The organism is Chryseobacterium sp. 22458 (assembly GCF_052044975.1).
Taxonomy (GTDB): Bacteria; Bacteroidota; Bacteroidia; order Flavobacteriales; family Weeksellaceae; genus Chryseobacterium.
The window spans coordinates 1195674-1253344 of the sequence record NZ_JBQEOA010000001.1 but is presented as its reverse complement, the minus strand read 5'-3'; the positions used below and the strand labels follow the sequence as shown (position 1 = coordinate 1253344).

General features: G+C 37.9%; 59 protein-coding genes (1 of these 59 only partly in view). 38 read left to right on the top strand and 21 right to left on the bottom strand.

Annotation, left to right across the window (positions count from 1 at the left end; genetic code table 11):
- Positions 1-161 precede the first annotated feature (161 nt).
- Both ACTJJF_RS05555 and ACTJJF_RS05550 read right to left on the bottom strand, forming a co-directional pair.
- A complete protein-coding gene (locus ACTJJF_RS05555; protein WP_440698971.1) occupies positions 162-659 on the bottom strand; it encodes a DinB family protein in 498 nt (165 codons plus the stop codon).
- A 17-nt stretch (positions 660-676) separates the two neighbouring features.
- Entirely contained in the window at positions 677-1816 is a 1140-nt protein-coding gene (locus tag ACTJJF_RS05550) for an acyl-CoA dehydrogenase family protein (RefSeq protein WP_312303610.1), read from the bottom strand.
- 190 nt (positions 1817-2006) lie between these two features.
- Here ACTJJF_RS05550 and ACTJJF_RS05545 point away from each other — a divergent pair, with 190 nt between their 5' ends.
- From ACTJJF_RS05545 to ACTJJF_RS05515, 7 genes are all read left to right on the top strand, one after another.
- On the top strand, positions 2007-3926 hold the full coding sequence (locus ACTJJF_RS05545) for an endonuclease (RefSeq protein ID WP_440698970.1): 1920 nt from the start codon (positions 2007-2009) through the stop codon (positions 3924-3926).
- Between the two features lie 329 nt (positions 3927-4255).
- Positions 4256-4861: a SatD family protein gene (locus ACTJJF_RS05540; protein ID WP_312303606.1), complete on the top strand. Its 606-nt coding sequence runs from the start codon at positions 4256-4258 to the stop codon at positions 4859-4861.
- A 2-nt stretch (positions 4862-4863) separates the two neighbouring features.
- Entirely contained in the window at positions 4864-5559 is a 696-nt protein-coding gene (locus ACTJJF_RS05535) for a DUF3307 domain-containing protein (protein WP_440698969.1), read from the top strand.
- 36 nt (positions 5560-5595) lie between these two features.
- The gene (gene purC / locus ACTJJF_RS05530) at positions 5596-6318 is read left to right on the top strand and encodes a phosphoribosylaminoimidazolesuccinocarboxamide synthase (RefSeq protein ID WP_065397805.1); all 723 of its coding nucleotides are present in this window, start codon (positions 5596-5598) and stop codon (positions 6316-6318) included.
- A 35-nt stretch (positions 6319-6353) separates the two neighbouring features.
- Positions 6354-6713 (top strand): four helix bundle protein, encoded by a 360-nt coding sequence (locus tag ACTJJF_RS05525; protein WP_312303601.1) that lies wholly within the window; start codon positions 6354-6356, stop codon positions 6711-6713.
- A gap of 66 nt (positions 6714-6779) precedes the next feature.
- Positions 6780-8279 carry an amidophosphoribosyltransferase gene (gene purF, locus ACTJJF_RS05520; protein WP_312303599.1) on the top strand — a complete coding sequence of 500 codons (1500 nt, stop codon included), beginning with the start codon at positions 6780-6782 and terminating at the stop codon, positions 8277-8279.
- A 207-nt stretch (positions 8280-8486) separates the two neighbouring features.
- Complete coding sequence (locus ACTJJF_RS05515) at positions 8487-9434, top strand: glycerophosphodiester phosphodiesterase family protein (protein ID WP_440698968.1); 948 nt, start codon at positions 8487-8489, stop codon at positions 9432-9434.
- Positions 9435-9548: 114 nt separating this feature from the next.
- Here the strand turns inward: ACTJJF_RS05515 and ACTJJF_RS05510 are convergent, their stop codons facing one another.
- The 5 genes from ACTJJF_RS05510 to aroB all read right to left on the bottom strand — a co-directional run bounded on the left by ACTJJF_RS05510 (position 9549) and on the right by aroB (position 14875).
- Positions 9549-10259: a porin family protein gene (locus tag ACTJJF_RS05510; protein WP_312303595.1), complete on the bottom strand. Its 711-nt coding sequence runs from the start codon at positions 10257-10259 to the stop codon at positions 9549-9551.
- A 988-nt stretch (positions 10260-11247) separates the two neighbouring features.
- The gene (locus ACTJJF_RS05505; protein ID WP_440698967.1) at positions 11248-11829 is read right to left on the bottom strand and encodes a porin family protein; all 582 of its coding nucleotides are present in this window, start codon (positions 11827-11829) and stop codon (positions 11248-11250) included.
- Positions 11830-12101: 272 nt separating this feature from the next.
- Entirely contained in the window at positions 12102-12713 is a 612-nt protein-coding gene (locus ACTJJF_RS05500) for a porin family protein (RefSeq protein WP_440698966.1), read from the bottom strand.
- Between the two features lie 207 nt (positions 12714-12920).
- Complete coding sequence (locus ACTJJF_RS05495) at positions 12921-13550, bottom strand: porin family protein (protein WP_312303587.1); 630 nt, start codon at positions 13548-13550, stop codon at positions 12921-12923.
- A 278-nt stretch (positions 13551-13828) separates the two neighbouring features.
- Positions 13829-14875 carry a 3-dehydroquinate synthase gene (gene aroB, locus ACTJJF_RS05490; protein ID WP_312303585.1) on the bottom strand — a complete coding sequence of 349 codons (1047 nt, stop codon included), beginning with the start codon at positions 14873-14875 and terminating at the stop codon, positions 13829-13831.
- A gap of 102 nt (positions 14876-14977) precedes the next feature.
- Here aroB and ACTJJF_RS05485 point away from each other — a divergent pair, with 102 nt between their 5' ends.
- Positions 14978-16156: a pseudouridine synthase gene (locus ACTJJF_RS05485; protein ID WP_440698965.1), complete on the top strand. Its 1179-nt coding sequence runs from the start codon at positions 14978-14980 to the stop codon at positions 16154-16156.
- A 124-nt stretch (positions 16157-16280) separates the two neighbouring features.
- On the opposite strand, the gene pncA is transcribed toward ACTJJF_RS05485, so the two are convergent.
- Entirely contained in the window at positions 16281-16886 is a 606-nt protein-coding gene (pncA, locus tag ACTJJF_RS05480) for a bifunctional nicotinamidase/pyrazinamidase (RefSeq protein ID WP_065399626.1), read from the bottom strand.
- A 206-nt stretch (positions 16887-17092) separates the two neighbouring features.
- On the opposite strand from pncA, the gene ACTJJF_RS05475 reads away from it, so the two are divergent.
- The 5 genes from ACTJJF_RS05475 (at position 17093) to ACTJJF_RS05455 (ending at position 20409) form a co-directional block, all read left to right on the top strand.
- A complete protein-coding gene (locus ACTJJF_RS05475; protein ID WP_440698964.1) occupies positions 17093-18235 on the top strand; it encodes a DEAD/DEAH box helicase in 1143 nt (380 codons plus the stop codon).
- Positions 18236-18447: 212 nt separating this feature from the next.
- The gene (locus ACTJJF_RS05470) at positions 18448-18984 is read left to right on the top strand and encodes a YfiT family bacillithiol transferase (RefSeq protein WP_312303575.1); all 537 of its coding nucleotides are present in this window, start codon (positions 18448-18450) and stop codon (positions 18982-18984) included.
- A complete protein-coding gene (locus tag ACTJJF_RS05465; protein WP_312303573.1) occupies positions 18978-19439 on the top strand; it encodes a DUF1569 domain-containing protein in 462 nt (153 codons plus the stop codon). The genes ACTJJF_RS05470 and ACTJJF_RS05465 overlap by 7 nt, the downstream gene beginning before the upstream one ends.
- Positions 19436-19816 (top strand): bacillithiol system redox-active protein YtxJ, encoded by a 381-nt coding sequence (ytxJ, locus tag ACTJJF_RS05460; protein WP_440698963.1) that lies wholly within the window; start codon positions 19436-19438, stop codon positions 19814-19816. Before ACTJJF_RS05465 ends, ytxJ begins: the two co-directional genes overlap by 4 nt.
- A complete protein-coding gene (locus ACTJJF_RS05455) occupies positions 19813-20409 on the top strand; it encodes a Crp/Fnr family transcriptional regulator (protein WP_047099259.1) in 597 nt (198 codons plus the stop codon). The genes ytxJ and ACTJJF_RS05455 overlap by 4 nt, the downstream gene beginning before the upstream one ends.
- Before the next feature lie 214 nt (positions 20410-20623).
- On the opposite strand, the gene ACTJJF_RS05450 is transcribed toward ACTJJF_RS05455, so the two are convergent.
- On the bottom strand, positions 20624-22048 hold the full coding sequence (locus ACTJJF_RS05450; protein WP_440698962.1) for a PLP-dependent aminotransferase family protein: 1425 nt from the start codon (positions 22046-22048) through the stop codon (positions 20624-20626).
- Positions 22049-22143: 95 nt separating this feature from the next.
- Here ACTJJF_RS05450 and ACTJJF_RS05445 point away from each other — a divergent pair, with 95 nt between their 5' ends.
- The 15 genes from ACTJJF_RS05445 (at position 22144) to ACTJJF_RS05375 (ending at position 34930) form a co-directional block, all read left to right on the top strand.
- Positions 22144-23028, top strand: a complete 885-nt coding sequence (locus ACTJJF_RS05445; RefSeq protein ID WP_440698961.1) for a DMT family transporter — start codon at positions 22144-22146, stop codon at positions 23026-23028.
- Positions 23029-23115: 87 nt separating this feature from the next.
- Positions 23116-23352, top strand: coding sequence for a hypothetical protein (locus tag ACTJJF_RS05440; RefSeq protein ID WP_440698960.1), 237 nt, complete (start codon positions 23116-23118; stop codon positions 23350-23352).
- Between the two features lie 304 nt (positions 23353-23656).
- On the top strand, positions 23657-24253 hold the full coding sequence (locus ACTJJF_RS05435; protein ID WP_312303561.1) for a Crp/Fnr family transcriptional regulator: 597 nt from the start codon (positions 23657-23659) through the stop codon (positions 24251-24253).
- Positions 24254-24775: 522 nt separating this feature from the next.
- Complete coding sequence (locus ACTJJF_RS05430; RefSeq protein ID WP_440698959.1) at positions 24776-25561, top strand: KGG domain-containing protein; 786 nt, start codon at positions 24776-24778, stop codon at positions 25559-25561.
- A gap of 71 nt (positions 25562-25632) precedes the next feature.
- Positions 25633-26217, top strand: coding sequence for a YciE/YciF ferroxidase family protein (locus ACTJJF_RS05425; RefSeq protein ID WP_312303557.1), 585 nt, complete (start codon positions 25633-25635; stop codon positions 26215-26217).
- A 63-nt stretch (positions 26218-26280) separates the two neighbouring features.
- Positions 26281-26583 (top strand): hypothetical protein, encoded by a 303-nt coding sequence (locus ACTJJF_RS05420; protein WP_312303555.1) that lies wholly within the window; start codon positions 26281-26283, stop codon positions 26581-26583.
- Positions 26584-26597: 14 nt separating this feature from the next.
- Entirely contained in the window at positions 26598-26975 is a 378-nt protein-coding gene (locus ACTJJF_RS05415; RefSeq protein WP_440698958.1) for a hypothetical protein, read from the top strand.
- Positions 26976-27027: 52 nt separating this feature from the next.
- Positions 27028-29169, top strand: coding sequence for a catalase (locus ACTJJF_RS05410; protein WP_440698957.1), 2142 nt, complete (start codon positions 27028-27030; stop codon positions 29167-29169).
- Positions 29170-29223: 54 nt separating this feature from the next.
- Entirely contained in the window at positions 29224-30390 is a 1167-nt protein-coding gene (locus tag ACTJJF_RS05405; RefSeq protein ID WP_440698956.1) for a zinc-dependent alcohol dehydrogenase, read from the top strand.
- A 48-nt stretch (positions 30391-30438) separates the two neighbouring features.
- Positions 30439-30939, top strand: coding sequence for a CinA family protein (locus ACTJJF_RS05400; protein ID WP_312303546.1), 501 nt, complete (start codon positions 30439-30441; stop codon positions 30937-30939).
- 6 nt (positions 30940-30945) lie between these two features.
- On the top strand, positions 30946-31743 hold the full coding sequence (locus tag ACTJJF_RS05395) for an SDR family NAD(P)-dependent oxidoreductase (protein ID WP_440698955.1): 798 nt from the start codon (positions 30946-30948) through the stop codon (positions 31741-31743).
- Positions 31744-31755: 12 nt separating this feature from the next.
- The gene (locus ACTJJF_RS05390; RefSeq protein WP_312303542.1) at positions 31756-32502 is read left to right on the top strand and encodes an SDR family oxidoreductase; all 747 of its coding nucleotides are present in this window, start codon (positions 31756-31758) and stop codon (positions 32500-32502) included.
- 27 nt (positions 32503-32529) lie between these two features.
- Positions 32530-32694: a hypothetical protein gene (locus ACTJJF_RS05385; RefSeq protein ID WP_312303539.1), complete on the top strand. Its 165-nt coding sequence runs from the start codon at positions 32530-32532 to the stop codon at positions 32692-32694.
- 24 nt (positions 32695-32718) lie between these two features.
- Positions 32719-34242, top strand: coding sequence for an FAD-dependent oxidoreductase (locus tag ACTJJF_RS05380; protein ID WP_440698954.1), 1524 nt, complete (start codon positions 32719-32721; stop codon positions 34240-34242).
- Between the two features lie 31 nt (positions 34243-34273).
- Positions 34274-34930, top strand: coding sequence for a DUF6766 family protein (locus tag ACTJJF_RS05375; RefSeq protein ID WP_440698953.1), 657 nt, complete (start codon positions 34274-34276; stop codon positions 34928-34930).
- A 248-nt stretch (positions 34931-35178) separates the two neighbouring features.
- Here the strand turns inward: ACTJJF_RS05375 and pdxR are convergent, their stop codons facing one another.
- Complete coding sequence (pdxR, locus tag ACTJJF_RS05370) at positions 35179-36618, bottom strand: MocR-like pyridoxine biosynthesis transcription factor PdxR (RefSeq protein ID WP_440698952.1); 1440 nt, start codon at positions 36616-36618, stop codon at positions 35179-35181.
- 101 nt (positions 36619-36719) lie between these two features.
- Between pdxR and ACTJJF_RS05365 the strand changes: the two genes are divergently transcribed.
- The 3 genes from ACTJJF_RS05365 to ACTJJF_RS05355 are packed head-to-tail and all read left to right on the top strand — an operon-like array spanning position 36720 to position 38324.
- The gene (locus tag ACTJJF_RS05365) at positions 36720-37175 is read left to right on the top strand and encodes a cupin domain-containing protein (protein WP_440698951.1); all 456 of its coding nucleotides are present in this window, start codon (positions 36720-36722) and stop codon (positions 37173-37175) included.
- A gap of 27 nt (positions 37176-37202) precedes the next feature.
- Positions 37203-38087: a dihydrodipicolinate synthase family protein gene (locus tag ACTJJF_RS05360; RefSeq protein WP_440698950.1), complete on the top strand. Its 885-nt coding sequence runs from the start codon at positions 37203-37205 to the stop codon at positions 38085-38087.
- Between the two features lie 3 nt (positions 38088-38090).
- Positions 38091-38324, top strand: coding sequence for a thioredoxin family protein (locus tag ACTJJF_RS05355; RefSeq protein ID WP_440698949.1), 234 nt, complete (start codon positions 38091-38093; stop codon positions 38322-38324).
- Between the two features lie 1070 nt (positions 38325-39394).
- On the opposite strand, the gene ACTJJF_RS05350 is transcribed toward ACTJJF_RS05355, so the two are convergent.
- From ACTJJF_RS05350 to ACTJJF_RS05325, 6 genes are all read right to left on the bottom strand, one after another.
- Positions 39395-39901, bottom strand: a complete 507-nt coding sequence (locus ACTJJF_RS05350) for a pyridoxamine 5'-phosphate oxidase family protein (protein WP_440698948.1) — start codon at positions 39899-39901, stop codon at positions 39395-39397.
- Positions 39902-40129: 228 nt separating this feature from the next.
- A complete protein-coding gene (gene pdeM / locus ACTJJF_RS05345; protein ID WP_440698947.1) occupies positions 40130-40774 on the bottom strand; it encodes a ligase-associated DNA damage response endonuclease PdeM in 645 nt (214 codons plus the stop codon).
- A gap of 75 nt (positions 40775-40849) precedes the next feature.
- A complete protein-coding gene (locus tag ACTJJF_RS05340) occupies positions 40850-41455 on the bottom strand; it encodes a 2,3-bisphosphoglycerate-dependent phosphoglycerate mutase (RefSeq protein WP_440698946.1) in 606 nt (201 codons plus the stop codon).
- Between the two features lie 140 nt (positions 41456-41595).
- Positions 41596-44052, bottom strand: a complete 2457-nt coding sequence (locus tag ACTJJF_RS05335; RefSeq protein WP_440698945.1) for a ligase-associated DNA damage response DEXH box helicase — start codon at positions 44050-44052, stop codon at positions 41596-41598.
- A 156-nt stretch (positions 44053-44208) separates the two neighbouring features.
- Positions 44209-45789 carry an ATP-dependent DNA ligase gene (locus ACTJJF_RS05330; RefSeq protein ID WP_440698944.1) on the bottom strand — a complete coding sequence of 527 codons (1581 nt, stop codon included), beginning with the start codon at positions 45787-45789 and terminating at the stop codon, positions 44209-44211.
- Positions 45786-46808: a ligase-associated DNA damage response exonuclease gene (locus ACTJJF_RS05325; protein WP_440698943.1), complete on the bottom strand. Its 1023-nt coding sequence runs from the start codon at positions 46806-46808 to the stop codon at positions 45786-45788. Before ACTJJF_RS05325 ends, ACTJJF_RS05330 begins: the two co-directional genes overlap by 4 nt.
- A 347-nt stretch (positions 46809-47155) precedes the next feature.
- Here ACTJJF_RS05325 and ACTJJF_RS05320 point away from each other — a divergent pair, with 347 nt between their 5' ends.
- Genes ACTJJF_RS05320 through ACTJJF_RS05310 form a run of 3 tightly spaced genes read left to right on the top strand, consistent with a single transcriptional unit; the run spans position 47156 to position 49172 of the window.
- Positions 47156-47944, top strand: coding sequence for an SDR family oxidoreductase (locus tag ACTJJF_RS05320; RefSeq protein ID WP_440698942.1), 789 nt, complete (start codon positions 47156-47158; stop codon positions 47942-47944).
- A gap of 10 nt (positions 47945-47954) precedes the next feature.
- Positions 47955-48350, top strand: coding sequence for a GlcG/HbpS family heme-binding protein (locus ACTJJF_RS05315; RefSeq protein WP_440698941.1), 396 nt, complete (start codon positions 47955-47957; stop codon positions 48348-48350).
- An 18-nt stretch (positions 48351-48368) separates the two neighbouring features.
- Positions 48369-49172: a helix-turn-helix domain-containing protein gene (locus tag ACTJJF_RS05310; RefSeq protein ID WP_440698940.1), complete on the top strand. Its 804-nt coding sequence runs from the start codon at positions 48369-48371 to the stop codon at positions 49170-49172.
- A 77-nt stretch (positions 49173-49249) separates the two neighbouring features.
- Here ACTJJF_RS05310 and ACTJJF_RS05305 read toward each other — a convergent pair whose 3' ends face one another.
- The gene (locus ACTJJF_RS05305) at positions 49250-49564 is read right to left on the bottom strand and encodes a PPC domain-containing DNA-binding protein (RefSeq protein ID WP_440698939.1); all 315 of its coding nucleotides are present in this window, start codon (positions 49562-49564) and stop codon (positions 49250-49252) included.
- A complete protein-coding gene (locus ACTJJF_RS05300) occupies positions 49561-49704 on the bottom strand; it encodes a hypothetical protein (RefSeq protein WP_440698938.1) in 144 nt (47 codons plus the stop codon). Before ACTJJF_RS05300 ends, ACTJJF_RS05305 begins: the two co-directional genes overlap by 4 nt.
- 195 nt (positions 49705-49899) lie before the next feature.
- Here ACTJJF_RS05300 and ACTJJF_RS05295 point away from each other — a divergent pair, with 195 nt between their 5' ends.
- On the top strand, positions 49900-50556 hold the full coding sequence (locus ACTJJF_RS05295; RefSeq protein ID WP_440698937.1) for a CatA-like O-acetyltransferase: 657 nt from the start codon (positions 49900-49902) through the stop codon (positions 50554-50556).
- Positions 50557-50594: 38 nt separating this feature from the next.
- On the opposite strand, the gene ACTJJF_RS05290 is transcribed toward ACTJJF_RS05295, so the two are convergent.
- The gene (locus tag ACTJJF_RS05290) at positions 50595-51188 is read right to left on the bottom strand and encodes a Crp/Fnr family transcriptional regulator (RefSeq protein WP_440698936.1); all 594 of its coding nucleotides are present in this window, start codon (positions 51186-51188) and stop codon (positions 50595-50597) included.
- A gap of 594 nt (positions 51189-51782) precedes the next feature.
- On the opposite strand from ACTJJF_RS05290, the gene ACTJJF_RS05285 reads away from it, so the two are divergent.
- A complete protein-coding gene (locus ACTJJF_RS05285; protein ID WP_440698935.1) occupies positions 51783-52124 on the top strand; it encodes a helix-turn-helix transcriptional regulator in 342 nt (113 codons plus the stop codon).
- Between the two features lie 18 nt (positions 52125-52142).
- Here ACTJJF_RS05285 and ACTJJF_RS05280 read toward each other — a convergent pair whose 3' ends face one another.
- Together ACTJJF_RS05280 and ACTJJF_RS05275 are read right to left on the bottom strand one after the other, a co-directional pair.
- Positions 52143-52874 (bottom strand): MBL fold metallo-hydrolase, encoded by a 732-nt coding sequence (locus tag ACTJJF_RS05280; RefSeq protein WP_440698934.1) that lies wholly within the window; start codon positions 52872-52874, stop codon positions 52143-52145.
- Positions 52875-52959: 85 nt separating this feature from the next.
- Positions 52960-53718, bottom strand: a complete 759-nt coding sequence (locus ACTJJF_RS05275) for an NUDIX hydrolase (protein WP_312305298.1) — start codon at positions 53716-53718, stop codon at positions 52960-52962.
- Between the two features lie 290 nt (positions 53719-54008).
- On the opposite strand from ACTJJF_RS05275, the gene ACTJJF_RS05270 reads away from it, so the two are divergent.
- Both ACTJJF_RS05270 and ACTJJF_RS05265 read left to right on the top strand, forming a co-directional pair.
- Positions 54009-55193: an MFS transporter gene (locus ACTJJF_RS05270; protein WP_440698933.1), complete on the top strand. Its 1185-nt coding sequence runs from the start codon at positions 54009-54011 to the stop codon at positions 55191-55193.
- A 798-nt stretch (positions 55194-55991) separates the two neighbouring features.
- Positions 55992-57671 carry the 5' portion of a type VI secretion system Vgr family protein gene (locus tag ACTJJF_RS05265; RefSeq protein WP_440698932.1) on the top strand. Its footprint extends 402 nt past the window's final position, so 1680 of the gene's 2082 nt are visible here — the first part of the coding sequence; it begins with the start codon at positions 55992-55994; the stop codon falls past the right edge of the window.

Below are 57671 nucleotides of genomic sequence, written 5' to 3'. Positions count from 1 at the left end.
TTGACCGAAAATTCATTATTAATTCACAAAATTAACAGGTTATTTTTAATGCTAAAATGTATGTTTTTTGCAGAAATTTATACATCTTGTTGGCTGGCAATAAAAAAGCTGTTTCAAAAAGTGAAACAGCCATATTTTTACTATGAATAATAATTATTCAGTTACATTTTGTCATCAGCTGTAGGCCCGTAAAGACCAGGAACTGTATTTCCGGTTGATCTTAAATAAACAACCAGCTCACCTCTGTGATGATACAAATGATTATACAGAAAACCTCTTACTACCTGTACTCTTGGGGAAGGAGGGAAAAGAACATTACCATTCATTTCCATTTTCCATTCATTGAAATACGTGGATTCGTCAGAGTCTTCCAGCACTTTCTGTGCTTTGGCAACATTTTCTTCAAATTTGGCAAGAATATTTTCAGCCTTGGAAATATCTCCTTTATTATACTTGTATTTTCCCATATCAAAAGTGTCCTGTTTGAAGGTGGGTTCATACCAGTTGTATACTTCTGCAATATGAGAAGCCAGCTGGGCGGTCGTCCAGTTTTTTTCAGACGGTTTCCATTCAAGAGCGCTGTCAGGGATTGCTTTTAAAATTTTTCTGGTGTTTTCTGCTTCATACAGAAATTCACCTAAAAGTGCCTGTTTAATCATTGATATTCAATTTTGGGTTATTTAGTAATATCTCTTCCGATCACCAGTCTCTGGATCTCAGAAGTTCCCTCACCAATCGTACAAAGCTTGGAATCTCTGTAGAATTTCTCAGCAGGGAAGTCTTTTGTATATCCGTAACCTCCGAAGATCTGTACTGCATTGTTGGAAATTCTCACGCAAGCTTCAGAAGCATATAGTTTTGCCATTGCCCCTTCTTTGGTCATTTTCTGCTTAGCATTTTTCAGTGTAGAAGCTCTTTGGATCAAAAGTTCTGCAGCATCAATTTCCGTTGCCATATCAGCAAGCATGAAGTTGATCGCCTGGAATTCAGAGATTGATTTTCCGAACTGGTGTCTTTCTTTAGCATATTTTAAAGCAGCTTTATAGGCTCCTCTTGCTGTTCCTAAACTTAAAGCAGCAATAGAAATTCTTCCGCCATCCAAAATTTTCATAGCCTGCTTGAAACCTTCACCTACTTCTCCCAAACGGTGAGAATCCGGTACACGTACGTTGTCAAAGATAAGTTCTGCTGTTTCGGAAGCACGCATTCCCAGTTTGTTTTCTTTTTTTCCGGAAGTGAAACCAGGCATCCCTTTTTCTAAAACGAAAGCTGTAGAATTGTTTTTGGCTCCTTTTTCACCGGTTCTGGTCATCACTACGGCGATGTCTCCAGAAATAGCGTGTGTAATAAAGTTCTTAGCTCCGTTGATGATCCATTCATCCCCGTCTTTTACGGCAGTTGTAGACATCCCTCCTGAATCCGAACCCGTATTGTGTTCTGTCAATCCCCAGGCTCCGATCACTTTTCCGGTGGCCAGCTGAGGAAGCCATTTGTTTCTTTGTTCTTCGTTTCCAAATTCATAGATATGGTTGGTGCAAAGTGAATTGTGAGCCGCTACAGAAAGACCGATTGATGGATCCACCTGAGAAATTTCGTCAAGAATAGCAACATACTCATGATATCCCAAACCGGAGCCACCGTATTGTTCAGGAACTACAATCCCCATAAATCCCATTTCTCCCAGCTGGTGAAAAAGATCTTTTGGAAATGTCTGGCTTTCATCCCACTCCATAATATTCGGTCGGATATTCTTTTCTGCAAATTCTTTAGCTGTCTCCGCTATCATTTTGATGTTGTCAATAGTCTCTGTATTCATATTAGATAATAGTTAGTTCCCAAAGATAACCAAATTGACGGAATGCTAAAAAAATTATTTTGTTCATGCTATTATAGCCTCAATATTTTAATTCCCAGTTTTTTATATTTTGAGAATTAATATTTCCTTAATAAAATTTTCAGTCTTTTACATGTTTTATTTCACTAATTTAGTCGCCCAATTTTAAGGCATGAAAAAAATTCTACTTCCTATTATTTTAATTTCCTCTTATATTGCTGCGCAGGCACCTGCCGGATATTATGACGGAACAGCTGGATTGACAGGCTATGCCCTGAAAACGAAACTTCACGATATTATTTCTGAAAAAATGATCAACTGGCATTATGACGATCTTAAAAATTTATATACCCAGACTGATCTTGATAAATATTATGATCACGATGCATCCAATACGCAATATTTACTCGATATTTATTCGGAAATTCCTTCAGGACCTGATGTTTATGAATATACAACAGATCAGCTTATAGCAAGTGCCGGTGCTGAAGGCCTGGGGTACAACAGAGAGCATATGATGCCGCAAAGTACGTTCAGTACAAGTTCTACCATCAGTGATTATCCAATGTATTCGGATATTAATTTTATTATTCCCGTTGATGCATATATCAACCAACGGAGGAATAACTACCCTTACGGAATAGGAGGAAATACGGTCTACTATAACTTTACTAATGGTTCAAAAATGGCCAATGCTGCTATTCCCAATTATCCATATACAGGAAGGGTGTATGAGCCCAATAATGAATTTAAAGGAGATATTGCAAGGACTTTGCTTTATTTTGCCGTGAGGTATGAAGGGAAGCTGGGATCATTTAATACCGCTTATACTACTTCTGCTAATATTACACCGGCGACAGATCAGTGCCCGCTGGATGGAACCGAAGAAAGAGCTATTGATCTTCCCTATGTGGCTATGCTGAAGCAGTGGAGTGCCGCAGATCCGGTTTCACAAAGAGAAATTGACAGGAATAATGCGATATATGCTATTCAGAAAAACAGAAATCCATTTATTGATCATCCCGAATGGATCGATATGATCTGGTCTGAAAATCCTGATAGTATTGCCCCTGCCGCTCCGGGATCACTGACTTCAACACAGCAGAATGCATATTTTGTTAACCTGAACTGGACTGCTTCTCCTGATACTGATGTTCTGGGATACAGAATATATATGAATGGTTCAACTACACCTGTGGCTGTTACAAAGGAAACTTCTATAAGCATAGATCATCTGAGCCCGTCAACAACTTATACTTTTACGGTAAAAGCTTTTGATAAAGGATATCTGGAATCTCCATTCAGCAATACGGTTACAGCCACAACAATTGCTTCGGACTCGTATGCTCCGGATCTTATCATTACAAAGTATATTTCAGGAACCAACAATATTGCCAATACCATTAAGAATAATGCCTTGGAAATCGTTAATAAAACAGGACATGAAGTTAATTTAAATAATTACAGGATTAATATTCAGTTTAAGAATAATAGCACAGGGACTATCTATAACGGAGATACCTATGAACTGGAAGGTAAAGTAGCAAACAATGAAACTTTTGTTATCCTGAATCCGAAATCTACTTTATCATGTTACACCCCTGCTCAGGCAAAGTTTGTCACCGCATCTGATCCTCTTACGTTTAAAGGAGAGAATTATGTGGAACTGGCATATAATAAAACAGTTACTGTAGATGCGATTGGAGTAAAGTATACTACCAATAACAACGGAAATGTATCTTTATATAGAAAAAGTGCAATCAATAGCCCGACCAGTACCTTTAATATTAGTGAATGGGATTCTTATCCGTCTGATTACTGTCAGAATCTGGGAACATTATCTACTTCAGAGCTGATTGCATCTGCTGACAAAGAATTTAAAATTTACCCGAATCCTGTTTACGAAAATATTTACGTAAGCGGTAATGTTGAAAAGGTGAAGGCGGCCCAGATCCTGGATTTTTCAGGAAAAGTGATCTACACAGAGAAAGACCCGTTCAGAAACAAAAAGAATATTTCCGTACAGGGAATTCCTGCGGGAGTTTATATGCTGAGACTGGATGATAGAGTAGAACAGTTTATTAAAAAATAAGATAACATTATTTCTCTGACTTATTGGGTAAACCTAACAGGTTTTTAAAACCTGTTAGGTTTATTAATGTACAACATAAATAAAGTACAGCAGCTTCTCAGGAATTACATCGCAGATAGTAGAAAGCAATAAAAAAGTTGAGTTAATATTAAGTCGTTGTAAAAAAATCCAGTTATTCTGCATTTTACAATTTTTACAATTTAGTCTAAGGCCTTAAAAACCTTTTAATTACGATATAATCGATATAAGCAGATTCACTAATAATCAATATCTATAAGTGTTTCTGCTTATATTTTTTATTTATAAGTAATTATGCTTATATTTGCAGTATGATAGCGGTCATTACCGGTGATATTATAAATTCACAGCATGCAGACACTGAAGTTTGGATTACCAGACTTAAAAATCTTCTCGAAACCTGGGGAAGCGCTCCTTACACATGGGAGATCTACCGGGGAGATGAGTTTCAGTTCAAATGCAGTATTGACTCTGTTTTTTGGCATTTTCTCGCCATAAAATCTCTCATTAAAAGTCAGGAAAACCTGGATGTAAGAATGGCCATAGGTATAGGGGAAGAAAGTTTTTCTTCTGAAAAGATTACCGAATCCAATGGTACAGCCTATGTTAACTCCGGAAGATTACTGAATGATTTGAAGAGTGACGGCCACACTGTTGCTATCAAAACCTCCAGCGATTCTGTAGACAGGGATCTTAACATCCTGTTGAAATGGTCTTCCAAAGATTTTGACAACTGGACGATGGCTACGGCAGAAATTATTCATGAGATGATCATGAATCAGGATATCACCCAGGAAGATCTTGCCAAAAGATTTGCTATTTCACAGTCTTCTGTAAGCCAGAGGCTGAAACGAGCCAACTATGAGCTTATCGTGGAAACCAATCAGTATTTCAAAAAGAAAATCTCAGAACTATAGGCATGATCTTCATCAAACTCATATTGGCACATCTACTCGGAGATTTTATACTTCAGCCAAATTCATGGGTTGCTGATAAGGAGAACTATAAACTGAAAAGTAAGTTTTTGTACTTTCATGTTCTGATTCATACCATATTAAGCTTCATTTTCCTTTGGGATTTGCAGCTTTGGTGGGTTGCTGTGTTAGTAGGTATTACTCATTTCATTATTGATGCCGCTAAACTTAGTTTCCAGACTATTAAAACAAAGAAGAGATGGTTTTTCATCGATCAGCTTTTGCATGTTTTGGTGATTGCAGGAGCATCTTTTTATTTTGGAAAATTTAATTTCAGCTTTTTACAGGATCAGGAATTTTTAAAGATACTGATGGCAGCTTTGTTTCTCACAACACCGGCTTCTGTTTTTATCAAAATCCTTTTGTCATCGTGGACACCTGCTCCGGATGGTCCCAATACTATTCAAACCGAATCTTTAACGAGTGCCGGAAAATATATCGGAATTTTAGAACGTCTTCTGGTTTTCACTTTTATTATGGTGAATCACTGGGAAGGCGTAGGTTTCATGGTCGCCGCCAAATCTGTTTTCAGATTCAGCGACCTTGCACAGGCAAAACAGAGGAAACTTACAGAATATGTATTAATTGGTACACTGCTGAGTTTCGGACTGGCTGTCTTAACAGGTATAATAATAAAATAAATCAATAAATCTAACTACAATTTAGAAAGTAAAATTATGAGTCAAAAGAAAGAAATGTTGTACGAGGGGAAAGCAAAACAGGTATTTGCTACCGATAATCCTGATGAAGTAGTAGTACGTTTCAAAGACGATGCTACAGCATTTAACGCTCAAAAGAAAGGTCAGGTAGACCTGAAGGGAGAGATGAACAACGCCATCACCACTCTTATTTTTGAATACTTGAATGAAAAAGGAATCAAAACTCATTTCATTAAACAATTAGACGAAAGAGAGCAGCTGGTGAGAAAAGTATCGATCATTCCTCTTGAAATGGTGGTAAGAAACTACTCTGCAGGAAGTATGGCACAAAGATTAGGAGTGGAAGAAGGAATCAAATCTCCGGTAACCATCTTCGATATCTGCTATAAGAAAGACGAGTTGGGAGATCCGCTTATTAACGACCACCATGCTGTTTTCTTAGGTGCTGCTACCTATGAAGAGCTTGACGAAATGTATGAGCTTACTTCGGATATCAATGAAATCCTTATCGACCTTTTTGATAAAATCAACATCATCCTTGTAGATTTCAAAATCGAATTAGGAAAAACTTCAGACGGTGAGATCATTCTTGCTGATGAGATTTCTCCGGATACTTGTAGACTTTGGGATAAAGATACCATGAAGAAGCTTGACAAAGACAGATTCAGAAGAGACTTAGGAGAAGTTACTGAGGCTTATGTAGAAATCTACAACCGATTGAAGAACTTACTTGCAAAATAGTTTCAGAAATTAGAAGTTAGATATTAGAAATTAGGATGAAATCACACCGAATAGAAGATTTGAAGGTTTGGACAAAATCTATGGTTTTGGTTAAAGAGGTCTATTTGATTTCTGCAGAATTACCAATAGAAGAAAGGTTCGGACTACAATCTCAAATCAGAAGATGTGCAGTTTCGATACCATCTAATATTGCTGAGGGAGCCGGAAGAAATAATAAAAATGAATTTTATCAGTTCCTTGGGATTGCGTTTGGTTCTACTTATGAGCTACAAACCCAGCTCCAATTATTGATTGATTTGAATTTCATTTCTGACTTGAAAATAACTCCTTTGAAAGAACTTTTAGCTGAAATTCAGAAAATGATTTATTCATTAAAAACAAGTTTAAAATTATAATTGAAGTTAACTTAGACTAATTTCTAACATCTAATATCTAACTTCTAATCATTAGAAAAAATAGAAATGAAAAGTTTAGACATTCATAAAAGTGAATATTTAAAACAGTTTGAAAACCAGATTTACGGAAGGAATCTTTTCAGAACTCAGGAAGAGGAAAGATTAGATGCACCTAACGAAGAATGTGGAATTTTCGGATTGTATTCGGATAATGATCTGGATACATTTTCTCTTTCACAATTCGGGCTTTTTGCATTACAGCACAGAGGTCAGGAAGCTTGTGGTATTTCCGTTTTAAAAGATGGAAAAATTACCAATATGAAAGATGAAGGACTGGTTTTAGACGTTTATAAAGACATTCAGGAACCTGAAACTTTTATGGGAAATTCTGCGATCGGACATACCCGTTATACCACTGCAGGAGATAAAAAGAAATATAATTTCCAGCCATTTTTCGCCAAAAACGAATATGACCAGATTATACTTTCTATAGCACACAACGGTAACCTTACCAATGCAAAAGAACTGAAAGCGGAATTAGAAGCTGAAGGCGTGGTTTTCAGAGCAACTTCCGATTCTGAAGTGATTTTGAGACTCATCCAGAAGAACCTTGATTTAGGTCTTCGTGGTGCCATCAGAGCTACCATGGAAAAAATTGAAGGGGCTTATTCGGTTGTGGGAATGACAAGAAACAAATTCTTTGCTTTCAGGGATTTCAACGGAATCCGTCCATTGGTTTTAGGAGCAATCAATGAGAACTCTTATGTTGTAGCTTCAGAATCTGTTGCATTAGACGCTGTAGGAGCTCAGTATGTACGTGATATCCTTCCGGGTGAGATCATCTATACCAATGAAAATGAACCTGGGAAACTTCATTCTTATATGATGGATGAAGCCAAAGGGAAACAAAGAATCTGTTCTTTTGAATACATTTACTTTGCAAGACCTGACTCTACTTTAGAAAATATCAATGTGTATGAGATCAGAGAAAAATCCGGGGAGAAGATCTGGGAACAGGCTCCTGTAGAGGCTGATCTGGTAATAGGAGTTCCGGATTCCGGAGTTCCGGCTGCTATTGGTTTCTCCAAGGCTTCAGGAATACCTTTCCGTCCTGTTCTGATCAAAAACAGATATATCGGAAGAAGCTTCATCGTTCCTACCCAGGAAATGAGAGAAAGGGTTGTAAACCTTAAACTGAACCCGATTATTTCAGAAATGAAAGATAAAAGGGTAGTGATCATTGATGATTCAATCGTTCGTGGAACAACTTCTAAAAGACTTGTTAAGATCTTAAAAGATGCAGGGGTAAAAGAGATTCACTTCAGAAGTGTTTCTCCACCAATCATTGCTCCATGTTATCTGGGGATTGATACACCGTCAAAAGATGACCTGATCTCTGCAAATATGTCTACAGAAGAGCTTAAAAATTATCTGGGAGTAGATTCTCTAGAGTTTTTAAGCATAGACAACCTGAAATCAATTTTAGGTTCTTCCAATCACTGCTTCGGATGCTTCACAGAAGAATATCCTGTAGGAAAAGGAGAGGAGGTAGAATTATTCAATTAATACTTCTTACATAAAAATAGAGAGCCGGATATTAAGTATCCGGCTCTTTATTTTTTACACAATGCCGCTTTCTTGAATTGTCTTTACAAACTTTCATTCAACCTATATTTCCATATCCCAAGCACTATAAAATGTTGCAAAAGCTTAATATTCCTGTAGTATTCAATATATATGCAACTTTTAATTTTATGGAATTAAATCTGAAGAATGAAAAATGTACTTTTTGCCGGATTATTTCTTGCGTTTGCCCAATTTCACAACGCCCAGTCTTTCGATAAGCAGGCGCACCGTGGAGGGAAATCCCTGTATCCTGAAAATACCATCCCGGCGATGAAGAATGCTTTAAAAATGAATATTACCACTCTGGAAATGGACCTTGCCATTACAAAAGACCAAAAGGTAATCCTCTCTCATGATGCCTTTCTGTCTCCTGAGCTGGTAACGAAGCCTGATGGGACTTATATTCCGAAAGACTCCGGGTTTTATTATAAAATTTATGAAATGCCCTATGCCAGGATCCAAACCTTTGATGTAGGCTTAAAGAAACTTGACAATTATCCTGATCAGAAGAAGATGAAAGCTCAGAAACCTCTTTTCTCAGAGGTAATAGAGGCTTGCGAAACCTATGCCCGTGAGCTGAAAAGACCATTGCCCTTTTATAATATAGAAACCAAAACCCGACCTTTCTCCGATAATATCTTCCATCCGGGACCCAAAGAATTTGTAGATCTGATGATGAAGATTATTGTTGAGAAAAAGATCCAGGACAGAGTAATTATCCAGTCCTTTGATCCGAGAACACTGGAAATCATCCATAGAGAATATCCTGAAATAATGACCGCCTTACTCGTAGAAAAAGTAGATGATAAAAAACTGGCACAACAGCGGACCCATTTCAATAATATCCCTGTTGAAAAATTCAGGCTTTATCCTGATCATATGAATGGTGTAGCAGGAGATATGAAATTTCTAAGCTTCACACCTACAATTTACAGTCCGGAACATCGTCTCGTAACACCTCAGTTGGTGAAGGAATGCCATGCGTTAGGAATGAAGGTCATTCCATGGACCGTCAATACCAAAGAAAGATTACAGGAGCTAAAAGATATGGGAATAGACGGTGTAATCAGTGATGATCCGAGAATTTTTGAATAAATGCCCGGCAGAATGCCATTAAAAAGTAACATATAAATAGCCGGAAGAATTTCTCCCGGCTATTTTATACGATACAAAAATCTGTATCTGAGTTAAAAAATTGGTTTCTTTTAATTAGAACTTATAGTTCAGGCCTAATTGGAAAACTCTGTTGTTGTTTTCAGCAGCAGGTCTGCTCTTGTCGATCTTTGTCAAGCTGTTCGTATATCTTGCACTGATTCCGATATTGTTGGTAATATCATATCCTAAACCTAAACCAAGACCAAAGTTGAATTTGTTGATATTATCTTTCTCTAAATCATTAGTGTTAGATTGTGCTGTAGTGGTAGTAACACCTCCTGTAGTGGTAGATACAGTAGCTTCACTTTTTGTTTTTCCGTTGATGAAGTAACTGAATTCCGGACCTGCTTCAATATAGAAATTATCTACAGGTCTCATCTGAAGCATTAAAGGAACGGAAATATAGTTCATTGTTACTTTACTTTCTCCTTTAGTTTTTACAGTAGTTGCCCCTGTAGTTACTTCAGTAGAGTATGCTACATCTTTTGCTCCCATTTGGTTGTATAATACTTCCGGCTGAAGGCTGAACTGCTTAGAAATCGGAATGTTTACAAATGCACCCGCATGGAAACCAAGCTTCTGGGTATTCATACCAAACTTCTGCTCGCTGAAATAGGCAGAGTTTCCACCTGCTTTGATACCGAATCTAACCGGTTTTACATCGTTTTTAAGAGGTGATGCATTTACTGTTTTTGTTTCTGTCGTTTCCTGTGCGAAAGCTAAAGTACCAGCAGTTAATGCTAATCCTAAAAATAACTTCTTCATAATTTTATTTTTTAATTTTACTATTTGCTTTTTTTGTATGAATGATTTCTCAATCAGACTTGAATTATTTTGCAAATTGCTTGCCAAAGTTGAAAAAGTCTTATTTAAAGGGCTTTTACGGTGGTTTTTGCTATAGGTTTCTTTTATGATTTTAACTGTTTTTTATATAAAAACATATCATTAAGATCATTTTTTTGAAAACATTTTAAAACTAAAAAACTTTCCTGTTTATAAATTAAATAATCATTTTTTGAAAAAAAGGTGAAATATTTTAAGTGGTAAATCTATATATTAGAGTGTATTTCAATGAAACTACAAATGTGGTTATCTTATAATTGAAAACACCGAATGATTTATCTGTAATTTAAGGTAAAATAAGACTATCTGAAATTTTAACCATTAAGAAGAGGTAAGGATGTAAGGTAAGTTAAATCGAAGATTTTAAGAAATCCCTTAAGTGAAGATTCGCTTAATATTCTTATCATCTTAAATCATTCTTAATGGTTCAAAAATAATCTTCTAAATTCAATTATAATAAAGAGCATAGAAAGATAGACTAACGGATCAAGACTTCTAAGTTATATATAAGCGAAAAAGTCAGGCCTAAATGAATAAACCTGACTTTTTCTATTGAAATCAAAATGTATTAAATACTACAGGAGAAATTCTCCAAATTGCATCTATTCTTTCCGTACAGTTCTTAATGTGTTTGAACGATATAATGACTTTAACAGATCAGAATATCTTCCATAAAACCGGAACTGTGAATTGGAATCATTTTGGAATAGGTACAATCTCTATAATGTACGCAAATTTCTTGCCAAAAATAAATTTAATGGTGAAAATTTACCATGATAGCTCCAATTGAACTGTATTTATCTGTTATACTGAAAAATAGAAAGTTTGAGATTATAAAATACAAAACCCGGATTATATCAATCCGGGTTGTATACATGTAAAAATTTATTAACAGTAAATAAACCTTAGTTTAGAATTTGTATGCTAAACCAATCTGGAATACTCCGTTTTTAGATTTATCTTCAGAAAGATCAGGTCTGTTCTTGATAACATCCGTTAAACCAGCAACATATCTGGCGCTTACACCGATGTTTTGAGTGAAGTAATATCCAGCACCAATACCAAGACCGAAATCAAATCCTTTGAATACATCTTTACCGTCTGTAGAATTTGACTTATACTTTAATTTTGAGTTGATCAAAAAGCTGAACTGAGGTCCTGCTTCAAGGTATAAGTTAGGTAAAGCATTATACTGAAGCATTAACGGTATAGAAATATAATCAAGGTTTACTTTTAAATCATTGTCTGCTTTAGCCTTAGCACCCATTCCGCTGTATAAAACCTCCGGCTGGAAAGAGAAGTCCTGAGCTACAGGAATATTGGCAAATGCACCTCCGTAGAATCCTGCTTTAGAACTGGAATCACCACCGGAAACAGTTGAAATATTAAGCCCTGCTTTCAATCCAAATCTAACTGGAGAAGAAGCTGCAGTTTTCTGAGCGAAAGTGAAAGTACCTGCTACTAGAGCTAAGCCAAAAAGAATTTTTTTCATAGATATTTAATTTAATAGTTTTTAAGTTTTATTTAACACTTTTTTTTATTATCAAATGCCGTGCCATAAAAAATAAAATTCAATTGTAAAATTCAAAAATATCTTTATTACAATATATTATAGCCTTTTTTTGATAATGAAATATCATTCGATTTAAAATTATTTATAAAAATAACATTGATGTTTATTAACATATTTTATAATTTAAAAATAAAAAAACAGACCGGATCTATTCCGGTCTGTCTGTTGTAAGATTTAAAGGTATTTCTTATTTAGAATTTATAAGATGCACCAATCTGGAACACTCCGTTTTTCACGGCATTCGTGTTGTCATAGCCATAATAGTACCTTGTTTTTACAATATCAGATAGTCCTGCCACATATCTTGCATTAACTCCGATATTTTTGGTAATGTTATAGCCTGCTCCCAATCCGATTCCAAAATCAAAAGACTTGGTTCCGTTTTTATACGCTCCGGTTGATTCACTCTTTTTCAATCTTGCATCAATTAAGAAGTTGAACTGTGGTCCGGCTTCTACATATAGATTAGGAATGACGTTGTATTGGAACATAACAGGAACAGACAGGTATTCCAGGTTTAACTTGGTATTACTGTCGGTTTTTGATTTTGCACCCGTTGCACTGTACAATACTTCCGGCTGGATGGAGAAATCCTTAGCAACAGGAATGTTTGCAAATACCCCTCCATAAAATCCTGCTTTTGCATTCATATCCATATTGGAAAGCGTGGAAACGTTAAGTCCGGCTTTTAATCCAAACTTTACAGGAGATTTTGATTGAGCATTTGTAGAAGTTGTAGAAGTGCTTTGTGCGAAAGCAAATGTACCTGCAATAAGTGCCAGGCCAAAAAGAATCTTTTTCATAGATTAGTTTTATTTTAAATTGTTTAATCTCCCGGTATGCAACAAAGCATATGCCATGAAACCCTTTGATAGAGGGCGGTTAACGGTTTTTAACAAGAATTGTTCAAATCTTAGTAATGTTTAACAATTGGCATAAAAAAAGATCAGACTAAAAAAATTAGCCTGACCTCTTATTGAATATAAAAATTTGTTAAAGAATGTGGGTGCTTATTTAAATTTATAAGCTAATCCTACCTGGAATACGTTGTTTCTGATAGCATCAGATCCGTTAGGTCTGTCTTTTGCGATATCTGTTAAACCAGCAACATATCTTGCCGTAAGTCCTAAGTTAGGTGTAAAATAATATCCTGCACCAATACCGATACCAAAGTTGAATGTGCTTAAATTATCTTTGTAGTTATCAGTAGTAGAAGACTGTCCTGTAGATTCGTTTTTGAATTTGTTTTTAGCACTTACCATGAAACCGAATTCCGGTCCTGCTTCTAAATAAAGATTAGGAAGTGCATTATACTGGAACATTACCGGTACAGTAATATAATCTAACTTCGTAGAAGCTGAATATTTTGTTCCTGCTAAAGTATAGTCTGATTTGTTACCATACTGAGAGTATAATACCTCCGGCTGGATGCTGAATGAAGTTGCCACCGGAATGTTGGCAAATACCCCTGCATTGAATCCTATTTTAGATTTTTGGTCATCAAGACCATTGTCTTTTGAAAGTGAAGATACGTTCATTCCTCCTTTTACACCAAATGTTACCGGATTAGAAGAAGGCGTCTGTTGTGCGAACGCTAATGTTCCTGCAGTTACTGCTAATCCTAAAATTAACTTTTTCATAACTTTAAATTTTTAATTTTTTACTCTTTCTTAATTTTAAATTTTACTACCTGTTCACTTTTTCAGTTGAACGCAGAGTATCTTTCAAATTGCTTGCCAAAAATATTCTTTATGATTAAAATCAATAAAAAAACCGCTTGTTATTCAAACGGTTTCTTGTTTATTATACTGATTTTTAGCTGATTATAACTTTAATTAAACATTTGTTTAGAAATAATCTAAATTGACAATTTTGTCAAAAAAGGGATTTTGTACAAAAATTGTTGACTACAAAAATCCTATGCATCATTCAGTTTTCTGTAAAAACGAATCGCCTCAAGGATATTTTTCTGGCTGCACTGATGATCGTAATTGCATGATCCAACTTCAGTAAGAAGAGAAAAATTGATCTTGCTGTCGGCATTCTTTTTATCATTCAATAATAAGGCAGTAATATCTTCATCTTTGAAATCACTGATATCTAAATAAGGATAGTATCTCTGAATATTTTCAATGATCATTTTTGCATCTTCCTCAGAAATAAGATTCTCAAGATAAGCAAGGTGAGCCTCTGCAATCATTCCCATCGCAACGGCCTCTCCATGCAGGATCGGGTTTTCCTGCTGCAGGCATAAGCTTTCCACCGCATGGCCTATAGTATGACCAAAGTTCAGCGTTTTCCTGATATTACTTTCATGGAAATCTTTCTCCACCACATCCTGTTTGATGTTCATTGAAGTCTGGATATGAGGAACTACCGTTTCCACTTCAAGCTTATGGATCTGAATCAACTGATCCCAATGTGTTTTATCAGCAATTAACCCGTGTTTCAGCATTTCAGCAAAACCGCTTCTTAATTCTTTAAAAGGTAAGGTCTCTAAAAATTTAGGATAGATAAAGATCTGTTCCGGGAATGCAAAAGTTCCTACCATATTTTTGTAATGCATCAGGTCAATTCCTGTTTTGCCTCCTATGGAAGCATCACACATCGATAAAAGGGTAGTAGGAATATTGATAAACTTTATTCCTCTTTTATAGGTAGACGCTACAAAACCTCCCATATCCGTAATCACGCCGCCGCCAAGATTGATGACCAATGCTTTTCTGTCTGCCTGCATTTCCGTAAGAATTTCCCAAAGCTGATTGGCTGTCTGAATATTTTTCATTTCTTCGCCGGCTTCAATTTCCAGAATTTCGAATCCAAGGTCTGTCTCCATATTCCCTAAAAGAACAGGAAGGCAGTATTCATGAGTATTTTCATCCACCAAAATAAAAATTTTGCTGAACTTTTTATCGTGCAGAAACTCGTTGAGCTGTGAGAAATTATCGTTTAATACTGTTATCATCTTCAATAATATGTCGTGTTAAAAAAGTAAACTATACTGCAAAGTTATGATTCTTAATTTTTAACTCGTAACTAAATTACTATCTTTGCAGAAATTTTTAGAATGAGCAGAGATAATAATAATTCAGACAGACCAAAGAGACCAAGAATTTCAACCAAGAAAAGTTCTGATGATTCTCGTGCTTCCAGATCTGGAAATTCTTCAGGATCAAAACCTTTTAAGAAACCTTTCTCTAAAGACGGTGGAAGAAAAGGACCCGAACATACGGGATCCAACTCCAAATTTGAAAAGAAACCTTTCAAAAGAAATACAGACAGCTTCGACAGCTCCAATGAAGATTTTGGTTCAAGATCTGAGAAAAAACCATACATCACGAATAAAAGTGAGAGCTATGAGAAAAAATCTTTCGGAAAACCTAAAAGAGGCGGAAGGAGCTTCGATACAAGAGATAAGTATGAAAGAGGCAGCCTGAAATATGGAAGAAGGCCTTCTAATGGTGAGGAAAGAGACGACAGGGCAAAATCTTTTGTACAGAAGAGAAGACTGAGCAAAATTGAAAAAGACGTTCATAAAGACAGCATCCGTCTAAATAAGTATATTGCCAATTCCGGTATCTGCAGCAGAAGAGAAGCTGATGAGCTGATCACTCAGGGACTTGTAGAAGTAAACGGAAAGGTAGTAACAGAGATGGGATATCAGGTACAGAAAACAGATAGAGTAGTGTTTGACGGACAAAGCATTACTCCTGAAAAACCTGTTTACGTACTTCTGAATAAGCCAAAAGGTTATATTTCTACAACAAAAGACGATAAAGCCAGAAAAACGGTAATGGATCTTGTAGCGAATGCTTCTCCTTACAGACTTTTCCCGGTAGGAAGATTAGACCGCTCTACTACAGGTGTGATCTTATTAACCAATGACGGACACATGACAAAAAAACTGACGCATCCTTCTTTTGATGCTAAAAAGATTTATCATGTAACATTGGATAAAAAGCTTACCGGTGAAGATTTACGTCTTATTGCGGAAGGAATCAGACTTGATGAAGGGGTAGCAGTTGTTGATCAGATTTCTTATATCGAAGGAAAACCAAAGAATGAGATCGGTATTGAAATCCATATCGGATGGAACCGTGTGATCAGAAGAATATTCCAAAGATTAGGTTATGAAGTGGAGTCTTTAGACAGGGTAATGTTTGCCGGATTAACGAAGAAGAACATCAAGAGGGGACATTGGAGAATCCTTACGGAACTGGAAGTGAATAACCTTAAAATGCTTTAAAATAAAATGAGTGATGAATATTAAATTCAGATCTCTTTGACAATATTTTAAGTTTAAAAACATAAAGCGCAGGATCATTTTCTGCGCTTTTATTTTTGATGTATTTTATTTATCCTAAACTACTTTATCCAAGTACGGTTACCCCTTTTTCAATCATCTCATAGATGGCATCCCGGCCATTATCCGGTTTCACATTTACCGCACGGGTTCCGTTGAAATGCAGGCAGGTGACATATCCGTTGGCAACAGCATCCAGAGCCGTAAATTTCACACAATAATCCATTGCCAGTCCTACGATCTCAACCAATTGAATATCGTGATACTTCAGGAAATCATCCAGACCTGTCTTCATAAAATGATTATTATCCTGGAAACCACTGTAGCTGTCGATTTCAATATTTTTTCCTTTTTGTATAATGTGGGTTACTTTATCCTGATTCAGATCCTTGTGGAATTCTGCCCCAAAAGTACCCTGAATACAGTGATCCGGCCACATAAATTGGGGAACACCGTTAAGAATAATACTTTCTCCAACGTTTCTCCCGTTGTTGCTTGCGAAACTTTTGTGTCCGGCAGGATGCCAGTCTTGGGTAAGAACTACCTGATCATAGGCATTTTCTTCCATCAGTACATTGATGTATGGAATAATTTCATTCGCTCCCGGTACTGCAAGGGCTCCGCCTTCACAAAAATCATTCTGTACATCGACTACTATTAACGCTTTTTTCATATTTTGATTCTCGAATTTTTGATCAATTTACGAAACTAAACCGCAAAAATTTGTCCAAACCAAAATTATCGGACAAAACGGCAAGAAAAAGTTAACAGACAGTTAGTCGTTGAATCACTAAAAGTAACTTCCTGCTTCTTTCTTCCGTCTTCAAGCCTTTTACACCAAATCTCAATAGCGTATCTTTGCCGTAAATAAATATTTTTATGTCATTTGAGTCTTTAGGATTATCACCCAATATTATTCGTTCTGTTAAAAAGTTGGGATATTTAAAGCCATTTCCTATTCAGGAGCAGGCGGTCCCGGTTATTTTGCAGGGAAAGGATCTGATGGGAATAGCAAAGACGGGTTCCGGAAAAACAGCCTGTTTTGTGATGCCGATTTTAGAAAAACTTCAAAATACTGAAGTTAAAAAAGGCAGAAATGTTCAGGTACTGATATTGGTTCCTACCCGTGAACTGGCCATTCAGATCGATGAAGTTTTCAGGGCTTTTACAGAAAACCTGAAGAGGGAAGTCCGTACTATGGCTGTTTATGGCGGGGTTTCTATCAATCCGCAAATGAAAGGGATGTTTGGTGTAGAGGTGCTTATAGCCACTCCCGGCCGTTTATTGGATCTGATTGATCATAATGCATTGAGTATTTCAGGCATTCAGCATCTGGTTATTGATGAGGCGGATAAAATGTTTCAGTTAGGTTTCGGGGAAGAAATGAATAAACTTTTTGCCATGATGCCTGTGGTGAAACAGACTACATTATTTTCAGCGACTTTAAATGATAAGGTTTCCGAAATGAAAGAACGCCTGTCTATTGATCCTGTCATTGTTGAGATCAAAAAAGAAGAAGTTGAAATTGACAATATCGAGCAGTTGGCCTACCATGTTTCTCCTGAGAAAAAAGGTCCTTTTTTACGGTATCTGATTAAAGAACAGAATATTGAAAAAGCCCTGATTTTTGTTTCATCCACAAGATCTGCAGATAATCTGGTTGAGAAGCTTAAGAAAAACAAAATCAAAGCAGTGGCGATTCACAGTCAGAAGTCACAGGGAGCCCGAAGAAATAATTTAGAGGAATTTAAAGGAAAAGGAGCCCAGATACTGGTTGCCACAGATTTGATCGGGCGTGGGATTCATATTGAGTCTTTGCCTTGTGTCATCAATTATGAATTACCACGTTCACCACTTGATTATATTCACAGAATCGGAAGAACGGGCCGTGCTAATGAAAAAGGTACTGCCATTACCATTCTTACAGATGATGAATTGCAGCATTTCAGAGTGATTCAGAAGAAAATGGGCAGAAAAGTGACTTTACAGAGAACAGAAGACATTGATCTGCATGGTTATTAATGTATAAATAATATAGGTAAAGGTTTCATTTCCATAGAATTGAAGCCTTTATTGTTTTGTAAATGTATTCTTAAAAGTACAATTAATACTTTCTTCATTTTAAATTCTTGAAATTTTGATAAATTTACATCAACTGTATTTTTAATGTATGTCCGGGAAAAGTTAAAGATCGGACAAATCGGCAATAATAAAAAAAAATAAAAATCTGAACGATGAGTGATTTAGAGAAAAAGAAGTTTCCAATAGGGCCCTTTGAAGCCCCGGAAAATATTTGTGATACTACATTAGATGCTTATATCAAAGTGATCAAAGATTTTCCCGGAAGACTAAAAAATCTCATTGAACATTTTACAGATGATCAACTGGATACTCCTTACAGAGAGGGAGGATGGACGGTAAGACAGCTTGTCAATCATCTTTCGGACAGCCATATCAACAGTTTTATCCGTTTTAAGCTTGCTCTTACGGAGGATAATCCTACCATTAAGCCCTATGATGAAGCCCAATGGGCAGAACTCCAGGACAGCTTTCATATGCCTGTAAAACCGGCCATGAGAATGCTGAAAGGTACTCACCAAAGATGGGTTACTCTTCTTAAAAGCCTTACAAACAAACAATTTGAAAGGACATTTCACCATCCTGAGCACAACAGGAACTATAACCTTAGAGAAAGTCTTGCTTTATATGCCTGGCATTGTGATCACCATTTCGCACATATTGAAAATCTGAAGAAAGAAAAAGGTTGGTAAAGAAAAGCCTTAATAATCCTATATATTACAGGGAAATCACAGACAGAATTTCCAGACTCACAGAAAATTCTCCCGCAAAATGGGGGAAAATGAATGTGTGTCAAATGTTTAAGCATTGTGATCTGGTGCTGCAGGTTGCCCTACAAAAAATTGAACTTCCTAAGATTAATTTCTTTTTGGAAACCATAGGAATCGTTACAAAAATGGAAATGTATGTTTTCAATAACGGAATTCCGAGAAATATGCCTACTTTTCAAAAACTAATCGTTAATTTTGAGTGTGATTTTGATGTATCAAAAACCAATCTGCTGAATACGCTGGAGGAGTTCAGAGCTGCCTGTAATAATGGCTGCCTGCCAAACCGCCACAGATTATTCGGAAATATGACTGAAAAAGACTGGGAATTTTTAGAATATAAACATCTTGATCATCATTTAAAACAGTTTAGTGTATGAGTTTTTTTGATAAAATATTCGGTGGAAAAAGTGAATCCCCTGATCAGAAATCGTTCTGGAAAAAAATAGAATCTGAAGAAGATTTAGCCAAAGCTATTGAAGATTCGCACCATCATAAAATAGCCGTATTTAAACATTCTACAAGTTGCTTTATCAGCAGAACGGTATTGAAAAATTTTGAAAAGGAAGTGGAACATTCGGAACAGCCTGTAGCATTGTACTATCTGGACCTTTTGGCCCACAGACCTATTTCCAATAAAATTGCTGAAGATTTCGGGATCAGACATGAAAGCCCGCAATTGATCGTTATAGAAAACGGAAAGCCTGTCAACAGCGCTTCGCATCAGGACATTTCTTTAAGCCAGATCGTATCATGAAGAATATCAATAATTATTTAGCCAAAGTTTTAAACGTTCCGCTTCAGAATGTCAATACATGCAGCCTGCACTATGAAGTAAAAAAGATTCCTAAAAACCAGTTTCTTTTACAGTATGGCGAGATCTGCAGGCATATATTCTTTGTAGAAAAGGGGCTTTTAAAAATGTATTCCATAGATAAGAACGGAAAAGAGCATATCATACAGTTTGCCCCTGAGAGCTGGCTGATCTCTGACCGAAGCAGTCTTTATTTCAATGAGAAATCAATTTACTATATAGAAGCCGTTGAGGATTCAGAAGTTCTGTTTCTGCATCCTGATTTTTTCAACAAGCTGGTAGAACAGTTTCCGAACAGTATAGAAAGAAGTGATTTCCTGCTTCAGAAACATATCAGAAGTCTTCAGAACAGGATCAATTCCTTATTGGGAGAAACCGCAGAGGAACGGTATATGAAATTCATTAAGATGTACCCTGATCTGCTGTTAAGAGTTCCGCAATGGATGATTGCTTCTTATCTGGGAATTACTCCCGAGAGTTTAAGCCGCGTAAGAAAAGAGCTGGCAAGGAAAAATTTTGTTCCGGATAATAAGTAGATTAATCCTGAATTTATAATAAAAGGCCGGAAGATGGAAGAGGGAAGTTGCTATTTTACAAAATGGTAATTTTCGGACTTTCATAATTTTCCATCTTCAGGTCTTTTTATTTTTTTTATGTTGAGATTTGAAAGTTGTATTCACAAACCGAGAGTTCTCTTCTGTCTATAATAACTTCCATCTTCAAGCTCCCATCTTTCATTTCCTAAGACACTCACGATGTCTGATAAATCTTTCTGGCAAGCTGTCCTACCTGTTTCAGCTTTGCCTGTGTTTCTTCTGACCATGGCAGCCCAATACACAATCGCATACAGTTTTCAAACTGCTTCTGGAAGGTAAACATTCTTCCGGGAGCTATACTTATATTCTGTTTAATGGCCAGGTCATAAAGTTCGGTGGTCTTGATTTTTTTATCGAATTCCACCCAAAGTGAAAGTCCACCCTGCGGGCGGCTGGTTTTGGTGCCAGGGGGAAAAGATTCCGCAATGGTTTGTACATAGTTCTGATAATTGCTCTGAAGCGTTTTCCGAAGTTGCTGAAGGTGTTTTTCATATTTCCCGGATTTCAGAAAATTGGCCACAGCTTCATTTACAATAGAAATAGAGGAGGTAGAATGAAGAAGCTTAAGTTTCATAATCTTATCTTTGTATTTTCCCGGAGCAATCCAGCCCACACGGTATCCGGGAGCCAGTGTTTTGGATATAGAGCTACAGTACAGTACATTTCCGTCTTTGTCAAAAGATTTGCAGCATTTTGGCCGGGATGATCCGAAATAAAGATCGCCATATACATCATCTTCAATCAACGGAATATTGTTTTCTGATAATATGGTAACGATTTCCTTTTTATTGGCATCAGGCATACAGCTTCCAAGAGGAGAATTGAAATTGGGGATTAAAAGGCACAGGTCTATTTTAGGAATCAGTTTCTTCAAAGCATCAATTTCTATTCCTGTGGTAGGGTGAGTGGGAAGCTCCAGTACTTTTAATCCTAATCCGTTTGCCAGCTGCAGAATTCCGGGGTAGCACGGGCTTTCTATAGCAATGGTATCACCTGGCTTTCCCAGTGCCATAAGGCAGAAAGAAAGGGCATTCATTCCTCCATTGGTCGTAACCAGATCCTGCTCTTTAAGATTGCCTCCCCATTGAAGAGAACGTACGGCGATCATTCTTCTGAGCTTAAGATTTCCCTGGAGCTCTTCGTACTCAGTTCCGCCTTCTTTCAGTTCCCGGATGGCATTCACAATTTCTTTTTTAAGTTTAGCCTGAGGCAGCAGATCTCCCGAGGGAATCCCGATTGAAAAAAAAGTAAGGTCTTTCTTTCCCATATTTTCATATACTTTACTGATCAGCTCATCCGGTTCGTCATTATTGGCAATGAGAGATGGACGGCTTACTTCCGGCAAAGGCAGCTTTACAGACATTAGCTGGCTCACAAAATATCCTGACTGAGGCTTTGATTCTACCAAAGACAGAGATTCCAGTTCGAGGAAGACCCGTTTGGCGGTATTCATACTTACCTGATGTTCCTGGCATAGCATTCTTACAGAGGGAAGTTTGTCACCGGCCTTCAAAACGCCGTTTCTGATCTGATCTGCAATTCCGTCCGCAATTTCGGTATATAAAAATTCTTTACTCATAAAATTAAACTGTGCTCATGCAAATATACAAAACTGATACTGTGTTTATTTATTTTTCCTCTCTAATTTTGAACCATACAATTAAAGTTAAAAAAATGATAACAGATACAATTTCAAAAGACCAGGCTGTCAATGGCTGGATCAACGGATTCATAGGAGTTCTGCTTTTTAGCGGTTCGATGCCGGCTACCAAGCTGGCAGTGATGGAAATGGATCCTATATTTGTAACGATTGCCCGTGCTGTGATTGCCGGTTTGCTCGCATTATCCGTTTTGCTGATTTACAAAGAGAAACGTCCGGCTAAAAGCCAGCTGTTTTCATTGGCATTGGTGTCGATAGGCTGCATCATAGGATTTCCCTTGTTGTCTTCTCTCGCTTTGCAGTACCTTACTTCGGCTCATTCTATAGTATTTCTTGGAATGCTTCCTTTAGCTACTGCCATTTTCGGAGTCTTCAGAGGAGGAGAGAGGCCTCATCCTATATTTTGGTTCTTTTCGGTGATCGGCAGCCTTCTGGTGATCGGTTATGCATTCTCACAGGGAATTTCTGCATCTCCGGTAGGGGATCTTCTCATGCTTCTGGCGGTTATATTATGTGGAATGGGCTATGCAGAAGGGGCTAAGCTGTCGAAAACATTGGGCGGATGGCAGGTGATTTCATGGGCACTGGTGATCTCTTTACCCGTAATGCTACCGTTATTACTGATCTATTTTCCTGAAAACCTGGAAACCGTAAGTTTTAAAGGATGGTTCGGGTTAGGATATATTTCTCTATTCAGTATGTTTATTGGGTTTATATTCTGGTATAAAGGATTGGCTCAGGGCGGCATTACTTCCGTTGGACAGTTACAGCTGCTGCAGCCGTTCTTTGGATTGGCATTGGCTGCCTATCTTCTGAACGAGCAGGTAAGCATAGGAATGCTGGGTGTGACGGTTGGAGTTATATTGTGTGTGGCAGGCACCAGAAAATTTGCGAAATAATTAAAAATAAAACATTATGATTCAAGTCATAAGCAAATAGGTTGATATCAACTACTTTTGATGAATCACACCACAAAATATACGATTATGAAATTCGTCATCTCAGCTGCAATTATAGGACTCGTAGTCCTGAGTTGTAAAAAAGAAACAACAGAAAAGACCGTCACTACAGACAGTATCATCACAGATACTATGAGGACAGACACAGCTACCGCCATTACCCCGGCACCGGCTCCTCTTCCGTCCGATACCATGCGTACAGATAGTACTTCTTCAAAAAAAAGCCAGGATACCGCTAATACTATGAAGAAGAAACGATCCTAAATAAACAAATCCCAGCCATAGATATAAAAAAACCGTTCTTATCAATAGAACGGTTTTTTATCTGCATATACTTTGTAGATATTAAAAGAAAAATGTGGTATCAATAATGTAAAAATTAAAATATTTTAATGTAAAATATTAATATATAAAGTGAAAAAGGTTAAAATTAAATAATGTTTTTAACTTTATTTAACAATTAAAATAATCATTAAGGTTCGATTTTTGCATGCATTCTATATCAGTTCCCAATGATATTTTTACTAAGAAGAAAAGAAGAAGAAAACAACACCAAAAAACAGCTATTATGGTTATTGACGAAAACATTTTACATTCAGCGGGAGCGGAAGTAAGAGACTATAAGCCTGCAGAAAATATTTTCTGCGAAGGAGATACCCCGAATTATTATTATCAGATTATAAAAGGAGAAGTGAAACTCAATAATTATAATGAGGAGGGTAAAGAATTTATTCAAAACATACTTACAGAAGGACAAAGTTGTGGGGAAGCTATACTTTTTATAGATAAACCTTACCCCATGAATGCAGAAGCGCTTACTGAATGCAGTGTTCTGCGCCTTCATAAATCCATTTTTTTTAATTTACTCAGCCATTCTCCTAAAATGTGTATGGAAATCAGCAGCTTTCTTTCTCAACGCCTTTATTACAAATTCATTATGATGCTGAATATTTCTTCACAGAACCCTACGATCCGGCTGAAAGGGCTGATGGATTATCTTAAAAGCTTTCAGGATGATGTAAGGCCATACTCTTTCATGGTTCCTTTGACGAGGCAGCAGATGGCAAGCCTTACAGGTCTGTGTGTGGAAACGGCCATAAGGACGATCAAGCATATGGAGAAAGATAAAATCCTTAAAATTGAAAATCGTAAAATTCTGTATTAAAGAGTATCACATGGTTAAATTCAAGTTTCTTTATTAAATACAAAATAAAATTATGAAAATGATAAGCTGCATGAATATTGATGAAAATCTTCTGTACAATGAGTACAGAAGATAAGTTTTATCAACCCAAAGAAATTATCTTTTAAAGAAGAGCGTCATTCATTGCCGTATTTTTCAGATCAGCAAAGAAAAAATATTTATAATATTCCGACCTTTCAAAATTCTATTCAGCGGTTGAAAGGCATAGCTGCAAAAAATGGAAAATAAGATCAATTTAGCATTAAAAAAGAGAAAAATTTTATATTAATATTGACTAACATGACTCAGGTCATAAAAAAGTGAGTTATTCAAACGTATCTTTGAGATATAAATTACAGTACACTTCTTATTCTTAGTAGAGGAACATAAAAAGCATTTTGCTTTTATTATTTCAATTTAAAATTACCGACACCTAACCATTGCCGTCTAATACTAGTCACGGACAGTAATGATCATTTAAATATTAATATAAAAAATTCAGTTATGAACACTAGAAATTCAAGAAATCGTAGCTCAAGAGGACATTCTCCTGAAAACCTTGAAGAAGTTTATCAATTAGGTTATGACCATGGTTATAACGATGCATCGCAAGATGAAGATTACGACGATGATTTTTCAGAATATGAAGATTACTTCGATGAATATGACGACGAAGATGATTATGATGAAGATTACGACGACGACGATTATGATGACGATGATTACGATGATGATTATGACGACGAAGATGACGATGACGAAGATGATCAAAGAGGCCGTAGCGGCGGAAGAGGATCCAGAGGAGGAAACGGAAACCAGCAAAGAGACAGCCAGGGAAGATTTACTTCCGGAAGAGGTGGTTCCAGAGGAAATTCCGGTGGCTCCCGTGGGCGTTCGAGTTCTGGTTCTGGTTCCAGATCCGGCGGCAGAGGCAGGTCATCATCAGGAGATGGTACCTCAAGGAGAGGTTTTGCTTCTATGAGTAAAGCTGAGCGTACAAGAATAGCCAGAATGGGAGGACAGGCTTCTCATGGTGGCGGACGATCTTCAGGCTCAGGTTCCGGCTCAAGGTCAGGTTCAAACTCGGGAAGAGGAGGCTCCAGATCAGGAAATAATAATAGTTCAGGACGTAGTTCAAATTCAAACTCAAATTCCGGCTCTTCAAGAAGAGGTTTTGCTGCGATGAGCAAAGCAGACCGTACAAGAATAGCCAGAATGGGAGGACAGGCATCTCACGGAGGCGGACGATCTTCCGGTAGATCCGGATTCGGAGGCAGACGTAATTCATAATTCTTTTTCCAGATTGCCTCTTTATCAACCATAAAGAGGTAATCTTTTCAATTTAAAACACCTTTCACACCATGCCAAATAAAATTCTAGAAACAAATACCGCAGTTTCTGCTAAAAAAGGAACCGCAGACAAGAAAACCGTCAACGAGGATGAAATGAAAAATTCTCCGCTTCATAAATTTTTTGTAAGCGCCCTTAAAGACATTTACTATGCTGAAAACGCCATCCTTGAAGCATTGGTGAAAATGCAGGATGCAGCTACTTCAGAAGATCTTAAAGACGCTTTTGAGGACCATCACCTTCAGACCCAAAAGCATGTAAAACGTCTTGAAAAAGTTTTCAAACTGATTGATGAGGAACCTGAAAAAAAAGAATGCAAAGCCATCAAAGGAATTATCGAAGAAGGAGAAGAAGTCATCAAATCTACTGAAGATGGTTCATCAACAAGGGATGTCGCATTAATTATTGCCGCACAGAAAGTGGAGCATTATGAAATCGCTACTTATGGAGGACTTGCCCAGCTGGCCATTACCATGGGACACGATAAAGCCGCAGACCTTCTTGAAAGAACCCTTCAGGAAGAAGAAGATACTGATGCAGAACTTACGGAGATTGCAGAAACATCCATCAATTTTGATGCGGAACAGGAAGACTAAAGCAACATGATAAGCCATGTAGCTTATGCTATGTGGCTTATTTTAACTATGAAATCAAAATATATGGACTGTCAGAAGATTATAAAAACACTGAAACATAAAGACTTCATCAAAATTTCCAATAACGGGAAATGGTTTGAAGACGGAGCGGCAATCTATGCCAAGGAAATAAAAGATAATGTTTTTCTGTTATTCGTTATTTTAAAAAATATAGATATTGAAAATATTCAGGCACTGATTGCACATTTTGACTGTTTCAACAGTATCGGATTAAAAGAACCGGAACAGATCATGTTCTATCTCTCCATTAAGGATAAAGAAGACCTCCATTATTTTGAACAATATTTAAAAGCATCCAACAATTAATAACCATTTGAAATATGATTTTTGAAAACGACACTTTCCTGCATTCCGGACTGAATGATAGAAATAATGCTATAGAGAATGAATCTTTATTTCCGCATATCATCAATTCCTATGGAGTTACTGCTTTTCTGATCAAATCCTTGGAAAAGATAAAAAACAATGCGAAATGTGAGATCCTTAAAAAAGTAATAGACAATTATATAGAAGAATACCTTCTGCACATCCGTGAGTATCATACAAAGAATACAGCGGATATTGCCGATACGGATGCTGAAATAAGAATAGAATCACCTTCTTTTACTTTATATGCCAAGACTGCCTACTATAAAGTATTGAAGGAAGAAGAATATATCAACAGGCTTCTCGATATCCTTGAGAAAAGGACTGATTAAGGCTTGTACCCCCTTATTTAACTGTTTTTAAAATACACCAACCTAAAAGATTATGAATATGAAAACCAACGAACCCAACAATCCAAAAGCAGAACAGTTAAGTTTACACAGCACGTCTAATGAAAATGAAAAACTGACGACCAACCAGGGACTGAAGATCAATAATAATCAGGACTCTCTGAAAGCTGGTGAAAGAGGCCCTTCATTATTGGAAGACTTCATTCTGAGAGAAAAAATCACCCATTTTGATCATGAACGAATCCCTGAAAGAGTAGTACATGCCCGTGGTTCAGGAGCACACGGCGTTTTTAAGCTTACCAAAAGTCTCGCAACATACACCAAAGCTAAATTTTTAACAGAATTGGGAAAAGAAACCCCAGTTTTTGTGAGATTTTCAACCGTTGCAGGAAGCAAGGGAAGTACTGACCTGGCAAGAGATGTACGGGGATTTGCTATTAAATTCTACACTGAAGAAGGCAATTATGACCTTGTAGCCAATAATATGCCTGTATTTTTTATCCAGGATGCTATTAAATTTCCTGATCTGATTCACGCCGTAAAACCGGAACCGGATAACGAAATCCCACAGGCAGCTTCCGCCCATGATACCTTCTGGGATTTTATTTCTTTAATGCCTGAAAGCATGCACATGATCATGTGGCTTATGAGTGACAGGGCGATCCCGAGAAGCCTCAGAATGATGGAAGGCTTTGGAGTACATTCTTTCAAGTTTATCAATGAAGAAGGAAAGGTACATTTTGTGAAATTTCACTTTAAACCCAGACTTGGCGTACATTCTGTAGCGTGGAATGAAGCTCAGACAATCTCAGGAGTTGATCCGGACTTTCATAAAAGAGACTTGTGGGAAGCCATTGAAAACGGAGACTATCCTGAATGGGACTTCGGAGTACAGCTGATTCCTGAAGAAGATGAACACCGGTTTGATTTTGACCTTCTGGATCCTACCAAATTAGTTCCGGAAGAAGAAGTTCCCGTAGAAATCTTCGGAACATTAACCCTGAACAAAAATCCTGATAATTTCTTTGCAGAAACCGAGCAGGTTGCTTTTCACCCCGGTCATATTATTCCTGGGATCGATTTTACCAACGATCCGCTGCTGCAGGGAAGATTATTTTCATATACAGACACTCAGCTGTCACGGCTGGGATCTCCTAATTTTCATGAAATTCCGATCAACAGATCAATCAATACTGTCCATAACAATCAAAGAGACGGGCACATGAGACAGCAGATCGTGAAAGGAAAAAGCAGCTATGATCCCAATTCTACCGGTGGTGGTTGTCCTTTTCAGGCCATGATGTCTGAAGGAGGCTTTACTTCCCAGGAGGAAAGAGTTTCAGGAGCTAAAGTAAGAGAAAGAAGCAAAAGCTTTGTAGATCATTATTCACAAGCGAAACTATTTTACAACAGCCAGTCGACACCAGAGAAAATGCACCTGCAGAAGGCACTGATCTTTGAACTGTCAAAAGTAACACTTCCTGAAGTAAGAGAAAGACTGGTAGGGCAGCTTGCTTATATTGATATGACGCTGGCCTGGAGAGTCGCCGAAAAGCTGGGAGTAGAAGTAAAAAAACTGGAATGGCCCAATCAGAGTCTGCCTGCTGACAGCAATATTGTAGAGCTTCAGAGTGAAGAAAAAGAGCCTCATACAAAGGTCTCCGAAGCATTAAGCATGGCCAATACAGTAAAAGATACCATTAAAAGCAGGAAAATAGGATTTATTCTTGCCAATGGTGCTGATAGCAGAGCCATTAATGACCTTAAAACCCAACTGGAAAAAGAAGGAGCGAAAATAGAACTGATTACACCAAGTCTTGCCAACATCAGGACTAATGACGGATCTGAACTTACCCCTAAACATTCTTTGACAAGTACTGCCAGTGTATGTTTTGACGCCCTCTTTATCTGTTCTGGAGAAGATTCGGTAAAAGAACTCCTGATTCCTGAAAATAAACATCTTGTGTTACACTTTATCAATGAAGCTTATAAGCATTGCAAGGCCATTTATTTCGGAAATGATACAGAAGCCCTTTATCATAACAGTAACGTTGCCCTGAAAAAGCATGAAGACCCGGGGATTATTACCTGGGAAGACGAAACTCCAATGGATAAATTCATTAATGCCATTGCCCAACACAGAGTCTGGGATCTTGAAATGGAAAGAAACGCCTGATCATAAAATAAAAACATCCTTCACACCACACCAATCACCTTAAATATTTAGATTATGAAAGCTGCCGTTTTTCATTCACCGGGAAAAATTACCTGTGATACCGTTGAAGATCCCAAAATTCTGGATGATCATGATATTATCCTCAAAGTAACGTCTACTGCCATATGTGGCAGCGATCTGCATATGTACTCCGGAGGAATCCCCCAGACCCGTCCTATGGTAATGGGACATGAGTTTATGGGGATTGTTGAGGAAACAGGAAAGAATATCACCGGATTAAAACCTGGTGACAGGGTCGTCGTACCATTTCCTATAGCCTGTGGAAACTGCTTCTTTTGCCAGCATGATCTGCCTACAGCCTGTGAGCACAGCAATCCCGACCATTATGGGCCGGAAGGAGGCATTTTTACCGAAAAAGGCGGTGCCTTGTTTGGCTATACAGACCTTTACGGAGGATATAACGGGGGACAGGCTCAATATGTAAGAGTTCCCTATGCTCATTTTGGTCCAAGAAAGGTCCCTGAAAACCTTACCGATGAACAGGTGTTATTCCTTACCGATATTTTCCCGACCGGATATACCGGAGTTATGTGGGCCGGATTAAAAGGAGGAGAGACGGTTGCCGTATTTGGAGCAGGACCTGTAGGAACAATGGCGGTCAAAAGTGCCGTACTTCACAACGCAAAAAAAGTTATAGTTGTTGATACCCTTCAGTATAGGCTCGACCGGATTAAAAAACTTACAGGATGTGAAACTATTCTGTGGGAAGATGCAGAAAGTACTGTGGCACAGATCCGGGATATGACAGATGGCCGGGGAACAGACGTATGCATTGAAGCTGTAGGATTTGAACCTGAAAGAAACTTTATCGATCGGGCTAAAGCAGTTTTAAATTTTGAAAAAGGTTCCATTAAGGTCCTTGAAGCCTGTATGAGTGCCGTACGGCGGGGAGGTACAGTTTCTGTGCTGGGAGTTTATCCTGTGAATTATGACAACTTCAGACTCGGGCAGATTTTTGATAAAGGAATCACCATTAAAGCCGGACAATGCAACGTACATCCTATCATAGACCGCCTTATGGGATATGTGGAAAGCGGGCAGGTGACACTTGATGACGTTATTACCCATCGTCTGTCCCTTGATGCCGTGGATAAAGGATATGAAATTTTTGATAAAAAAGAAGACGGATGTGTAAAAGTTGTTCTCGATCCCTGGAAATAATCCGTTTTTAACAAAATAATACAAAACAATCCCTCAAAATATAATACAATGGAATTTCAAAAGAATCTACTCGAATATATAAGCCAGTCTCTGATGACCACAGATGAAACCATTTCAATGGCAGAAAGCGTTACTTCAGGATGTTTACAGCTGGCTTTCTCACAGATGCCAAACGCTTCTATGTTTTACAAAGGCGGGCTTACGTGCTATACTTTACCTGAAAAAGTAAGAATCCTGAAAGTCAACAGGCAGGAAGCTGAAGAATGCGACTGTGTTTCAGAAAATATAGCAGAAACAATGGCTTTGAACGTGGCCAAACTTTATGAGTCCGATTGGTCTATTGCCACAACAGGTTACTGCACACCGATCCGGAATTCCGGTTATAAAATATTTGCGTATTTCTCATTCTCTTATAAAGGTGAAATTATCCTGACCAAAAAACTGGAACTGCACCCCAAAACCCAAGCCCTGAATGCCCAGCTATATTATACGGAATTCATTTTGGGGTGTTTTAAAAGTGAACTGAACAGGCTTTTAATCTTAAAATAAAAAACCATGGAACGCAAAAATCAATATGCCCTGATCACAGGGGCTACCAGCGGAATAGGCTATGAACTCGCCAGGCAGTTTGCCAAAAACGGCTATGACCTTGTTATTGTTGCCAGAGATCATGAGGAGTTGACTAGAAAAGCAGAAGAATTCAAAGCGTACGGAGTGAATGTGATCAGCATTTCAAAAAACCTGTTTCTGCAGGAAGAAGTCTATTCCCTTTATTCTGAACTGAAAATGAATGGAATAAGCCCTGAGATATTGGTGAATGATGCCGGGCAGGGCGTCTTTGGAAAGTTCCAGGAAACGGATATCCACAGAGAGGTAGATATAGTACAGTTAAATATCATTGCAGTTATCATACTGACCAAGCTGTTTTTAAAGGACCGATTACCTAAGGGATCCGGTAAAATTTTAAATCTGGCTTCCGTAGCCAGTAAAGTTCCGGGTCCCTGGCATTCGGTATATCATGGTACCAAAGCATTTGTATTGTCATGGTCCGAAGCCATCAGGGAAGAATTAAAAGATTCAGGGATTACAGTAACGGCTCTTTTGCCGGGACCTACAGATACCGACTTCTTCAATAAGGCAGATATGAACCGTAGCAAGATCCTGCAAGACAGAGATACCCTGGCTTCTCCGGAAGAAGTGGCTATTGATGGTTATAATGCACTGATGAACGATGATGATAAAATAGTATCAGGTTTAAAAAACAAGCTTTCCGTAGCAATGGCCAACCTGTCAAGTGATAGTATGGCAGCCCACCGGATGGCTGAGATGCAGAAACCGATCGCAGAAGAATAAAAACATTGAAATATGGGAAAATTAGACGATAAATCTGTTCTCATCACAGGTGCTGACAGTGGAATAGGCAAAGCCGTAGCCCTTCTTTTTGCTTTAGAAGGAGCCGATATTGCTATTATTTATCATTCAAGTGATCAGGATGCTGAAAAAACAAAAACAGAGATAGAAAACCTTGGAAGAAAATGTATTATTCTTCAGGGGGATATTGATGATTATGAATTCTGTGAAACAGCTACCCAAAAAACCATTTCAGCCTTTGGAAAAATTGATATCCTGATCAACAATGCCGGCGTACAGTTTCCGGCAGAAAGTATTGAAGACCTTGAAGAAAAGAATATCAGGAAAACCTTTGACTCCAATATTGTGGGAATGATCCTCCTTACCAAAGTGGTTTTCCCATATCTGAAAGAGGGCGGCAGTGTGATCAATACCACTTCTGTCTCTGCCTATCAGGGTCATCCGGAGCTTCTGGATTATTCTGCAACGAAAGGAGCTATTGTTTCTTTCACCAGATCTCTTGCTCTACAGGCCAAACCCAAAGGAATTCGGATCAATGCGGTAGCTCCCGGACCTGTAGCAACACCTCTTACGGAAGAAACCTTTGATGAAGAAAAGGAAAATCCCAATAAACCTCCCTTGGAGAGAAATGCCACGCCTGAAGAAGTAGCCTTCAGTTTCCTTTTTCTGGCCAGTACAGATGCTTCCCAGATTACAGGACAGGTACTTCATCCTAATGGCGGACTGATTGTTAACGGATAAATTATTAACCTACTAAAAAAATATAATATGAAAGCGACAGCACTTATTTTAGGAGTTCTCAGCGTCTTTGCTTTTTCGTCATGCAGATGTAATCTTGATGAAGATGAATCAAAAAAAAGAGACCAGAAGAGCAATACAGCCAATGCAGGTAAAACAGGCCTGCCTGAAAGCGATACGCTGAATATCAGATAAGTTTAACCTCAAAATATACTGATAATGTACAGAGATGGTGCAAGAAAAAGTATATGGCAGGATGAAATCAGGAAATTTTCTACAGAAAATGATCTCAGTCAGGTATTTGATGTTGCCATAATAGGAGGTGGAATTACCGGTGTTTCCACCGCATTGAAACTACAGGAATCCGGAAAAAGCTGCATCATTCTAGAGGCAGCCAATATCGGATTTGGAACAACCGGTGGCACGACAGCCCATTTGAACGATTTCTTTGATACTACTTTTACCCAGGCCATTCAGGATTTTGGATTAGATCATGCAAAGCTGTATGCAGGGGCCGGTAAGGAAGCTATTGAAATGATTGAGAATAATATTCAGCAGTATGAAATAAACTGTGATTTTACGAGAAAGTCGGCTTACCTTTTCGCTCTGGATGAAAAACAGGAAGAGCAATTGAAAAATATTGTGGAAGGCGCAGCCAAAGTAGGTCACGAAATGACATACGTTAATGAAATTCCTTTTCCGATACCTTTCAGGGAAGCCGTTCTCATTCCTGAACAAGGTCATTTTCACCCTATAAAATATATCAAAGCACTTTGTGAAGCTTTCATACGGCTCGGGGGCTTTATTCAGGAAGGTTGCTTATGTGAAGGGCATGATGAACAGGAAGATTTTCTTGTATTAAAAACATCAAAAGAAGAAATAAAGGCTCAGAACGTTGTGTATGCAACTCATATTCCGCCCGGAGTGAATCTGCTTCATTTTACCAATGCGCCTTACCGCAGCTATGCGATGGCTTTTACCCTTAAAGATGATCAATATCCATGGGAATTGGGCTATGATCTTTGTGAGCCTTATCATTATTACCGGATCCAGGAATATGAAGGTGAAAACCTGCTGATTGCAGGAGGAGAGGATCATAAAACAGGCCATGCCGATGATACCGGAGAATGTTTTTCCAGACTGGAGAATTATGTCCGGGAATATTTCAATGTTGAAACGGTTTATTACAGTTGGTCCAGCCAATATTATGAACCTGTTGACGGTCTGCCCTATATCGGAAAGCTGCCGGGAAGTAAAAACCGAATTTTTGTAGCTACGGGTTTCAGAGGAAACGGAATGATATTCGGGACTCTTTCTTCACAAATCCTGCATGATATGATTGTGTCAGGAAAAAGCAAGTATGAAGAACTGTTCAATCCTTTAAGAATAAAACCCATTGCAGGATTTTCCGATTTTGTAAAAGAAAATTCAACCGTTGCACTGGATTTTATAAAAGATAAAATTTTTGCAGATAAGATTGATTCTTTCTCAGAAATTAAGGCAGGAGAAGCCAAAGTCATCCGTTATGAATCTGAATCTTATGCCCTTTACAAAGAATCTGACGGGACTTTACACCTGTTGAAAAGTACCTGTCCTCATGCCGGCTGTGAAGTTCACTGGAACAGCGCAGAACTGAGCTGGGACTGCCCGTGCCACGGCTCCAGGTTCAATGTCAATGGAAGAGTTCTTACCGGGCCAACCACCAAAGGATTACAAAAAGTCTTTCCTTATCAGAAAAAGTAAAAACGTTAAAGTTAAAAATTCACTTAGAGATATGTCCAGTTCAAGTTTCTTTTACCGGAATAGTTTAAGTCTGGTACTGATCACCCTTATGATATTTTCTCTTGCAGGCCAGTTTTTTACAGGGTGGGCAACAGAAAATAAAGAACTGCTTGAAAACGGTCAGCCTGCTTTAAAAATGAATGAATACATCCATAGCGGGCATTTTATACAGGCGACTTTCGAAAACTGGGAAAGTGAGTTTCTCCAGATGATGCTTTATGTTCTCTTAACCATATCATTAAGGCAGAAAGGTTCCAGTGAATCAAAGTCTATGGAGGGAAAAGAAGAGGTGGACAGAGAACCTGTTGTACATCCCAACGCTCCGTGGCCTGTAAAAAAAGGAGGAATATGGCTGAAGATTTATAAGCATTCCTTATCGCTGGCATTTGCCATTCTGTTCCTTGGCAGCTTTATTTTACATTTTTACGGAAGTTTAAAAGATTTCAATGCTGATCAGATCATGAAAAAAGAACTGCCGGTAACCGCCTTACAATATATTTCCGAATCAAGATTCTGGTTTGAATCCTTTCAGAACTGGCAGAGTGAATTTTTAGCAGTCGCTTCCCTTGTCATTTTATCTATTTGGCTCCGTGAAAAAGGATCTCCTGAATCAAAACCCGTAGATATGCCTCATGATGAGACCCCCTGAGACATGCGCAGATGCATGAATAAAGAAGTTCGTGCATCTATAGTAATTAAATTCTCTCACGGATCAATAAGCTCTATTTTCAGTAAATATCTGTGTAATCTGCAAAATCAGCGAGCGGCAAAATATAAAGTATAGAATATTCGGAAAGACTTTTTTACCACCAATCGATGAGTGCTTTTTATTCGTAAAATCGTGGAAATTATAATTTTCCCGCAAATCGAGTCTTCAAACCTATTTAACCATCAATATTAAAGAGATTCTGACAATTTTGTTATCACTTCAGAAATAATGGGAATACTATGTTGAAGCTGTTCTTCAGAAAGTGCTCCATAACTTAGCCTGAAACCATTAATATGACCCCGGCTATACTGTTTCGGGTGAATGATTTTAATATTTTTCTCCAACAATATTGCAGTTACCATATCCCAATCCATGGTCTTCTTTGGTACGATCCAGAATGCAAGTCCACCTTCCGGTAAAGTAAAGTCTGCAATATTGCTCATATGGTTTTTTAAAAGAGAAAACACAAAATCCCTTTTGTTCTTATAATGCACGGTTGCTTTTTTAATGTGCTTTTTAACGGCACCTTCCCTGATCAGCTGAAGTACGGCTTGCTCCATAATCACATCTCCATGTACATCAATAATCTTTCGCAGGCTTCCGATTTTTTCCAGTAAATCCTGGTTTTTGGTTGCTAGATAGCCTATTCTTAAAGCAGGGGCTACAACTTTGCTCAAAGTTCCTATATAAACATAATTTTTAAGTTCAGGGAAGCTTGACAAAGGAAGAATAGGGCGGTATCCGAAATGAAATTCATTATCATAATCATCTTCAATGATGGTAATATGATGACGGTTTGACAGCTCTATCAATTTTAATCTCCGGGCGAGACTTAAGGTAACAGTAGTAGGATATTGTCTGTGAGGGGTAATGTATATTGCTTTTATACTTTTATATTCTGTCAGAAGCTTTTCTACAGACTGAATGCTGATTCCTTCCTCATCAACGTCTACCGGCAGCAGCTGTGCTCCGGCATATTCAAAAGCCTGCCATGCGGGCTGGTATCCCGGATTTTCTACAATAATGTGATCTCCTGGAGTAAGTAAAGTCTGTGCCGTAAGAAACATGCCCATCTGGCTACCTCTGGTAATCGAAAGTTCATTTTCATGAATCTGCATTCCCCGTTGATGATTCAGCATCTGGGAAATCATTTTCCGGAACTCTGTTTCACCATGTTCGTTGCCATAGCCCATCATCTGCCATTTTGCTTTTATGCTGAAAATCTGCCGGTATGCTCTGGCCAGTTCTGTGACCGGAGCTATTTTACTGTCAGGATGACCGTCATCAAAATTGATCATTATACCATTGGAGCTAACCGACGGATCCGGAATATTCTTTATTCTTTCCGTTCTTTTTTCATGCAGCGAAGGGAGCTGATCAGAGACAAAAATACCTTTCCTTTCTTTTGAAATGACCCATTCTTCATTCATCAGAACCTGATAAGCTTCTACAACGGTATTTCTGTTGATTTTTAATGTGGCTGCCAGATTCCGGCTCCCGGGAAGAGCATCTCCGGCTTTCAGTCTGCCTGAACGTATATCAGCAATCAGCGTATCTGCAATCTGCAAATAAACGGCTTTATCAAGATTTTTATCAATCTCGAATTCTAATTTCCAAGGTCGTAACATCTGGACTATCTATTTATATAAAAACTGAATCATTTGAATAGTCCAAATATAAAATAATTTTGTCATGCAATAAAGCACAGAACACATTAATTTTTAAAATCATGGACAAGAAACAATTCAGTTCAAAAGACTTTCACGAAACATTTGCAAGACCAAAGTATGTAAAGCCAAGCCATTTAATTCATAAAAACGTTGAAAATGCAGGCGAGCACAACCAGTTTTCAACAGAGAGAAAACATCCTGTATTCTTTGTTGATCTTCCCAGTAAGAACGTAAGCATGACCATTGGCGGATTATTACCGGGCCAGCAGACCAACAGACACCGTCATACCTATGAAACCGTACTGTTTGTGATTGAAGGTAAAGGCTGGACCGAAGTGGAAGATGAAAAAGTACACTGGGAAGCCGGAGACGCCGTTTATATTCCCTCATGGGCATGGCATAAGCATCAGAATTTAAGTGATACGGAGCCAGCCAAATATATTGCCTGTGAAAATGCTCCTCAACTGCAGAATTTAGGAGTGGCATTAAGAGAAGAAGAAGGCAGAGATCTTTAACATTGTAAAATTTTAAACAAAACAAACATGAAAAATGTTCCGTTTAAAGGGGTTATTGCTTATCCCATCACTCCTTTTGATGAAAATGAAAAAATAGACATTCCTCTCTTCAAACACCTTGTAGAAAGGCTTATTACCTCCGGAAATCACGGAATAGCACCATTAGGAAGTACCGGGGTAATGCCTTATCTGTCTGATGATGAAAAAGAAGCGGTTACGGAAGCTACCATACAACAGGTAAAAGGCAGGGTTCCAACATTAGTAGGAGTTTCAAACCTTACTACAGAAAAAACAATACACCATGCCTGGTTTGCAGAAAAAGCAGGAGCAGATGCTGTAATGATCATTCCTATGAGCTATTGGAAGCTTACCGATGATGAGATTGTTGCTCATTATGATGCTGTAGCCTCTAAAATCTCTATTCCGATCATGGCTTACAATAATCCTGCAACCAGCGGGGTAGATATGTCTCCGGCACTCTTAAAAAGGTTATTGGAAATTCCTAATGTAACAATGATCAAGGAAAGCTCCGGGGATATCCAGAGAATGCATTATCTAAGGAGAGAACTGGGTGAGGAAGTAGCCTTTTTCAATGGCTCAAATCCTTTGGCATTAGGCGCTTTCTGTGCAGGAGCCAGAGGATGGTGCACTGCTGCCCCGAACCTTATTCCTGAACTTAATATTGGACTGTACAATGCCATTGAGGAAGGTGATCTTGAAAAGGCAAAATCTCTTTTTTATCAACAGTTTGATCTTCTGAAGTTCATTGTTAATAAAGGGCTTCCGAGAGCAGTCAAGGCCGGGCTTAATATTCTGGGAGAGGAAGGCGGAAATTTAAGAAGTCCTTTAAAACCTCTTCACGAAAAAGAAGTCGAAGAATTAAAAATTATCATTAACAAACTTACCTATTAATCTATGAAAAAGTCAATCTTTTATCATGCAGGCTGTCCTGTATGCATCAGTGCAGAGCACGATATCATCAGTCTTGTAGGAACTGAAAATGTAGAAATTGTTCATTTGGGAAATGACAGAAGCAAAATTGAAGAGGCGGAACTGGCGGGAGTAAAATCTGTACCTGCTTTGATTACGCCCAATGGCAATGTACTTCATATTAATTTCGGAGCATCTATGGAAGATGTGAAAAAATAATGGTATGATTAGTTTTGCGAAGGCGGCTCAGGAAATTGGGTCGTCTTTGTTTTTAGGTTAAAAAGTGGTTTTTAATGCACAAAGATATTTATCTCTCGCAGATCTTGCAGATAGCGCAGATGTTTGTGAAGGAATTTTTATAATCGCTTAAATTGCTGCTAATTTCTCAGTTTTAGTATTCCTAATTCTACAGTTGCAAATTAAAAAATCTGCGTAATCTGCTCAATCAGCGAGCAAATATAATTGCCACCGATTCACGAAATAAAAAAATCGGGCATCAGTTGCAAATAAAATATCAGAATCTGTTTAGGTTAAAAATGATTTTTAATGTATAAAGGTTTTTATCTCTCGCAGATCTTGCAGAAAGCGCAGATGTTTATGAAGGAATTTTTATAATTGCTTAAATTGCTGCTAATTTCTCAGTTTTAGTATTCCTAATTCTACAGTTGCAAATTAAAAAATCTGCGTAATCTGCTCAATCAGCGAGCAAATATAATTGCCACCGATTCACGAAATAAAAAAATCGGGCATCAGTTGCAAATAAAATATCAGAATCTGTTTAGGTTAAAAATGATTTTTAATGTATAAAGGTTTTTATCTCTCGCAGATCTTGCAGAAAGCGCAGATGTTTATGAAGGAATTTTTATAATTGCTTAAATTGCTGCTAATTTCTCAGTTTTAGTATTCTTAATTCTACAGTTGCAAATTAAAAAATCTGCGTAATCTGCTCAATCAGCGAGAAAATATAATTGCCACTGATTCATGAAATAAAAAATGTGCATCAGTAGCAAATAAAAATATAAGAATCTGTTTAGGTTAAAAAGTGATTTTTAATGTATAAAGGTTTTTATCTCTCGCAGATTTAGCAGATAGCGCAGATGTTTGTGAAGGAATTTTTATAATCGCTTAAATTTCTGCTAATTTCTCAGTTTTAATATTCTTAATTCTACAGTTAGAAATTAAAAAATTTGCGTAATCTGCTCAATCAGCGAGAAAATATAATTGCCACTGATTCACGAAATAAAAAATGTGAATCAGTGGCAAATAAAATATCAGAATCTGTCTGAAAATTATACTGTAGCATTTCCTTCTACACCATCAGAGTTATCTGTTTTATTTCCTGTAATGGCAGCCGTAACAAATTTGAAAAGACTCACCAGTTTTCCGGCTTTGGTGTCCCAATAATAAGTTTCTTTTGGTTCAACACGGATAATGGTTACGTTGGGATCATCTTTCCCATCGAACCAGGCATTGGCCAGAGGAGACCATTTTTCTTCTATTGTAGCTTTATCTTTATAAACAGAAGCTTCTCCATACACAGAAAGGTATTGCGTATCACTGTTGTTCATAAAAAACAGCTGTACCCTCCGGTCTTCTTTTATTTCAAAATTCTTGTTGCTGGTTCCGCTGCTGATAAACCATAGATTTCCGCTGTCATCGGTTTCCTGCAGGGTCATCGGCCGGGAATTGACCGGAACAGTGTTCAGTTCCGTACAGAACATACATATTCTTGCGCTTTCCGATAGTTCCTTGATCTTTTTGATCGCTTCAAGATGGGTAAGATTTTGTGTTGACATATTATTATATTTTAGTGATTGGTAATTGAATATAAGATCAGTTTCATCAGTGTTATCCTTTATAAAGCTAATGAATTCTTATTAAGACATTCAAATACCTGACCAAAAGGGAACGAAATGTGGTACCTCCGATTGATTTTTCTCTATTTCATTCTATAACGTAAACTCCAAAAACCTAACAGGTTTCTAAAACCTGTTAGGTTTAGCTTATCATCACCTGTCGGCGCTTTAAATTTCATAAATCTCCGAATCTGTAAAAACAAAAAACTTACTTTTCCCCGGAAGATTTTTGGTATCCAATCCCGTAAACTCACTGAAAGCAGGAAGAAGTAACTGATTATCACTTACCGCAAAACACGGAAGTCTGATCCTTTTTACAGCAGAATGCAGAACAATTCCCGGATGAATATGGCCTGTGATCTGAAACCCCTGCAAGGTTTTGTCAAACTCATGGATAAAAGTAAATCCGCTTAATTCCAGAGTGAAGGCTTTAAAGTTCAGACAAAGTTTTTTTTCTAAAGATTCTGAAATACGGTCATGGTTACCTTCAATCAGATAAAACTGTATTTCAGGATATAGGTTTCTCCATATACAAAACTCATCCACATCGGAATTGTCACCTGCATGAAGCAGATCTCCTACCACAATAAACTTTTCTGGCTTGAAATATTCAATCAGGGCCGACAGTCTTTGCAGATCACTTTTCATAATATGGTTGGCCAGTGCAATCCCGTTTTTGCGGAAATGAGCGGTCTTTCCGATATGAAGGTCAGAGAGAATCAGTGCTTTCTGTTTTTCCCAAAACAGGGCCCGCTGATTGGTAAGAATGAACGTTTCGTTTTGAACGGAGATGTTTTTTGTTGCTATAAACACTTGGGTTAATGGAAATTATTATTTTGAAAGATCAATAAAGTTCAAAGTTAGATTTTTTATAAATATTTTTACGGATCAGTTGTTTTCTATTCTGCTTACATGAAAATTTTCATCGAAAAAATACGTAAGAGGAACTCCGGTTGCTATTTCTCTTTCTAAAATTTCTTCGGGAGACAGGTGTTCCAGATACATGATCAGTGCACGGAGGCTATTTCCGTGGGCAACAACCAATACATTTTTACCTTGTCTGAGCGGAGGTACGATCTGGGCTTCAAAATAGGGAATAACCCGGTTATAGGTATCTTTAAGGCTTTCCCCTCCCGGCGGAACTACATCATATGACCTGCGCCAGGTGTGAACCTGTTCATCTCCATATTTCAGTGCCGTTTCCGCTTTATTGAGTCCTTCGAGGTTACCGTAGGATCTTTCATTCAATGCTTTATCTGTTACAACAGGAATATGGGTATTGCCGGTTTCTTCAAGGATAAGATTGAGGGTATGCTGTGCCCGGATCAGTACGGAAGTAAAAGCAATGTCTATTCTTTCTTTTTTTAAAGCGATCCCTGCCTTTCTGGCTTCTTCAATTCCAACTTCTGTAATATCGATATCCTGCCATCCTGTAAACCGGTTTTCCAGATTCCAGAGTGACTGTCCGTGACGGACCAAGAATAATTTTGCCATCGTGTGAATATTATTTACTCTTCAGAGAAGATACTCTAAGGTACGGCGATTATTAAACTTTTCAAAGGAATTTAACAGTAAAAAACAGATTTTAGCAAAGATTTAAAAGATATATGAACCAGTCACTACCTTCATTACTGTTACATATTGTCACTATCTATGCCGGATAATTTAAGCATTCTTCTGATTCTCGCATCAAGACCTTCGCTGGAAAGGGTTTGCCGGAGACTGTCTACTTTTATAGGAAAACTTAAAGGGGTAAAGGAGCGTGAATGTTTCAGGATAATATCAGATTTTTCAATTCTTTTAAAAGCTTCTACAAGCCGCTGTTCCTGCAGCTGCATATTAAAAACCTCGGTATAAGCCTGTCTGATCAAGAAGTGATTGGGATCATAATCTTCCAATACTTTGAAAATAAGCCCGGCTGAGCTTTGTAAGGATTTGTTGGATCTTTGTTTACCTGCATAATTCTGAATCACCATTCCCGAAATCACTGCAATATCACGGAACTTTCTTCTTGCCATTTCTGCAGAATTGATACTGGCGATGACATCATTCATAAGGTTGTCACGGCTTAAAATCTGCTGTAGATTCTCCTCATTAAGCGGAATTTCTCTATCACTGAAAAGTTCAAATCCGTAATCATTCATTGCCATTGAAAAAGAAATAGGAGCCAGCTTTGAAATACGGTAAGCCATTAAAGCAGCCATTACTTCGTGTACCAGTCTGCCTTCAAAAGGGTACATGAACAAATGATAGCCTTCACGGTTTCTGATCATTTCTACCAGAAATTCATTCTCTTGCGGTATATGGGAGTTTGTCTTCTGATTGATCAGCAGAGGGTGCAGGAACTTCAGCTCTTTTTCAGAAGCCTTCGGATTCAGGGCATGGGAGAGTTTTTCTCTTAAATAATGGCCAAGATCTGAGCTTAAAGGCAGTCTTCCTCCCAGATAGCTTGGTACAAGGGCTTTACCTTTTGCTGCTCTTACATAAACTGTCATATCTTTGATCATCGCCACTTCAAGGGTACGTCCGGCGAGAATAAATTTTTCTTCTTTTTTCAGTTTTGAAATAAAATATTCTTCAATCATACCTACATAGCCTCCGGAAATAAATTTTACCTTCAGCATAGCATCACTTACAATGACTCCCATATTCATCCGGTGAAGCATGGCAATTTTTCTGGAAGTAACCTTGTACAGACCGTCTTCCATAACCACAATTTTATGGAATTCTTCATAGTTTTTTAAAACGCTGCCACCAATGGTCAGAAATTCAAGAATACTTTTCCATTCTTCATCCGTCATTTCCTGAAAAGCATATACCTTTTTTATTCTTTCATACGTTTCATCAGGATAAAAACCATCTCCAACGGCGAGGGTCATCAGAAACTGCACCAATACATCGAAACATAAAACCTGTGCTTCCCTGGGCTCTACCACTTTCTGCCTTACAGCTTCCTTTAAAGCTGAAACCTCTATCAGCTCTAAGGAATGGGTAGGTACACAGTAAATCCTGGACGTCTCAAAAGGGGAGTGCCCACTGCGTCCCGCCCTTTGCAGAAATCGGGCAACACCTTTTGCCGAGCCAATCTGAATGACTGTATCAACAGGTTTAAAATCAATTCCCAGATCTAAAGATGAGGTAGAAACCACAGCTTTTAACTTCCCGGAACTTAAGTTTTCTTCAATCCAGATACGCAAATGTGCATCAATAGAACTGTGGTGAATAGCGATCTGTCCTGCAAAATCAGGATGGGCATCCAATAGAAGCTGATACCACATTTCACTCTGGCTTCTGGTATTGGTAAAAACAATGGTAGATTTTGACTCAAGAATAATCGGAACGACTTTATCTGCCAGCTTATGTCCCAAATGTCCCGCCCAGGGAAGGATTTCAATTTCATTGGGGAAGACCGGGATAATCTCTATTTTCTTATGTTCTTTGGCTGCAATTTTTGTTTTTTTAATATCATACGGAATAAGTACCTCCATGGCTTCATCCAGATTTCCGATGGTGGCTGTGATGCCCCATATTTTCAGTTTGGGAACATATTTTCTGAGCTGCGAAATTCCTAACTCTACCATAACACCACGTTTGGATCCGAGCAACTCATGCCATTCATCAACCACAACGCATTTCATGTCCCGGAAAAAGCTTTCATGATTTTTCTGTGCGAGAAGCAGATGTACACTTTCAGGAGTTACCACCAAAATATCAGGCATTTTTTTCACCTGCTGCTGTCTTACTTTAGGATCTGTATCACCGTTTCTTACGCCGACAGCCCAGTCAAGCCCGATCTCATCAATCGCTTCCTGCATAGCCTTCGCAATGTCTTTGGACAAAGACCTGAGAGGAGTGATCCAGAGCATTTTTAATCCTTTTTTATACTGTTCGGGATGATTGAGAAAATCAGAAACCAATGCCAGAAATACAGAAAATGTTTTCCCGAAACCTGTAGGAGCTACAACCATTCCGCTGTATCCGCTTCCGAATTTCTTCCATGTATCGGTCTGAAATTTAAAAGGGGATATACCTTTATCTGTCATCCATTGCTGAATGATTTTAAATCCGTTGGTATGTTCGAAAGCTGCCAATTTTATTTTGATTTAGTTTTAACGTAAAAGGCGTTAAGAGTCTATATTTCTTTTTATATTTTTCGTTTGCAACGGCCCTTCACTCAGCAAAGTTAATATTTACTATAGCTAAATGGAATGCCTTTACTGAGAAAAAAATTAGTGATACATTAAAATCTACTGTATCAATTTTTTTATTTCTTCCAGATGATCAATTTCATCTACGGTTTTGTCTTTCCGCCATCTTACAATTCTCGGAAAGCGTAATGCTACACCGCTTTTATGACGGTTACTGAAGCCTATTCCTTCAAAAGCAATCTCAAAGACGAGTTCTGCTTTTACCGTTCGTACAGGTCCGAATTTTTCAATAGCATTTTTGTTCACAAACCGGCTCACTTCCATGATTTCTTTATCCGTTAGCCCCGAATAGGCTTTTGCAATCGTTACCAGTGTATTTCCGTTTTTTACGGCAAAAGTATAGTCTGTATAATAGGCACTCCTTCTGCCGCTTCCTTTCTGGGCATAGATGAGAACCGCATCAATGGTAAACGGATTGATTTTCCATTTCCACCAGTCACCTTTTTTACGGCCGGCATGATAGGGTGAATTCTTCTGCTTCAGCATCAGCCCTTCACTGTTGACAGATCTTGAATTTTCCCTGGCAAGCTTCAGCTCATCCCATTGTTTAAAATCTATACTTCCGGAAAGCTTGATATTCTCGGGAGATTCATTTAATAATAATTCTTCCAGCATTGCTCTTCTTCCCGAAACCGGCTTGTCTCTAAGGTCATTATTTTCAAGTTCAAGAAGGTCATAAGCAAATACCTTTATCGGAATTTCAGCAAGCATTTTCTTGGTTAAAGTCTTTCTGTTTAATCTTTTCTGCAATTCATTGAAATTTAAAACTTTGCCCTCTTTTACTGCAAGTATTTCTCCATCAATCACAAAATTACCTTTCATAGATTTTACAGTTTCCGATATCTCCGGAAATTGCTCTGTAACGAGTTCTTCTCCTCTTGACCATATGAAAACTTCATCATTTCTCCTGATGATCTGCCCCCGTATTCCATCCCATTTATATTCTGCCAGCCATTCATCCGGTTTCCCAAGTTCTTCAGGCTCTTTTTCCAAAGGATAGGCCAGGCAGAAAGGGTAGGGTTTTGAGTTGTCCGGATTGATATTTTCTGCTGAGATCAATTCTGTAAATGAGACTTCACCAGGCTGCCATTTTCCCATCAGGCTGTGCATCAAAGTACTGGATTCCTGCTCTGAAAATCTCGTCAACGCATTGATAAGGGTTTTACCGGAAACACCGATCCGGAAACTTCCGCCAATTAATTTATTGAAAATCAAACGTTCGGTATAATCCAGGCCATTCCATGAATTCAGTACAAAAGCCTTTTTTTCAACTTCTGTTTTATCTTTTAAACCAACAATATCATTCATCCATTGTGATAACGTGCGGTCAATTTTCTGTTGTGGGGGCGGAAGTATCAGGGACAGTGTTTCACCAAGATCGCCCACGGAAGAATAGCTTTCCTGAAACAGCCATAACGGAAGGCCCGTAATTTCCAGAGCCCACTCTTTCATATAGTTGGTGTTGACGTTTCTTTTGGGTCTTTTTCCTGTAAATAAGGCAATAAACCATACTTTGTCATCATCAGGAGCCCGCTCGAGATAGTCGATGATCGCATCAATTTTGGCATTGGTTTTATTGGTGGTTTCCAGGGCATTGATAAGGTCTGCGAAATGTCTCATAATTCCTGGTTTTCGGTGGTTTCTTTTTCCTGTTCCTCTTCGTCCTCTCCAAACAATGTTTCTACAACATCTGCCCGGATTCCTGTCTCATTCAGGTATTTTGAAAATACTTCTGTCTGCCCATGGGTAACATGTACGATTTCGGCTTCTGTAGCTTTTACAGTCTGCAGCAGTCCTTTCCAGTCGGCATGATCGCTCATGGCAAACCCGGCATCTGCACTCCGCCATCTTCTGGCCCCGCGTACCTGCATCCAGCCAGAGCATATTGCCGTTGCCGGATCAGGAATCTTTTTTATAATATTGCTGTCCAGTAAAACAGGAGGAACAATCACGATCTGATGTTCCATTTCTTTCGGGCGTTCCCTGAAATCTGCAATTGTATATTCAGGAAGATCAATTCCCACAGCTTCAAAAGCTTCATTCAGCTTTCCTATTGAGTAATGTACATATATTTTGCCCAATCCTTCCATTGCTTTCATAATCCGCTGTGCTTTGCCTAAAGAGTAGCCGATAAATACGGATGTTTTGCTGTTTTCCTGATTCTTCAGTACCCAGTTCTGAAGCTTTTTATTCAAATCATCAATTTCCAGCCAGTTATAAATGGGTAATCCAAAGGTACTTTCCGTCACAAATTCATTACATTTTACAAGCTCGAAAGGAGTACTTAGCCCATCATCCTGAATTTTGTAATCTCCGGAAATGACGCTTACATATCCTTTATATTCCAGTCTTATCTGGGCAGAACCAATAATGTGTCCTGCCGGATGAAAGGAAAGCTGTACCCCGTTGATATTGATTTTTTCACCATACTCTACGCTCTGGCATTCGATATCGATGCCAATTCTCTGGTACAGAATAGGTTTTGTAAAATGATGACAAAGGTATTTCTTCATGCCCCATCGGGCGTGATCGGCATGGCCATGGGTAATAACAGCCTTATCAACAGGCCTCCAGGGATCAATATAAAATTTCCCCTGAGGACAATAAATTCCTTTTTTTGTAAATGTGATCAGTTTCAATTGATGTGATTGGTTTTACGGAATAAGCTTCAAAAACTTAACCAATTTACGATAAAGGAATGATTTTATTTCTATAATCCTCGGGTAATCTTTTATAATGTGGTATTATTTGTTTTTATTTGATTCAACAAATTGTACAGTTTTTTGTATTCACTTGGTTCTTTATCAGGTTTTGGCTAAAGCCGTTGAAATTATTGTTTTTGATTAAACGGGCTAAAGCCCGTTCCTATTGACACTGATATTTATATAAAAAAACGGGCTTTCTGACAATATATATTTGGACTGCACACCAATACCCATAAGTTCTGAATCTTTGAAATTTGTATCATCATTTAAAAGAAAATACAATGAGTAAAACAATTCTAATTACAGGTGCAGCAAGCGGATTCGGAAAAATTGCTGCTTTTGATCTTGCCGGAAAAGGACATAAGGTGATCGCCACTACACAGGTGTATCCTCAGATGAGTGATTTAATACGTGAATCTCAGGAACTGGGTGTGGAGCTTACGGTTGATAAGCTGGATGTGACCAATCCGGCAGACATTGCCTATATTTTAAAGAAGTACGATATTGATATTCTGATCAGCAACGCAGGAATCATGGAGGGAGGACCTATTGCTGAGCAGCCTGTTGATATCATCCGTTCCATGTTTGAAGTGAATGTATTTGGCGCACTGGAACTGGCCCAGGGGTTTATCAGAAAATTTATTGAAAAGAAAAGCGGAAAAATCGTTTTCACCTCATCTATGGGCGGTTTGTGGACCGTACCTTATGTTGCGGCTTACTGTGCTTCCAAGCATGCTTTAGAATCTATTGCTGAAGGTCTGAAAACTGAACTTGCTCCATTTAATATCAAAATTGCAACATGTAATCCGGGAGTATTTGGAACAGGTTTTAATGACAGGGGAGTGGATTCTATTTTCCGTTGGTATAATCCTGAAGTGAATTTCACGCCTGAGTCTGCTTTTGACAGGGCAGCGGAATCTCTTGCCCATCAGCTGGATCCGCAATCTATGGCAGAAGTGATCGTAAATGTAGCACTGGATGATAACAGTAACTTCAGAAATGTTCACCCTAAAGAAACGGAAGACTTCGTAAAGCAGCTGCAAAATGAAGCATGGACAACAAAAAGTTAACCGGATGGAAATGAATTATAAATTGGCAGAAAAAGCATTACAGGCCGCCAAAGAAAAGGCATTGTCTCTGAAGATTCCTGTAAGTATTGCTGTTGTAGATATGGGAGGGCATCTGCAGGCTTTTGCACGGCTGGACAGTGTTTATGGAGTGATCGATTTTGCTATCAAGAAAGCAAAAACGGCAGCCATGTTTGGAGTGAGCAGTGATATTATGGGTAATATTATTTCAGGAGCCGGAGTCCATGGATATGGAATGCAGAACTCTAATGACGGGCTTTTAACCATTGCGGGTGGAGTTGTGATTAAGGATACGGAGGGAAGAGTCATTGGAGCTATTGGTTCATCCGGAGGAACGCCTGAACAGGATAAAGAAATTGCTGAAGCCGGGGCTGCTGTTATAGCTTAAATTTCAGATATTTGCACTATGGAAAATACTTCTGAAATCATCTTCGACCAATTGGTTTATTCGTGTGCCTTTGAATCTTACAGAGGGCATGAGGAATTTATTCCGGATCATTTTCTGGGGTTTCAGCTGTCGGGAGAAACCCATGCTTTTCATGAACAGGGTAAAACAATCATCAGGGAGAATACGGTGGTTCTGGTGAAGAAAAATCAATTGATCAGAACAGTAAAACATCCTTCGGTAAATGAAAGGTATCAGTTTATTTCGATCACTCTTGATGATGAAACACTCAGACAGTACGCCGCTGAAAACAGGGTGAAAATAAACGCAACTTTCCCGGGAAACCAACGGTTGTTTTTTGAACCGGATGATTTTTTCAGAACATATTTTGCCTCATTAATGCCTTATATCAATAAGACAGAAATTGTCCCACCAAGACTGGCTGCCTTAAAAGTAAAGGAGGCAATAGAGCTGCTTTTATTGAGTAATCCGGACCTTAAAAATCTGATTTTTGATTTTTCTGAACCTCATAAAATTGATATTGAAGAATTTATGAATAAAAATTTTATGTTCAATGTTCCTGTGAATGCTTTTGCCCAACTTACAGGCCGAAGCCTTTCAGGTTTCAAAAGGGATTTTCAAAAGGTTTTCCATATGAGTCCCAGACAATGGCTGAAAGAAAGACGGTTAAAAGAAGCGCATTATTTAATTAAAAATCAAGATAAAAAACCTTCGGATATTTACCTTGACCTGGGCTTTGAGAATCTGTCCCACTTTTATTCTTCTTTCAAAAAGAAATTTGGGGTGACAACTACCGAAGTTTAATCGAAAAGAAAAAAACACAATGATAAAAAGGTTGGAAAATGTAAAGATCAATCAAGTCTGTACGTTTTCCAGCCTTTTTATTTTTCAAAATCGTAGAGATTGATTCCTGTTTCTTCATTTTTCAGCTTTACAACTCTGGTGTTGAGCGGATAAAAAATAAATTCTGCGGCTCCCTGAATCTTCGCTTCCAGGAGATGACCTGCCAAAGCGGTATAATCTTGTTTTCCTAATGTAATATGCAGATGAAGGGTAAGCTTTTCTTCAATTTCAGAGACATTACCGGAAATATTGGTTACTTCCATCTGTTCTTTGAAGGTTCTATCAACATAATTTTTTGTTGCAGGATTAAAAAAACGAAGTGTAGCCTCGCTTACAGCTCCTATTTCCGTCACTTCTCCGGCCCTGATATTCTGATTCTTACAAAGTCTGTTAAGGTTTTAACAATATTTGCGTGATTGTCAAGACTTACAATATAAACATTATCAACCTTTCTCGCTGACCATTGGTTTCCTTTACTATTTTGACCTTCCATAATAACCGTTTTGAATAATTTTTTATTTGTTTTTAAAATGTAAAGCCCGCAATACTTAGGCTCTGATCTGTGAAAAGAAAATTTTTCAAAAATATAACTTGTCATCATTTTCAATACAATAATTGTGCTTTATCAACAAAACATAATCTGCAAACCTTGAAATTTCAATTGTAAAAGCCTTAAAACTGATAAAAAATGCTGAAATTTGCAGCAAATAAAAAATCAATGAAGATCGTAGACCTTGAGCAATGGAACAGAAGGGAGCATTTTGAATTTTTCTCTCGTATGGCAAGCCCTTATTTTGGCTTTACAACGGAAGTAGACTGTACCAAAGCGTATGAAACTGCTAAAGAAAAAGGACATTCTTTCTTTGCCTATTATTATCATAAGTCTATGGTTGCCGTCAATACGGTTGATGAGCTAAAACTCAGAATTGTAGACGGGCAGGTTGTTCAGTTTGATACCGTACATGCAGGAAGCACCATTGGAAGACCGGATGGGACTTTCGGTTTCTCTTTTACTCATTTTTCAGAAGATTTTAAAGCATTCAATGTGGAACTTCAGAAAGAAATAAAAGGCGTGCATGAATCTTCAGGGCTCAGACTTAGCAATGAGAGATTAGGAAAAGATCATGTAAGGCATACTACCATTCCATGGAATTCTTTCAGCGCAATTGTACATCCCACAGATTTTAATACAACGGAATCAGTCCCAAAAATTGCTTTTGGGAGATTCAGTATCCGTGACGGCAAAAAGTTTCTTCCTGTTTCTATTGAAGCTCATCATGGCCTGGCAGACGGAATTCACATTGCGAAATATCTAGAGGAGTTTCAGAGGCAGCTGTATCTGTAGAGTATAATTAAGGATTTAAACCCTGTTTTCTAAGGCTTTTAATAATAAATTTTCCTCTTCTCAATCTTCACGATTTTCTCTTTCTCCATCTGTTTGATAGTGCGGATCACGGTTTCTACACAGAGGCCTGTAAGAGAAGCAAGCTGCTGGCGGGTAAGTGGGATCTGGAAAGAGTAGGGAGCCTTGTCTTCATGGTAACTTTTCAGATAATCCATCAGCAGTTTCAGCTTTGAAACGGGATTTTGAAAGGAAAGGTTATAAAACATGATATATTTATAATACATCCTTTCTGCAAGACATTGGTAAATATTCAGTGAGATTTCCGGATTATCTCTGATCAGATCCAAAAAGTTCTGCTTCGGCATTCTGAAGATAACGGAATCTTCCATTGCCATCGCATTCATGGGATAAGGCCGGTCTACGAAAAGGAGAGATTCGCCGAAGCTATGCCCGTCTGAGAATATATTCTGAATAAACTCTTTCCCGTCCTCAGTGTAATTATTGAGCTTTATTTTTCCGGTTTTAATCTGATAATAATATAACGGAAATTCTTCTTCACGAAAAATGATATCTCCTGCTTTATAATTTTTCGTCTCCGCTCCAAATGAAATTAATAAATGTTCAATGATCATAATTGTGATTTATTATAGTAAATTTTCAAAAAATCTCTTTAAACACGAATTTTTTCAATAGTTGAATAATTATAATTAAGATCTATAAAGTAACAAAAAAAATATCTTTTGTCATCGATATGTGGTACCATTTACATACCCTATTTTTAAAATATAATCATATCACCAAATCCCGAAGTATTGATTAAGATCATAAAAACTAATCATGGGAAGCCCTTACATTTACCTTCCGTTTAAAAACAGAGATAAACATTTGAAAAGTGGTTGATAAAAGCGGTTATCATATTTTGCTGAAAAACATAACGTGGTACCTATGTGGTATACAGTTTTCATAAAATTTTAATCATTTTTTCTTTCTTTGCTCTGTGTAAAAACGTAACAATATTCACGTATGAATATTTTAACATAATCATTCAATAAATACAAGGTATATAGTGTGTATTGTTGATAAATATTGAAAAATAATAATATAATTTTGAATACATAGGAATTATTCATTATCTGTTAAAATATCAAAACGGTTTGATATGAGAAAAAGAATTTGTACTGATGCACAAAGACGTCGCATCTGAAATGAGTAGATGAGAAAGTATTATGAAAAATAAAAAAACTGAACCCAACTTAGAGGATTTGAATCAGAAGATTCTTGTACAAGACGAAATCATAGCACTTGCCAAAGCAAATTCTCCTCGTTTGCTGAATAAATTCAGATTGGTGCATCCTGATTTTTTCGACAAGTTATCTGCTATACAGCCTGGTCTTAAAAATTCTGAACTGATCTTTTGCATTTACCTTAAGCTCAATATGACCACTAAGGAAATAGCAACCTGTATCTTTGTCACGCCAAAAGCGATACAAAACCGGAAAAACCGAATCAGAAAAAAGCTTAATATCCCCTCTGAATTTGATATCTATAAATGGTTTAATGAAATTTAAACCATTTTTTCTTAGATTTTAAAATTCAAGTACCGCTCTATCCAGATCATGATAAAGGAGAATTTTCCAATGGTTTTCCTTTGCCTCTTTCTCCCACTGAAGCCTTAGTTCCATAGCTTTTCTGCCATCATAATCACTTTTATAAGCTAAATGGTATTTCAGATATGAAGCCTGCGGAAGATCATCTGCCCCATAGAAAACGGTTTCCTCATTTTCCTTAATCCAGAAAACCTGCATGAAAGGAGTATGGCCACCAACCACTTCATATGAAATTTCACTGGTGATCTCACCTTTGTCATCATTCATCCAGATGATATCAGGCAGTTGAATCAGCTTTTCCAGAATATCAAAATCAAAAGAAGGATTACCTCTGTTTTCCATGGCAAAATCAAGCTCACGTTTTTGAATATAGATTTCAGCATTTGGGAATACTGCTTCAAAACCATTATCAGTAAGGACTACTGCACCTTCTATATGATCTTTGTGAAGGTGGGATAAGAGCAGTTTAGTAATCTGCCCGGGATGAATAGTATGTTCATCAAGCAATGTTAAAACCACAGGAATTCCGGCGTCATTTTTCCATCCGATACCTGCATCCAGAAGGATATAATCGTTTTCCGTAATGATGAGAAACGGCTGTACAGACATTTTAATACCCTGAACCGTATCAGAATTTTCTGCTGTTAAAAGAGTGAAATCTTTGGTTTTACTGGCCGAGAAATTGCCTTCTTTGAGTGGAATGATTTTCATAGAGCAAATTTCTTCATTATTTTCAAAAATTCAAAAGGTTTTCATCAATCTGAACCATCAACAAAAACAATCTTACCGATAAATTTTACCAGTTGCTCAGTCCGTTTTCCAAAGCTTTTCTGTAGTGATGATCATCAAAAGAATAAAGATCCGGAGCTTTATGCGCTCCACCACGCCTTTGCTCTTCCAGTTTTTTTAAGATCCCCAGGTTTTTGATTTTCCTGTAAAAGTTACCACGGTTAAGGGGCTTACCCAATATGGCTTCATAAAGCTTCTGTAACTCTGGAAGGGTAAATTTCTCAGGGAGCAGATTGTATCCTATAGGCTTATGGGAAATCTTTTCTCTTAAAGTCAGTAATGCTTTTTCTATAATCTCCCGATGATCCATAGCGAGGTTGATCTCAGGTAGCTGTTTCAGGTATATCCATTCACAGGTTTCACTTATTTCGTCAGCAACGGGCCTAAGCTGTGATGAATTGTACAGGGCATAGTAGCCTACAGAAATAAACCTTTGTTTCTGAAAAAGACTGTCATCGAAATCTTCGAAATAAAATTCACTTCTGTTTTTCTTCCCAAAGACGCCAAATTCTTCCAGAAAAATATCGGTGACTCCTGTTCTGGACTCAAGGATCCGGAGTACAGCATCATCCAAATCTTCTTCTTTTTTTACATACCCTCCGGGAAGCATCCATTGTTTTCTGTAATTCATCCTGGCCAGCAAAACTTTAAGTTCATTCTGATCAAAGCCGAAAATAACAGGATCTGCTGAAATGTGAGGAAGATAAATTTCTTTTGCTTCCACAGACCTTCTGAGAATCTGTTGTTTAGAATCTTTTTCATTCATAATAATAAGTGTGTATCACAAATGTAAAGAAAACTGATCAAAACTTTAAGGAATACTTCATTAAAGGCATTTTTGAGAAAATTATTTATAAAAACAATGTGTTTGATTGATAATTTAACTTAAGTAAACATGAAATTTCAGCTTTATTCTTTGGGTTTCCGGGTAATTTGTTGTATTAAAATAACTACCTTTGAACTCTTAAAAAGCAGCCTGTTTCTGATCGGCATTATAGATTAAAGATATCGTTTGATCATCTGAAATAGCTTTTTATTCATAAATTTATTTGTAGCATGCAGGAGACTTCTTCCAACAGTATTTCCCGGACAGTGATATGGCTGATGGCCATTATTTCCGGATTAGTGGTAGCCAACAATTATTATAACCAGCCTTTACTGGCTCTTATATCTGAAGAGCTTCAGGTTTCTGAAAGTGCAGCCAGCAGAATTTCTGTACTTACTCAGATTGGTTATGCCCTGGGATTATTACTCATTGTACCGCTTGGTGACAAGTTTTTCCGGAAAAAATTAATCCTGATTGATCTTTTTCTCGTTTTCGGGTCTTTGCTTTGGATGACTTTTGCTACAGAACTATGGATGCTGTATGCAGCCAGTCTGCTGATTGGTGCCACATCTGTCATTCCGCAGCTGTTCGTTCCCATTGCCGCAGAGCTTTCTTCAGATAAAGAAAAATCAGCCAATATCGGGCTTGTAATGTCCGGTCTGCTATTGGGAATTTTGCTTTCCCGTTTTATAGGGGGAATAGTAGGAGAAGTCTGGGGATGGAGAGCTATGTTTGGCATTGCAGCCGGATTAATGATTCTGGTATGGCTGGCAGTTTATAAAATGCTCCCTGAATTGCACCCCAACTTTAAAGGTACTTACAAAGAACTTATGCGTTCTGTAGCTCATCTTGCAAGAACACAGCCTATACTTCAGCTGGCTTCATTCCGTGGGGCAATGGCCTTCGGATCAATGTGTGCATTGTTTACCACTTTAGTTTTCCATATGGAAAAACCGCCTTTCAATGCCGGATCTTCAGTAGTAGGCAGTTTCGGGCTGGCAGGAGCTGTAGGTGCTTTGGCTGCGGCAAAAGTTGGAAAACTCCAGAAGTATATGGATATTAACAGAATCATTTTGTATTCTTTGCTTATCGTCATAGGCAGCTGGGGATTCACTTATTTTGCAGGTGAAACCTATTGGGGACTGATTGTAGGAGTTATTCTCGTGGACCTGGGAGTACAGTCCAGTCACATTATGAATCAGACCAATTATTTCCTGATTAAATCAAATGCGGTTAACCGGCTGAATACGGTGTATATGGTTTCCTATTTTATCGGCGGATCCCTGGGAACATGGCTGGCTTCTATTGCCTGGCAGCAAGCACAGTGGGGTGGCGTATGTTTTGTAGGGACTTTATTTGGTGTTCTGGCATTGATTGCCCATATCCTTTTTTGCAGAAAAGTTAATCTATCTTAAAGCTTCAATATAGCAGTAATCTGTTTTTGACCTTAGACTGAAAATTCAAAACATTATTTTTACTTTCCAACCATTGCTTTTAGTTCTGGTCAGGCTTCCTACGTTTCTGTATTTTTCATATTTCATAAAAAAATTACCCTATTTACGGGTACAAATCATTAGTTTTTTTGATCCATTATTCAATAGATTAAAAAAGTTGTAAATTGAGAGAAAAAGCTGAAAGGCAATTGTCGTTTTATGTTTTTAACAAATTGTAAACATGTAGATTATATCCGTTTTTAAATCTACAATCGTAGAATTACTACAAAAATTAAAAATTCAATATAAATATTTTGTCGGTACAATTGTTCTCTATAAATTTGATACATCACAATCACTAACCAATAAGTATTAATATTTAAAATTTACGAATTATGAAAACAAATCCGAAAGCAACATAAACAGAACTTCTCTGAGGAATACAATCTTCCGACAGGCGTAAATCATGATCAAAATCTGCTGTAAACCGATACATTTAAATAATAAATGATCGTGAAAACTTCCTTTTAAAGAGATTTAACCTCACTGTTCATCCTTTTTCAATAAAAAACATACCAGAACGGAGAAAATGTATATATCCTGTTCTGTTTATGTATTTAGAGAGGAACAAATACTCTGTACTTTACTTGTTTTAATTGTCTTTATATCCATTCAAGCAATTGCAGCAAAGGGAATTTTCATTTCACAGGAAATGCAAATTTTAACCGGAATCTATTATAAGATTAAAAAAGTCAATTCATAAGTACTAAAAGAAAGGTTATGTTTAAGGATAATAAACCTGCAAAACCGCAAGCTCCCAAGATTCCGGATACAGAGAATCTTAAGGACACCGGTGTTTCAAAAACAATCAATAAAGCCGATCAGAAAATTAATCAGGCTAAGAGCTATGCAGAAACGGCTCAGAACTCTTCAATGATGTTCATGAACCAAAGCATGCAGCGAAATACCCCGATGACGACGGATGGTAAGCTATGGTCTAATCAGCCAACTTCAAAAATTCATAATGCTTCCTCCATTCCTACCAGTCAGATTCTGGGGATCAACAGAGTTGTAAAACTCGAAATAGTAGTAGAAGGAAAACTCATCCCGCATTTTAAACATTTCAGTCTTACCCAGAGTACCCTAAAACATCATAGTTTTAGCCTTATACTGGCTTATGATACATTGGGAAATGCAGAAAATCATAATCTTGAAGAAGCGCAAAACTTTTTGGGAAAAAGGATTACGGTAGTTTTTAAATATAAAGATGTAGAAGACAGTCCTGAAAGAAATTTTGTAGGGGTAATTACAGAAGTAGGATTCAGCCAGGAGAAAGGCAGCCTTGGAAATATTGTGCTTACCGGCTACAGTCCTACCGTTCTTTTGGATGCAGCCCCTCATATTCAAAGTTTTGGGGGAGGGCAGGAAATAAGCCTGAACAGTATTGTTGATCAGGTCATCAGGGAAGGTTTAGGCGGAAATAAATTTGATTTTAGGGTAGATGCTCAGCATGGAAATGTTTCTTACAGTTCGCAATATGAAGAAACCCATTACAATTATCTTGCAAGAATAGCAGAAGCTTACGGAGAACAGTTTTATTATGATGGTGAGATTCTGCATTTCGGAAAGTTGCCTCCACAGGAGAAACCTGTTCAGCTCGTTTATGGCAGCAGTGTACAGGATATCAGGATCAATATGAAGGCCCAGCATGTAAATCCTACTTTTTATGGCTATAACAGCAGTAAGAATGAAAAACTGACTACAGGAGATTCCAAAATAAATCATCAGTCGGATATTGCAAAAAGGGCTTATGAAATTTCCCAGAAAACTTTTAAAACCCCTTCTTTAAGAGTGGCTCCCATTAAAGCATCCAGCTTTATGGATATTGATGCCTCACAGAAAGGTACGGCCGGAAGTAAGGCCGTGAATGTATTCATCACTTCAGGCAATACCTCCATTCCTTTTTTATATCCCGGTTGCATTGCAGATCTTGAGATGCGGAAATCTGAAACCAACCAGACCTCATATTTTACGAAACTTATGATCACAGTGGTGAGCCATGAAGTAGATGCCCGAGGATATTACACCGGAAACTTTGAAGCTATTGCAGCCGATACAGGATTTATTCCCCGCCCGGAATTTGAAACTCCAAAAGCAGAGCCTCAGTTTGGCAAAGTAATTTCGAACACCGATCCGTTGAACCAGGGAAGAGTACAGGTACAGTTTGACTGGCAAAACGGGCAAAGCACTACAGAATTTATCAGAGTAATGTCTCCTGATGCAGGAAGCAGTGATAAAGTAAGTAAAAACCGTGGTTTTATGTCTGTGCCGGAAGTCGGGGACCAGGTTGTTGTCAATTTCGTTCATCAGCATCCGGACCGTCCTTTTGTAATGGGAGGATTGTTCCATGGCAATATCGGAGCCGGCGGAGGAGCCGGAAACAACATCATGAGTTTCAGC

What these genes read in the sequence shown, in the direction of transcription:
- ACTJJF_RS05555 (WP_440698971.1), bottom strand. Translation starts at nt 659, where the DNA reads ATGATTAAACAGGCACTTTTAGGTGAATTTCTGTATGAAGCAGAAAAC.
- ACTJJF_RS05550 (WP_312303610.1), bottom strand. Translation starts at nt 1,816, where the DNA reads ATGAATACAGAGACTATTGACAACATCAAAATGATAGCGGAGACAGCT.
- ACTJJF_RS05545 (WP_440698970.1), top strand. Translation starts at nt 2,007, where the DNA reads ATGAAAAAAATTCTACTTCCTATTATTTTAATTTCCTCTTATATTGCT.
- ACTJJF_RS05540 (WP_312303606.1), top strand. Translation starts at nt 4,256, where the DNA reads ATGATAGCGGTCATTACCGGTGATATTATAAATTCACAGCATGCAGAC.
- ACTJJF_RS05535 (WP_440698969.1), top strand. Translation starts at nt 4,864, where the DNA reads ATGATCTTCATCAAACTCATATTGGCACATCTACTCGGAGATTTTATA.
- purC (WP_065397805.1), top strand. Translation starts at nt 5,596, where the DNA reads ATGAGTCAAAAGAAAGAAATGTTGTACGAGGGGAAAGCAAAACAGGTA.
- ACTJJF_RS05525 (WP_312303601.1), top strand. Translation starts at nt 6,354, where the DNA reads ATGAAATCACACCGAATAGAAGATTTGAAGGTTTGGACAAAATCTATG.
- purF (WP_312303599.1), top strand. Translation starts at nt 6,780, where the DNA reads ATGAAAAGTTTAGACATTCATAAAAGTGAATATTTAAAACAGTTTGAA.
- ACTJJF_RS05515 (WP_440698968.1), top strand. Translation starts at nt 8,487, where the DNA reads ATGAAAAATGTACTTTTTGCCGGATTATTTCTTGCGTTTGCCCAATTT.
- ACTJJF_RS05510 (WP_312303595.1), bottom strand. Translation starts at nt 10,259, where the DNA reads ATGAAGAAGTTATTTTTAGGATTAGCATTAACTGCTGGTACTTTAGCT.
- ACTJJF_RS05505 (WP_440698967.1), bottom strand. Translation starts at nt 11,829, where the DNA reads ATGAAAAAAATTCTTTTTGGCTTAGCTCTAGTAGCAGGTACTTTCACT.
- ACTJJF_RS05500 (WP_440698966.1), bottom strand. Translation starts at nt 12,713, where the DNA reads ATGAAAAAGATTCTTTTTGGCCTGGCACTTATTGCAGGTACATTTGCT.
- ACTJJF_RS05495 (WP_312303587.1), bottom strand. Translation starts at nt 13,550, where the DNA reads ATGAAAAAGTTAATTTTAGGATTAGCAGTAACTGCAGGAACATTAGCG.
- aroB (WP_312303585.1), bottom strand. Translation starts at nt 14,875, where the DNA reads ATGATAACAGTATTAAACGATAATTTCTCACAGCTCAACGAGTTTCTG.
- ACTJJF_RS05485 (WP_440698965.1), top strand. Translation starts at nt 14,978, where the DNA reads ATGAGCAGAGATAATAATAATTCAGACAGACCAAAGAGACCAAGAATT.
- pncA (WP_065399626.1), bottom strand. Translation starts at nt 16,886, where the DNA reads ATGAAAAAAGCGTTAATAGTAGTCGATGTACAGAATGATTTTTGTGAA.
- ACTJJF_RS05475 (WP_440698964.1), top strand. Translation starts at nt 17,093, where the DNA reads ATGTCATTTGAGTCTTTAGGATTATCACCCAATATTATTCGTTCTGTT.
- ACTJJF_RS05470 (WP_312303575.1), top strand. Translation starts at nt 18,448, where the DNA reads ATGAGTGATTTAGAGAAAAAGAAGTTTCCAATAGGGCCCTTTGAAGCC.
- ytxJ (WP_440698963.1), top strand. Translation starts at nt 19,436, where the DNA reads ATGAGTTTTTTTGATAAAATATTCGGTGGAAAAAGTGAATCCCCTGAT.
- ACTJJF_RS05455 (WP_047099259.1), top strand. Translation starts at nt 19,813, where the DNA reads ATGAAGAATATCAATAATTATTTAGCCAAAGTTTTAAACGTTCCGCTT.
- ACTJJF_RS05450 (WP_440698962.1), bottom strand. Translation starts at nt 22,048, where the DNA reads ATGAGTAAAGAATTTTTATATACCGAAATTGCGGACGGAATTGCAGAT.
- ACTJJF_RS05445 (WP_440698961.1), top strand. Translation starts at nt 22,144, where the DNA reads ATGATAACAGATACAATTTCAAAAGACCAGGCTGTCAATGGCTGGATC.
- ACTJJF_RS05440 (WP_440698960.1), top strand. Translation starts at nt 23,116, where the DNA reads ATGAAATTCGTCATCTCAGCTGCAATTATAGGACTCGTAGTCCTGAGT.
- ACTJJF_RS05435 (WP_312303561.1), top strand. Translation starts at nt 23,657, where the DNA reads ATGGTTATTGACGAAAACATTTTACATTCAGCGGGAGCGGAAGTAAGA.
- ACTJJF_RS05430 (WP_440698959.1), top strand. Translation starts at nt 24,776, where the DNA reads ATGAACACTAGAAATTCAAGAAATCGTAGCTCAAGAGGACATTCTCCT.
- ACTJJF_RS05425 (WP_312303557.1), top strand. Translation starts at nt 25,633, where the DNA reads ATGCCAAATAAAATTCTAGAAACAAATACCGCAGTTTCTGCTAAAAAA.
- ACTJJF_RS05420 (WP_312303555.1), top strand. Translation starts at nt 26,281, where the DNA reads ATGGACTGTCAGAAGATTATAAAAACACTGAAACATAAAGACTTCATC.
- ACTJJF_RS05415 (WP_440698958.1), top strand. Translation starts at nt 26,598, where the DNA reads ATGATTTTTGAAAACGACACTTTCCTGCATTCCGGACTGAATGATAGA.
- ACTJJF_RS05410 (WP_440698957.1), top strand. Translation starts at nt 27,028, where the DNA reads ATGAATATGAAAACCAACGAACCCAACAATCCAAAAGCAGAACAGTTA.
- ACTJJF_RS05405 (WP_440698956.1), top strand. Translation starts at nt 29,224, where the DNA reads ATGAAAGCTGCCGTTTTTCATTCACCGGGAAAAATTACCTGTGATACC.
- ACTJJF_RS05400 (WP_312303546.1), top strand. Translation starts at nt 30,439, where the DNA reads ATGGAATTTCAAAAGAATCTACTCGAATATATAAGCCAGTCTCTGATG.
- ACTJJF_RS05395 (WP_440698955.1), top strand. Translation starts at nt 30,946, where the DNA reads ATGGAACGCAAAAATCAATATGCCCTGATCACAGGGGCTACCAGCGGA.
- ACTJJF_RS05390 (WP_312303542.1), top strand. Translation starts at nt 31,756, where the DNA reads ATGGGAAAATTAGACGATAAATCTGTTCTCATCACAGGTGCTGACAGT.
- ACTJJF_RS05385 (WP_312303539.1), top strand. Translation starts at nt 32,530, where the DNA reads ATGAAAGCGACAGCACTTATTTTAGGAGTTCTCAGCGTCTTTGCTTTT.
- ACTJJF_RS05380 (WP_440698954.1), top strand. Translation starts at nt 32,719, where the DNA reads ATGTACAGAGATGGTGCAAGAAAAAGTATATGGCAGGATGAAATCAGG.
- ACTJJF_RS05375 (WP_440698953.1), top strand. Translation starts at nt 34,274, where the DNA reads ATGTCCAGTTCAAGTTTCTTTTACCGGAATAGTTTAAGTCTGGTACTG.
- pdxR (WP_440698952.1), bottom strand. Translation starts at nt 36,618, where the DNA reads ATGTTACGACCTTGGAAATTAGAATTCGAGATTGATAAAAATCTTGAT.
- ACTJJF_RS05365 (WP_440698951.1), top strand. Translation starts at nt 36,720, where the DNA reads ATGGACAAGAAACAATTCAGTTCAAAAGACTTTCACGAAACATTTGCA.
- ACTJJF_RS05360 (WP_440698950.1), top strand. Translation starts at nt 37,203, where the DNA reads ATGAAAAATGTTCCGTTTAAAGGGGTTATTGCTTATCCCATCACTCCT.
- ACTJJF_RS05355 (WP_440698949.1), top strand. Translation starts at nt 38,091, where the DNA reads ATGAAAAAGTCAATCTTTTATCATGCAGGCTGTCCTGTATGCATCAGT.
- ACTJJF_RS05350 (WP_440698948.1), bottom strand. Translation starts at nt 39,901, where the DNA reads ATGTCAACACAAAATCTTACCCATCTTGAAGCGATCAAAAAGATCAAG.
- ACTJJF_RS05340 (WP_440698946.1), bottom strand. Translation starts at nt 41,455, where the DNA reads ATGGCAAAATTATTCTTGGTCCGTCACGGACAGTCACTCTGGAATCTG.
- ACTJJF_RS05330 (WP_440698944.1), bottom strand. Translation starts at nt 45,789, where the DNA reads ATGAGACATTTCGCAGACCTTATCAATGCCCTGGAAACCACCAATAAA.
- ACTJJF_RS05320 (WP_440698942.1), top strand. Translation starts at nt 47,156, where the DNA reads ATGAGTAAAACAATTCTAATTACAGGTGCAGCAAGCGGATTCGGAAAA.
- ACTJJF_RS05315 (WP_440698941.1), top strand. Translation starts at nt 47,955, where the DNA reads ATGAATTATAAATTGGCAGAAAAAGCATTACAGGCCGCCAAAGAAAAG.
- ACTJJF_RS05310 (WP_440698940.1), top strand. Translation starts at nt 48,369, where the DNA reads ATGGAAAATACTTCTGAAATCATCTTCGACCAATTGGTTTATTCGTGT.
- ACTJJF_RS05300 (WP_440698938.1), bottom strand. Translation starts at nt 49,704, where the DNA reads ATGGAAGGTCAAAATAGTAAAGGAAACCAATGGTCAGCGAGAAAGGTT.
- ACTJJF_RS05295 (WP_440698937.1), top strand. Translation starts at nt 49,900, where the DNA reads ATGCTGAAATTTGCAGCAAATAAAAAATCAATGAAGATCGTAGACCTT.
- ACTJJF_RS05290 (WP_440698936.1), bottom strand. Translation starts at nt 51,188, where the DNA reads ATGATCATTGAACATTTATTAATTTCATTTGGAGCGGAGACGAAAAAT.
- ACTJJF_RS05285 (WP_440698935.1), top strand. Translation starts at nt 51,783, where the DNA reads ATGAAAAATAAAAAAACTGAACCCAACTTAGAGGATTTGAATCAGAAG.
- ACTJJF_RS05280 (WP_440698934.1), bottom strand. Translation starts at nt 52,874, where the DNA reads ATGAAAATCATTCCACTCAAAGAAGGCAATTTCTCGGCCAGTAAAACC.
- ACTJJF_RS05275 (WP_312305298.1), bottom strand. Translation starts at nt 53,718, where the DNA reads ATGAATGAAAAAGATTCTAAACAACAGATTCTCAGAAGGTCTGTGGAA.
- ACTJJF_RS05270 (WP_440698933.1), top strand. Translation starts at nt 54,009, where the DNA reads ATGCAGGAGACTTCTTCCAACAGTATTTCCCGGACAGTGATATGGCTG.